This is a genomic window from Sinorhizobium sojae CCBAU 05684 (genome assembly GCF_002288525.1).
GTDB classification, from domain to species: Bacteria; Pseudomonadota; Alphaproteobacteria; order Rhizobiales; family Rhizobiaceae; genus Sinorhizobium; species Sinorhizobium sojae.
The window spans coordinates 3415001-3472671 of the sequence record NZ_CP023067.1 but is presented as its reverse complement, the minus strand read 5'-3'; the positions used below and the strand labels follow the sequence as shown (position 1 = coordinate 3472671).

Below are 57671 nucleotides of genomic sequence, written 5' to 3'. Positions count from 1 at the left end.
GCGTTGCTCCGCTCGGTTCTATCTGTATTTGTTAACCATCTATATAAGCAGCTCGTTAACCATAATTACACCAATTGCTGATCAATCTGGCCCCTGGGATTTCTAGGGGCTTGGGTAGATCATGAAACCGGTGCGCATCATTATTCTGGCGGTGGCCGTCGGCTCGGCGGCAATGGCCGGGCTGCTCGCGATGAAGCTCACCCGCGGCCGGGCACCGCAAATCGCCGCGCCCGTCATCGAACGGGAGCCGACCATTAATGTGCTCGTTGCCAGCAAGAGCCTGCCCGTGGGTGCACGGCTCGGGGGCGATTCCATCCATTGGATGGCCTGGCCGAAGGAGAGTGTAGCCGAGGGCATGATCACCGAGGAGAACCGGCCGGCGGCGGTCGACGATCTCTCCGGCGCCGTGGTGCGCCTGCCGATCTTCAATGGCGAACCGGTTCGGCCGGAAAAGATCGCCGATTCATCCAGCCGCATCATGTCGTCGCTGCTGCCCGCCGGAAAACGGGCCGTCGCGACCGAGATCACGGTCGCGACCGGGGCCGGCGGCTTCATCCTGCCGAACGACCGGGTCGACGTCATCATGGTGCGCAAGTCCGACGGCAACGGGATCTACCTGACCGAAACGGTGCTCAGCAATGTCCGGGTGCTGGCGATCGACCAGCAGGTGGAGGTGAAGGAAGACGGCTCCAAGTCCGTCCTCGGCACGACGGCGACACTCGAATTGACGCCGGAGCAATCGAAGGTGATGACCGTCGCCCAACAGATGGCCGAGCGCATCTCGCTGGCGCTACGCAGCGTCGCAGATGCCCAGGAAGCCGACACCGGCGCGGCCGACTACCTGCTCAGCGGCGACGGTCAGCCAAGCATCCAGGTCATCAAGTCGGGCTCCATCGTCAAGACCGATGGCGCCATCCAGAACCAAAGATAAGATCGAGTGGGGCGCAACGTGAAACGGGATGGAAACAAATTTCGGGCGTCTGTCGCGGCCTGCCTGTCTTTCTGCCTGGCATTTTCGGGCATAACGCTGCCGACGGCCCCGACGGCGGAAGCCGCGGCCTCCTCGGTTGTCCGGATCGCCGAAAGCGGGCCAGGAGCGAAGAAGAAGATCAATCTCGGCCTCAACAAGGCGGTGGTCGTCGATCTGCCCACGGATGCCCACGACATCCTCGTCGCGGATCCCTTGCTCGCCGACGCCATCACCCGCACGTCGCGGCGGATCTATCTCTTCGGCAAGATGGTCGGCCAGACGAATATCTTCGTCTTCGGTCCGAATGGCGAAGAGATCGTCAGCCTCGAGATTGCCGTCGAGCGCGACGTCGCCGGCCTGGAGGCGAATCTGCGGCGCTTTATTCCGGATTCCGACATCAAGGTGGAGATCGTCTCGGACAACGTGGTTCTGACCGGAACGGTGCGCACACCCCTCGACTCGAACAAGGCAGTGGACCTTGCACGCGCCTTCCTCAAAGGCGGTGAGGCGACAACGCGCAGCATCACCGTTCAGGGGAACAATGGTGACGGCGACATTTTCGCCGAAGCCCGCCAGACATCTCAGATCGTCAATCTGCTGACAATCGAGGGCGAGGACCAGGTGACCCTGAAGGTCACGGTTGCGGAAGTCAGCCGTCAGGTACTGAAGCAGCTTGGGGTCAATGGCAGCGTTTCGGATGGAGAGAGCGGGATCAGCTATCGCAATCCGGCCAATCTCGGCAATACGATCGGCTCGTTCGCCAACGCCATGATCAGGGGCTCAATCGGCGGCACCGCGATATCGACTTACATCAACGCGATGGAACAGGCCGGTGTCATGCGCACTCTTGCAGAACCCAGCCTGACGGCGATCTCGGGCCAGGAAGCGAAGTTCTACGTCGGCGGCGAATTTCGGCTCGCGGGGATACAAGAGGTCTCCGCCGACCAAAACGGGACCACGCTTGAGCGTGAGGTGAATGACGTCGAATATGGTATTCGGTTGAATTTCAAGCCGGTCGTTCTTGGTGCGGGTCGCATCAGCCTGCAGATCGAAACGGACGTGTCGGAGCCGACCTATGAAGGTTCGGTCGTAACCGGCAACAGTTCGGGAAGCAGTGGCTTTGGCATACCCGGAAACACCTTCCTCGGCATCCGCCGGCGTGAAGCCTCGACCAGCGTCGAACTGCCGTCGGGCGGATCCATCGTCATTGCCGGCCTCGTGCAGGACAATATCCGTCAGGCCCTTTCGGGCGTGCCCGGCGCCTCGAAGATTCCGATCCTTGGCACCTTGTTCCGCAGCAAGGATTTTCAACGCAACGAGACGGAACTCGTGATCATAGCCACGCCCTATCTGGTGCGGCCGGTCGCCCGCAGCGCGCTGTCGCGGCCCGACGACAATTTCAGTCCGGCCAACGATCTCGACAGCTTCTTCCTCGGCCGCGTCAACAGGATCTACGGGCGTCCGGAAGGTCAGGCACCCACGGGCCGCTACCACGGCAATGTCGGCTTCATCTACAAATAGGTCGGGACATGAAAAACAAGGACGCAGCACCGTATCGCTTTGAAAGGCCCAAGCCCATGTCCCCGACACGCACGGCCACCCGCCTAGCCGCCTTGGCGATCCTTGCCGGCCTGCTCGCAAGCTGCGGCACGAAGGACAACCAGGCGACCGGCGCCATCCCCGACGACTACCGCACCAGGCACCCGATCGTGCTCGCCGAGACGGAACGCAGCATCGACATTCCGGTCGCTTCCGGCGACCGGCGGCTAACCCAGGGCACGCGTGACGTGATCCGCGGCTTTGCCGCCGGCTATCGCAATGCATCGAGCGGCGTCATCCAGATCATGCTGCCGCGCAGCTCGGCCAACAGCCATGCCGCACAGGTTCTCCGAAAGGACATAAGAGGCATGCTGGCGGCAGCCGGCGTGCCGGCAAACCGGATGATCGAAACGGGCTACGAGGCCGCCGCCACGGGCGACGCCGCGCCCATTCGCCTGAGCTATGTCGCGATCACCGCGCAGACCGGTCCCTGCGGCGAGTGGCCGGAAGATCTGACGCTCAACACCGTTCAGAACCGTAACTATCACAATTTTGGTTGCGCCGCGCAGTCGAATCTCGCCGCTCAGATCGCCAACCCGACGGACCTCCTCGGTCCTCGAGAGATGTCTCCGATCGACGCGGCGCAACGCGGCAAGGTGATTGACACGTGGCGCGGCACAAACTCGCGCACGACCACGATCACGATCAACTAGGCGGCTATCGAGGAACCCGGATGAACGCGATTGAATACAGCATCGACAGCGGAGCCGGGGATTACGCCGACGCGGCGCGGCCCGGCGATTTCGACCAGCTTCGGCCGCTCCCCCGCATTTCGATCCACGCCTTTTGCGAGAGCGAGGCAATGCAGCGCCTCATGGAGCGCTGCGGCCAGGACCGCCGCATGGCGAAGGTCAGCCTGCGCATCACCGGCGGCAGCATCGCCGCCGCCGCGAACATGTTCGCGAGCGTCTCGACGCCGAACCTGATTATCCTGGAGACCGCAACGGAGCCAAGGTCGCTGCTTGCGGAACTGGCGCCGCTGGCGGAGGTCTGCGATCCGAGCACCAAGGTCGTCATCATCGGCCGCCACAACGATATTGCGCTCTATCGCGAACTGATCCGCAACGGCATATCCGAATATATCGTCGCGCCGGTGGCCATGGCGGATATTCTCTCCGCGGTTTCGGCGATCTTCGTCGATCCGGAGGCCGAGCCGGTCGGGCGAAGCCTCGCCTTCATCGGCGCCAAGGGCGGCTGCGGCTCGTCGGTTATCGCGCATAATTGCGCCTGGGGCATTTCCAACCTCTTTTCGACCGAAACCATCCTCGCCGATCTAGACCTGCCTTACGGCACCGCCAATATCGATTTCGACCAGGATCCGCCGCAGGGGATCGCCGAGGCGGTTTCGGCGCCGGAGCGGCTCGACGAGGTGTTTCTCGACCGCCTGCTGACCAAATGTTCCGAGCACCTCTCTATGCTCGCCGCGCCCTCCATGTTGGACCGCGCTTACGATTTCGAGTCCGGCGCCTTCCAGCCGATCCTCGAAATCCTCCAGCGCAGCGCGCCGGTCTCGGTGCTGGACGTTCCGCATGCCTGGTCGGACTGGACCCGTTCGGTGCTTGCCGGGGCCGACGAGGTGGTGATCACCGCCGTCCCGGATCTCGCCAATCTCCGGAACGCGAAAAACCTGCTCGATGCCCTGAAGAAGCTTCGGCCGAACGACAAGGCGCCGCATTTCGTCCTCAACCAGGTGGGCGTGCCCAAGCGGCCGGAGATCGCGCCGAACGAATTCTGCGAATCGCTGGAGGTGGAAGCGGCCGCCATCATCCCCTTCGACGCGGTTCTTTTCGGCAATGCCGCCAATAGCGGGCGCATGATCGCCGAAATCGACAGGAAGGCGCCCGCAGCCGAAACCTTCTCCCAGCTCGCCCACCTCCTGACCGGTCGCGCGACCATCAAGAAAGCGCGCACGGGCAGCCTTGGAAAGGTCCTGGCGAGACTCGGTCGGAAATAGGCATTTCCGCATCACTAAGGATCGATGAAGCAACCGGATTGGAATGATGTTTGGCAAACGCGGAAATGAAGGATTAGGCAAGACGGGCGCGAGCGCTGCCGTGGTTCCGCCGTCGATGCCGGCGGCGGTCATGGAGCGCCCCGCGGCTGCGCCGATTCTGAACGAGCCCGCGGCTCCCGCTGCCCGTCCCCAGCCGCCCGCTCCCGCCGCTCCGCCGGCACGCCGGCGTTCGCCGCGGGCGGAGGATTATTATTCGACGAAGTCGCAGGTCTTCTCCGCACTGATCGACACGATCGACCTGTCGCAGCTCGCCAAGCTCGATACGGAAAGCGCGCGCGAGGAAATCCGCGATATCGTCAACGACATCATCACCATCAAGAATTTCGCGATGTCGATTGCCGAACAGGAGGAACTGCTCGACGACATCTGCAACGACGTGCTCGGCTACGGTCCGCTCGAGCCGCTGCTCGCGCGCGACGACATTGCCGACATCATGGTCAACGGCGCGGGCCAGACCTTCATCGAAGTCGGCGGCAAGGTCGAGGAATCCGACGTCCGCTTTCGCGACAATGCGCAGCTCTTGTCGATCTGCCAGCGCATCGTCAGCCAGGTCGGCCGCCGCGTCGACGAGTCGAGCCCGATTTGCGACGCGCGCCTGCCGGATGGTTCGCGCGTCAACGTCATTGCGCCGCCGCTGGCGATCGACGGCACGGCACTGACGATCCGCAAGTTCAAGAAGGACAAGCTGACGCTGGAGCAGCTCGTCCGCTTCGGCTCGATCACGCCGGAGGGCTCGGTCCTCCTGCAGATCATCGGCCGCGTCCGCTGCAATATCGTCATTTCCGGCGGCACCGGCTCCGGCAAGACGACGCTGCTCAACTGTTTGACGCGCTATATCGACACCGACGAGCGGATCATCACCTGCGAGGACTCGGCCGAACTGCAGCTGCAGCAGCCGCACGTCGTCCGCCTCGAAACCCGCCCGCCGAACATCGAGGGCGAGGGCGAGATCACCATGCGTGATCTCATCAAGAACTGCCTGCGCATGCGCCCGGAACGCATCATCGTCGGCGAAGTGCGCGGACCGGAGGTCTTCGACCTGCTACAAGCGATGAACACCGGTCACGACGGCTCCATGGGAACGATCCACGCCAACACGCCGCGCGAGTGCCTGAGCCGCATGGAATCGATGATCGCCATGGGCGGCTACACGCTGCCGGCCAAGACCGTCCGCGAAATCATCGCGGGATCGGTCGATGTCATCATCCAGGCCTCGCGCCTGCGCGACGGCTCGCGCCGCATCACCCACATCACCGAGGTCACCGGTATGGAAGGCGACGTGATCGTCACCCAGGACCTCATGCGCTACGAGATCGACGGCGAAGACGCCAACGGCCGGATCATCGGCCGCCACGTCTCGACCGGTATCGGCCGCCCGAATTTCTGGGACCGCGCCCGCTACTTCAACGAGGACAAGCGGCTCGCCACCACCCTCGACGCGATGGAAAAGAATTAGTGGCAAGCGGAGCCTGCCACTAAATGAAGGAGAAGGCCAACCGATGTTCGGCATAGACAACACCGTTCTGGCAGTGGCTGTCCTCGTCGCTATCGCGGCGGCGGCGCTTGCCTATGGCGTGCTCTATTCCCGCATCGAGAGCGAGAAAAAGGCAGAAGGACGGCTGCGCCGCGTCAGCGCATCCGAAACCGACCGGGCCAAGGTCAAGGCGGCGCGCGACCGCGTCAATGAAATGTCGAAGCGGCGCAAATCCGTGCAGGATTCGCTGAAGGAGCTCGAAAAGAAGCAGCAGGAAAAATCGGCGAAGGCCGCCCCCTCGATGAAGGGACGGCTGGTGCAGGCCAATCTCACGATTTCGTTGACGCAATTCTACATATTCAGCGCGCTTTTCGGCTTCGTCACCTTCGTCTTCGTGCTCCTGGCCGGCGCTGGTCTGTGGATTGCGCTCGGCGCCGGGCTGATCGCCGCGGCTGGCCTGCCGCGCTGGGTGGTCGGCTTCCTGATCAAGCGCCGCTCGAAGAAGTTCCTCGACGAGTTCCCGAATGCGCTCGACGTCATGGTCCGCTCGATCAAGTCCGGTCTGCCGCTGAACGACGCGTTGCGGCTGATCGCCAGCGACGGGCAGGAGCCGGTGAAGACCGAATTCCGTCGTGTCGTCGAATCGCAGCAGGTGGGCCTCAACGTTCCTGAAGCCTGCGCCCGCATGATCCAGAGCGTTCCGCTGCCGGAGGTGAACTTCTTCGCCATCGTCATAGCCATTCAGGCGCAGGCCGGCGGCAATCTGTCCGAGGCGCTCGGCAACCTCTCCAAGGTGCTGCGCGAGCGCAAGAAGATGAAGGCGAAGGTCGGCGCCCTGTCGATGGAGGCCAAGGCCTCGGCCGCCATCATCGGCGCGCTGCCCTTCATCGTCTCGCTGCTCGTCTACCTGACTTCCCCCGATTACATGATGGTGCTTTTCACCGATCCGCGCGGCCACATCATCATGGGCGCCTCGGCCATATGGATGAGCATCGGCATTTTCGTGATGCGCAACATGATCAATTTCGACATCTGAAAGGCTCTGGCGGTGAACGGCTGGATAGAGACACTGACCGATCCGAACATCATCGTCGCGTTTCTCGTGTCGATGGCCGTACTCGCGACCTTCTACTCGCTCGCCGTTCCCTTCTTCGAGCGTGGGGATCTGACGAAGCGGATGAAGTCGGTCGCCACCGAGCGCGAGCAGATCCGTGCCCGCGAACGCGCCCGCCTGAATGCCGAGGTGTCGGTCGGCAGGACCAGCCTGAGATCGCAGCAAAATACCTCCGTGCGCCAGATCGTCGAGCGGCTGAACCTCAAGAAGGCGCTGGTGGATGAGAACACGGTCAACCGGTTGAAGACGGCCGGCTACCGGTCGCAAAACGCCCTCAATACATTCCTTTTCGCCCGCTTCTGCCTTCCCTTCCTGTTTCTGGTGGCCGCGGTAGTCTATATTTTCGTCCTGGGAAATTTTTCCGAAAAGCCGATGATGATGCGGCTGCTATTCGCCATCGGCTTCGGCTATCTCGGCTTCTACGCGCCGAACATCTTCATCGCCAACGCCATCTCCAAGCGGCAACATTCCATCCGCCGCGCCTGGCCGGACGCACTCGACCTCCTGCTCATCTGCGTGGAATCGGGCGTGTCCATGGAACTCGCCATGCGCCGCGTCGCCGACGAAATCGCCGCTCAGTCGCAGCCGCTCGCGGAAGAGCTGGTGCTGACGACGGCGGAGCTCTCCTTCCTGCCTGATCGCCGCGTCGCGCTGGAAAACCTGGGGATGCGCACGGGGCTCGAGGAGGTGAAATCGGTGATGCAGGCGCTGATCCAGGCCGATCGTTACGGCACGCCCATCGCCCAGGCGCTACGCGTCCTGGCGCAGGAAAGCCGCGACCAGCGCATGACCGCCGCGGAAAAAAAGGCTGCCGCCCTGCCGCCGAAGCTGACGGTGCCGATGATCCTGTTCTTCCTGCCGGTCCTCGTCGCCGTCATCCTCGGCCCCGCGGGCATACAGGTGGCGGATAAGTTCTGAGGCGACGACTTCGGAGGTGGCTGGCCGCGGAATGGTTGATCGCCATCCCAGAGCTTGCGTCTGGATCCTCGGGTCAAGCCCGAGGATGACGCCATGGAGAGGTGGTCGCGAAAGCCTGTAACCGCCTACCAGCGCCCGCTCTCCGCCGAAAGACTGACGACCGCCCTGCAGCAGACCAGGGAAGGCGGCGGCACATTCGCTGTAAAGAGACATTGCCGACGCCCCTCTTTCCGTCATCCTCGGGCTTGACCCGAGGATCCAGGCGCAAGCCTGACGACGACCAGGAGGGGACTGGGCAGTTGCGGCAACTTCCCTGACCATCAGGCGACATATCAGGCGCGCAATGGTCGTAGCACATCGAAGTGGCCCCCCGCACGGACACACAATCGTCAGTTCGTATTCCCATCGTCCGCCTTGGCGAGTTGGTTCCAGGCACCCTTCTGCGACAGCATTGAGCGCAGATAGGCGACATTCGCCTCTGCCTGTTCGGAGGTCAATTCCTGCCTGGCAATCGTTTCCGCTTCCTGGAAGCGGCCCTGAAGGCCGACGGTCAAGGCGAGGTTCTGGCGGACGCTGCTGTCGGCCGCGGGCTGGTCCGAGGCCGAGCGAAGATAGGTCTCCGCCGTCTTCAGATCCTTCGTCAGCAGGTAGGACATGCCGAGATTGGAGAGGACCGACGGCTCGTTGGGCTGAAGGTCCAGCGCCTCGCGATAGCGCAGCCGCGCCTCTGAGGAGCGGCCGAGCTGGTCGAGGATCGCGCCTTCCGCCGACTTCAATTTCCAATCGGGCCGGTCGGGCGTCTGTGCGCGCCTGACCGTCGCCAGCGCCTGTTCCAGCTGTCCTGCCGCCGCCTGCGCCTTGCCATAGGCTCCGAGGACCTCGCGGTCCGTCGGATGATTGATCGCCACCTGCTGCATAACGGCAAGCGCCTGTTCGTTGCGCCCGGTCATGCGCAGCAGATTGGCATAGTTGAGACCCGCGTCGCGATCCTTGGGATTGCGTTCGTAAGCCTCGCCGATGTTTTCCGCCGCTGCCGCAAGTTCGTTGGCGTTCATCGATGCGACCGGCTTCGAAAGCTTCGGAATGGAACCGGTCGTCAGTTCCTTCTTGCCCTGCTGTCCGGCACAGCCTGCAACTGAAAGCGCCAGGATTGCGACGGCCACCCCCAGGGTCAAGCGATGCAGATAGGGGGAGAGGATATGTGGTGTCGTCATCAGTCGGTGCCCCGGACCGCGATGTCGGATCAACCGAATCATCGTGATCGATTCCCAGTGTTTAGAGCGGCTGCGGACCAATGGCCGCTTATGCCTCGCCGCCCTCAATCGCTTCGCACCGGAACTCCAACAACGACGGCGCAACTTTCACTCCAGCAATAATCTGTTAACCCTAACAGAGCGTTAATCGCGACAATCCGTTCATTCAGTCGAGGAAGTCCATGGCCCCCTATCAATTCATCGAACGGCCGTCGCCGTTCAACACCAGCAACGGCAAGACGTTACCGATCTTTGCGGTGACGCCGGCGCATATCGAGACGGGGACCATTGACCCGGTCGCGCTCGACTGGGCGCGCAAGGCCGGGTTCAAGGCGGAGTCCGGCGCTGTGCTTCTCATTCCCTCGGCGGAGGGCCATCTTGGCGGTGCGCTGTTCGGCCTCGGCTCCAATCCCTCGGAAGCGCCGTTCCTGACGGGCAAGCTCGCCCGGGCGCTGCCGGCCGGAAAATGGCATATCGAGACGGCGCCCTTGACCGCCAACCGCCTGGCGCTCGGCTATGGCCTCGGCTCCTATCGCTTCGAGCGCTACAAGAAAGCCAAGGCGGAGGCGCCGACGCTATTGATCCCGGCCGATGCGGACGCTAGCGATATCAAACGGCAGCTCGCCGGCGTCTTCCTGGCGCGCGACCTCATCAATACGCCGACCAACGACCTCGGACCGGAGGCGCTGGAGGCCGCCTTTCGCGCGCTCGCCGGCCATTACAAGGCCGACGTCTCGGTTATATCCGGAGAAGCGCTGCTCACGCAAAATTTCCCGCTGGTGCATACGGTCGGCCGCGCCAGCGCCGAAGCGCCGCGGCTTCTGGAAATGCGCTGGGGCAAGAAGGGCCACAGGAAGGTGACGCTCGTCGGCAAGGGCGTCTGCTTCGATACCGGCGGGCTCGATATCAAGCCGGCCTCCTCGATGCTCCTCATGAAGAAGGACATGGGCGGGGCGGCGAATGTCATGGGTCTGGCGCTGATGATCATGGACGCGAAGCTGAAGGTTGATCTGCGCGTCATCATTCCCGTCGTCGAGAATTCCATCTCGTCCAATGCCTTCCGTCCGGGAGACATCTACAGGAGCCGCAAGGGCCTGACGGTGCAGATCGACAACACCGATGCCGAGGGACGGCTGATCCTGGCCGATGCGCTCGCCTATGCCGACGAGGAAACGTCCGAGCTCATCGTCGACATGGCGACGCTGACGGGTGCGGCCCGCGTCGCGCTCGGCCCCGATTTGCCACCCTTCTTCACTGATGACGAGGAGCTTGCGCAGGATCTCACCGACGCGAGCCTCACGGTCGACGACCCGATCTGGCGCATGCCGCTCCATATGGGCTACGACAAGAACATATCCGCCCGCATAGCGGATCTGACCAACGCCCCCTCGGGCGGCATGGCCGGCTCGATCACGGCGGCTCTCTTCCTCAAGCGCTTCGTCACCCATGCAAAGAGCTGGGTGCATTTCGACATTTTCGGCTGGGCCCAGGCGGAGCGTCCGCATTCGCCCGTCGGCGGAGAAGCCCAGGCAATTCGGGCGCTCTATCACCACATGCGCCGGATCGCGGGGTAGCGCATCGGCCCAAAAATCGGACCCGATTTTCGGAAAGCACGATGCGTAGAATCAAAGACCTACAGCGTCCTGGTGCGTCCTGAAGGCTCCTAAAGACGCACGCTCTGTAGGAGAGGACGCCACGCGCGGCGGCCGCTGGCGGCTACGGCCCTATTTCGTTTCGCCGCTCGAGGAAACGGGAGTGCTCGAAGACGAAGATGACGACAAGCGCCATGACGAAGGGAATGAGCAGGTAGAGCAGCCGGAAGATCGCAAGCGCGGCGAGCACATCGGCTGGGTCGACCTCGGGCAGCGCGGCGATGAAGACCAGCTCGAGCACGCCGAGGCCGCCCGGCGCATGCGAGAGCAGGGCCGCCGAGAAGGAGGCGAGGAATATTCCGAGAACGACGACATAGCCCGGATTCGCGGCCTCGGGCAGCGCGAAATAGATGATCCCCGCGGCGCCGAGAAGTTCGACCGGAGCGATGATCAATTGCCTCGCGACGATCGAAGGCCGGGGATATTGCAGCTGGAACCAGCGCGTGCGCAGCGGCCGCAATCCGATGAGGCTGCCAAGCACGTAGAGGCCGATGAGCGCAAGGATGAGGATGCCCGTGGTCAGCGACATCTCGACCGGCAGGAACTCCGCGAAACGCTCGATGATGTTGGGTCTCATCAGCAGCACGATCGCCGACAGCATCAGCGTGCCGAGTGCGAAGGTAAACGAGCAGAAGGCGACGAGCACTCCGACTTCCCCAGGCGTCAGTCCCTTCGACCGATAGGCCCGGTAGCGCACCACCGCCCCGGAAAACACCGATGCACCGAGATTATGCGACAGCGCGTAGGTCGTGAACGAGCAGACCGTAATGAACCAGAGGGAGATGCGGTGGCCGAGATGGTCGAGTGCCAGCCGGTCATAGGCGGCTAGCGCCGCATAGGCGATCAGAGTCGACCCGATCGCGAGCAGCCAGCTCCGCATGGTAATGGCCTGGAAGCTCGCGATGAACTCTTCGAGGGAGAGGCCGCGAAGTTCGTGATAGAGCGCGTTTACCGACAGGAGAATCGCCGCCAGCCCGACCACGGGCCAGAAATATTTCTGCACCCGCCTCATACCGGCGTCGGTTCATGGGCCGGTTCAAAGAAGGCAGGCGCGGCCATGGCGAGGCCGGAACCGCCATGTTCGCGCTGCACAGTGAGAGGATTGCGCCCGGAGCGCGTTTTTTCGGTCGCCCTTGCCAATAGTCCGGTACCCATTCTTGCCTGTTTTGCAAAAAGGGAAGCATCCCACAGCCGGCAGGTCAAGCAGCGATCACTCTATAGCGTGATCGCGACATAAGTTGGCCCACAGCAAGTGCGCTGCGACCGTTGTGCGTCTGATAAGACGTGCGGCGCTGTTGGACGCGCGGCTCACGCCGCCAGCGCGTCCAGGATGCGGATCCAGGAGCGGATGCCCTTGTGGAAAGATGCGAGCTCGTATTTCTCGTTCGGCGAGTGAATACGGTCGTCGGCAAGGGCGAAGCCGACGAGCAGCGATTCCATGCCGAGCATGCTCTGGAAATCGCCGACGATCGGGATCGATCCGCCCATGCCGATGACGACGGCAGGCTTCGGCCATTCCTCCGAAAGCGCGGCCTTGGCGGTATTGAGCAGCGCCGAATCGTACGGCAGGTGAATCGCCGGCGAAGCGCCGTGCGGGTGGAACTCGACCGAGCAGTCCGCCGGAATTCTGGAGCGGACATAGGCGCGGAAGCTCTCTCGGATCTTCACCGGATCCTGGTGGCCGACGAGACGAAACGAGACCTTGGCGGAGGCCTGAGCCGCAATCACCGTTTTGAAGCCATCGCCGGTATAGCCTCCGACGATTCCGTTGACCTCCGCCGTCGGCCGTGCCCAGGTCAGTTCGAGCACCGATCGGCCATTTTCGCCGGAGGGAATGGAAAGGCCGACCTCGCCGAGGAGCTTTTCCGCTGCACTCTCGAGTTCCTCCCAGGTCGCCTTGACCTCGGTGGGCGTTTCCTCGACCCCTTCGTAGAAATCGTCGAGCGTGACGCGGCCGGTCTCGTCGTGCAGCCCGGCCACGATCTCGGCCAGGATATGGATCGGGTTTGCCGCCGCGCCGCCGTAGAGGCCGGAATGCAGATCGCGATCCGCCGCCCTCACGATGATCTCCTCGCCGACAAGGCCGCGCAGGCCCGCCGAGATCGCCGGCGTTTCGCGGTCCCACATGCCCGTATCGCAGATCAGCGCGTAGTCCGCCTTGAGTTCGTCGGCATTGGCCTCGAGGAAGGGCTTGAGCGAGGGTGAGCCGGATTCCTCTTCGCCCTCGAAGAGAATGGTGATTCGGCAGGGAAGCGCCCCTCTGGTCTCCTTATAGGCGCGCAGCGCCTCGACGAAGGTCATCAACTGCCCCTTGTCGTCGGACGTGCCCCGGCCGGTAATGACCTTTCGGCCGGGCTCCACTTCCTTGAGCCCGGGCTCGAAGGGCGGCGCTTCCCAAAGCTCCAGCGGATCGACCGGCTGCACGTCGTAATGGCCGTAGAAGAGCAGATGCGGGGCGCCCGACCCCTCGCCGGGGTGGTGGCCTACCACCATCGGATGGCCGGGCGTGTCGCGCACGGACGCGTCGAAGCCGAGCGCCTGCAGCTCGCGAGCCAGCCATTCGGCCGCCTTGCTGCATTCGATGTTGTAGGCGGGATCGGTGGAGATGGACTTCATGCGGAGGAGGTCGAAGAGGCGTTCGAGGCTTTTCGGGAGGTTTGCGTCGGCGCGGTCGAGAACCGGGGTGATATCTGCCATCATGCGAATCCTTGCGTGGGTGTCGCGGCGAACCTAGCGCATCGGCCGGAAAAGCGGAACCGCCTTTTCGGCAAGTACGAAGCGCAAATTCAAGGACTTACAGCGGGCAAAGGCGGCCTCAGGAGGCGCCGTTGCCGCGCGGCGAATTGGCGAGCGCCATGCGCATATATTCGAGCATGAGCTCCTTCTCGAACCGGCGGAAGCCGGAGAGCAGCGACTGCTCCGCTGCGGCGGCCGCTTCCTTCGCGGCCGCCTCGATATCGCGGGCGCGGTCGGTTAGGAAGATCTGCTGGGAGCGCCGGTCGCTCGGGTGCTTACGGCGGACGATGAGGCCGTCGCGCTCCATGCGGGCGAGCGTGTTGGCCATGGTCGCCTGTTCCACGTCGATCCGCTCGAGCAGCTGCTTCTGCGTCAGGCCGTCCTCGGCCCATAATTCGAGCAGAATGGGAAACTGCCCCGGGGCGAAGCCAAGCTTCTGCCCTCGCTCCTGCAGCGCGCGGGAGAAGCTCTTCGCCAGCAGGCTGGCCAGATAGCTCGCAGATTCCATACGATTGAAGGCCATGCCTATGCGTACGCGCGAACGCAGGCGAAGACAAGTTACAAAGAGGCAAGCATCCGCCCCTACGCGCCCCCTTCTTTTCAGCCGCGCCAGGTCGCTATAGGTCATTGTTCCTATGCCGATCAGCGGCCGAGTGAATGCAAAACGCGCAGGCGTCGCGCAGCACCCCGAAACGAAAACCGCCACGGCGCGGAGGCGGCACCGTGGCGGCTCTGTGAAAGCGGGACAAAGGCCCGGAGAGGGGGATTAGGCCTTTGTCCACATCTGGTGCGGGCGGGGGACAGGCCAATCACCAGACGACGGCATTGCGTGCCGATGTCGATGATTTGAGGATTCAAATATGGCTTTTCAAGGATTGTCCGACTGAATCGCGCATTACAAATGCGTAACGTTTGCGTGAGAGCCGCTACGCAGATCGCCGACTGCCATGCGCCGGGAAATCGGCATTGTCGAGAGTGGCTTCCAGCAAAACCGCAATGGACCTTTCTGTCCCCCCGCGCTATCCATGCCGCATGAAAAACGGTGACCATCTCTTCCTCGTCGACGGCTCGGGCTTCATCTTCCGGGCGTTCCACGCCATCCCGCCGCTCAACCGCAAGTCGGACGGCCTGCCCGTCAATGCGGTGGCCGGCTTCTGCAACATGCTGTGGAAGCTCCTGACGGATGCGCGCGACACCTCCGTCGGCGTGACGCCGACGCATTTCGCGGTGATCTTCGACTATTCCTCGAAGACATTCCGCAACGTCCTTTACGACCAGTACAAGGCGAACCGCACCGCGCCGCCGGAAGACCTGATTCCGCAATTCGGACTGATTCGCCACGCCACCCGTGCATTCGACCTGCCCTGCATTGAAAAGGAAGGCTATGAGGCGGACGATCTGATCGCCACCTATGCGCGCCTCGCCGAGGAGGCGGGTGCCGACGTCACCATCATCTCCTCGGACAAGGACCTCATGCAACTCGTGACGCCGAAGGTGGCGATGTACGACAGCATGAAGGACAAGCAGATCACCATTGCCGATGTCATCGAGAAATGGGGCGTGCCGCCGGAGAAGATGATCGATTTACAGGCGATGACCGGCGATTCGACAGACAACGTGCCTGGCATCCCCGGCATCGGACCTAAAACGGCGGCCCAGCTGTTGGAGGAGTATGGCGATCTCGACACGCTGCTTGCCCGTGCCGGCGAGATCAAGCAGCAGAAGCGGCGCGAGTCGATTATCGCCAATGCCGATATGGCGCGGCTCTCGCGCGAGCTCGTCACCTTGAAGAAGGACACGCCGCTCGACGTCGCGCTCGACGATCTCAGGCTCGATTCGCAGGACGGTCCGAAGCTCATCGCCTTTCTCAAGGCGATGGAGTTCAACACGCTGACGCGCCGCGTCGCGGCCGCGACCGATACGGATGCGGAGGCGATCGAAGCGGCTCACGTGCCGGTCGAGTGGGGCGCTGAGGCGCATGGTCCGGATCTCGACGCCGGCGAGGCCGCCGGCCCGCCGCCGTCACCCAAATCGTCGAGTGCCGTCCCGCCGCGCGGAGACGCGGCAAAGGCGGCTGTTTCGTTTACCACCGGCAGGGGCGACGTCGATGCCACGGGAGCGACGCCGCAGGGGCTGGCGCAGGCACGCGCCGACGCCTTCGCAAAGGCACCCTTCGACCACGCCAGCTATGTGACGATCCGCGATCTCGATACCCTCGACCGCTGGATTTCCGCTGCACGCGAGGCGGGGCTTGTCGGCTTCGACACGGAAACGACTTCGCTCGATCCGATGCGGGCCGATCTCGTCGGCTTTTCGCTGGCGATCGCCAATTACGGCGACGGCCCTTCCGGTGGGAAGATCCGTGCGGCCTATGTGCCGCTCATACACAAGAGCGGCGTCGGTGATCTGCTGGGCGGCGGTCTCGTCGAAAACCAGGTGCCGGCGAATGAAGCATTGAGCCGGCTAAAGACTATCCTCGAGGACCCTTCTGTCCTCAAGGTGGCGCAGAATCTCAAATATGATTACCTCGTCATGAAGCGGTACGGCATAGCCGTCGAGAGCTTCGATGACACGATGCTGATGTCGTATGTGCTCGATGCCGGCAACGGCACGCACGGGATGGATTCGCTTTCGGAACGCTGGCTCGGCCACACGCCGATCGTCTACAAGGACATTGCCGGCAGCGGCAAGGCTGCCGTGAGCTTCGATTACATCGACATCGACAAGGCGACGGCCTATGCGGCGGAGGATGCGGACGTCACATTGAGACTTTGGCACGTGCTCAAGCCGCGGCTTGCCGCCAAGGGCCTTACGCGCGTCTATGAGCGGCTCGAAAGACCACTCGTCGCGGTTCTCGCCCGGATGGAGGAGCGCGGCATCACCGTGGACCGCCAAATCCTCTCGCGCCTTTCGGGAGAGCTGGCGCAGGGGGCGGCCGCGCTCGAGGACGAGATCTATCAGCTGGCGGGTGAAAGCTTCACCATCGGCTCACCGAAGCAGCTGGGCGACATCCTGTTCGGCAAGATGGGCCTGCCTGGCGGCTCAAAGACCAGGACGGGCCAATGGTCGACCTCCGCCCAGGTGCTCGAGGATCTGGCCGCGACCGGCCACGACCTGCCGCGCAAGATCGTTGACTGGCGGCAACTCACCAAGCTCAAATCGACCTATACGGACGCGCTTCCGGGCTTCGTGCATCCCGAAACGAAGCGGGTCCACACCTGCTATGCGCTGGCCGCGACGACGACCGGTCGTCTATCCTCCTCGGAGCCGAACCTGCAGAACATTCCGGTGAGGACTGCCGAGGGGCGCCGCATCCGCACGGCCTTCGTCGCGACACCGGGGCATAAGCTGGTCTCCGCGGACTACAGCCAGATCGAACTTCGGGTGCTTGCGCATGTGGCGAACATCCCGCAGTTGCGCCAGGCCTTCGCCGACGGGGTCGACATCCATGCGATGACCGCCTCCGAAATGTTCGGCGTTCCGGTCGAAGGCATGCCGAGCGAGATCCGCCGCCGCGCCAAGGCGATCAATTTCGGCATCATCTACGGCATTTCCGCCTTCGGCCTCGCAAACCAGCTGTCGATCGAGCGCTCGGAAGCAGGCGATTACATCAAACGATACTTCGAGCGTTTCCCCGGCATCCGCGACTATATGGAGAGCACCAAGGCCTTCGCCCGCGAGCACGGCTATGTGGAAACGATCTTCGGGCGCCGGGCCCATTATCCGGATATTCGCTCCTCCAATCCCTCGATGCGCGCCTTCAATGAGCGTGCGGCGATCAATGCCCCGATCCAGGGATCGGCCGCCGACGTCATCCGCCGGGCCATGGTCAAGATGGAGCCGGCGCTCGACGAAGCGAAGCTCTCCGCCCGCATGCTGCTTCAGGTTCACGACGAGCTGATCTTCGAAGTGGAAGAGGGCGAGATCGAGCGCACCATTCCCGTGATCGTCTCGGTGATGGAGAATGCCGCGATGCCGGCGCTCAGCATGAAGGTGCCGCTGAAGGTCGACGCGCGCGCGGCGCACAACTGGGATGAGGCGCACTAAGCAGGGCCTTCGCAACGGAAGGCCCCAGGTAAATCTGACCTCGAAGCTTCGGAACAAGGCACGGCACCTGGTGGTTACCTTGGAAGAACGCGCCGGACCGACGTTGGAGCCGCCGGAAAAAGGTTTGGGCGGGGCCCGGGCAAGATTGTCGGGAGGCGATTTCAGGCGGGCGGGATTGTCCGCACGACCGAAATTGAGTGCCGGAGACCCCGCAAATGGAGCGGAAGGTTGACGAGAATCACCCGCTACGCGACACTAGGGTGCTGATCGCGGAAGACGAGATCCTGATCGCGCTCGACCTCGAAGCGGCCTTTCGTGATGCCGGGGCCGAGGTCGTCGGCCCCTTCATGACGCTTACCGAGGCCTTGACCGCGGCCGAGAGCGAACGGGTTTCCATTGCGATCCTGGATATCCGCCTCGGCACGGCAACGACCGAAGCGGTCAGCGACCTGCTCACCAAACGCGGCATCCCCTTCCTTTTCTACAGTGGACAAAGGCTGACGCCCGAGATGCAAAGGAAGTGCGGCGACGCCGTGCTGATCGACAAACCGGCGAAGCAGGAGGACCTGGTGGGCGCGGCGGTCGGGATCCTCGCCGCGTGAGCTTTTCGGGCGTCGTACGCGGCAATCACGCGGTTTCATAACAGCGCCGCGTGTCTCTCCAGATGCGCAAAGTTCGCTGAAACTCTTTGGATCTGCGCCTCGAGCTTTCCGAAAGCCGGTTCCGTCCAGGCCGATGCGCTATGGCACTTCCTGTTCGCTGCCTTCGGTCGAGGATGGCGGCCGGGCTGCGGCGGCTTCCCGCCTGAAGCCTGAAAACAGGCGCTGAAGCGTCTCGTGCCCCTCAGCCACCAGGTCGAAGCTGCGGCCGAAGAGCAGCCAATCGGTGCACAGTCCCATCATCATCCAGTGCAGCGCGCGCACGGCGGAGGCGGGTGTCCAGCGGTCCTGCAACTGCCCTCTCTCCCAGGCCCGGGAGAAGGCGAGTTCGAGCATGGCATTGTGCCGTTCGTCGATTTCCCTTTGCTTTGCCAGCACGGCCGACATGGCATGGTCGTAGTCGCAGCGGAGCATGATAGAAAGGATGCGCTGTCGCTGCTCGTCCCTGGCGAGCGTCTCCAGCCAGTCGCCGGTCGCCCCCTCGACGATGGCCAGCGTGTCGAAGGCTTCGGTCTCGATGTCGCGCGCGATCATGTCCTCATGCGGCAGCGGCACCGCTTCGTAGAGCGCCAGGAAGAGGTCCGTCTTGTTGGCGAAGTGCCAGTAGATGGCGCCGCGCGTGACCCCCGCTTCGCTCGCCACTTCCTCGAGCGTCGTGTTGGAAACGCCCTTTTCATAGAAAATGTGCTCGGCGGCGTTCAGGATCTTCTTTCGTGTCGCCTCGGCATCGGCCTTGGTTCGGCGCATGGCAGTCTCCTTGCTACTGCAAGTCCGCCTAAACCGTGCGCGATTCAAGGTCAAATATGCAGCCAGTCATAGTGCTGCGCGTCTGACAAGACGCGCGGCACCGCAAAGCGACCCGCCGGCGAGGCGGGCCGCGATCATGCTTCATTCGGCGGGGCTTATGGTCCCGATCTCGGGCGCCTCGTCCGTGGCCTTCCTTCGCCCGAATATCTTCATGACGAACACGAAGAAGACCGGCACGAAGAAGATCGCCAGCACCGTTGCCGAAATCATACCACCCATGACGCCGGTACCGATGGCGCGCTGGCTGGCAGAGCTTGCGCCCGTCGCGATCGCCAACGGCACCACGCCGAGCGTGAAGGCGAGCGAGGTCATCAGGATGGGGCGGAAGCGCAGGTGCACCGCCTCCAGGGTGGCGTCGATCAGCGACCTGCCCTGATCCCTGAGTTCCTTTGCGAACTCGATGATCAGGATGGCGTTCTTCGCCGAGAGGCCGATGATCGCGATCAGGCCGACCTTGAAGTAGACGTCGTTCGGCATGTCGCGCATTGTTACCGCCAGCACCGCACCGATGACGCCAAGCGGCACGACCATGATCACCGAGACCGGGATCGACCAGCTCTCGTAGAGCGCCGCCAGGCACAGGAAGACGAGCAGACAGGAGAGCGCAATCAGCAGCGGCGCCTGGGAGCCCGACTGGATCTCCTGCAGCGATTGCCCGGTCCACTCATAGCCGAAGCCCGCCGGCAGCTCGCCGGCCAGCCGTTCCATTTCGGCGATGGCATCGCCGGAGGAGTAGCCGGGCGCCGCATTGCCGCTGATGCGGACGGCGGGATAGCCGTTATAGCCGACGGTCTGCGTCGGTGCCTTGATCCATTCGACCGTCGCGAAGGCGGAGAGCGGAACCATGCCGCCGTTCGAATTGCGGACATTGAGGTTCAGGAGGTCCGCCGTCTGCATGCGCTTGTTCTCGTCCGCCTGCACCGTCACGCGTTGCATGCGGCCGGCATTCGGGAAGTCGTTGACATAGGAGGAGCCGAGATTGGTCGAGATCGTCGAGTTGATGTCGGCAAAGGTCACCCCGAAGGCGTTGGCCTTCTCGCGGTCGATGGTGACGCTCACCTGCGCGGCATCGGGCATGCCCTCGAAGCGAACGCCGGTCACGATCTTGCTCTGTGCAGCAAGCCCGAGAAGCTGGTCGCGCGCTTCCGCAAGCGCCGTTTCGCCGAGGCCGGCACGATCCTGCAGGCGGAAGGAAAATCCGCCGGTGGTGCCGAGGCCCTGAATCGCGGGCGGTGACAGCGCGAAGCTGATCGCGTCCTTGATCTGACTCATCGCCATCGTTGCGCGGCCGGCGATCGCCTGGGCGGAATTGTCGGCGTCACGCTCGTTCCAGTCCTTCAGCGTCACGAAGGCAAGCCCCGCATTCTGGCCGGTGCCGAAGAAGGAGAAGCCGTTGATGGCGACGATGCGGTCGACCGCCGGCTCCTGGCCGAAGATCGTCTCCGCCTGCTCGATCACTTCCGTCGTGCGGTTGCCGGTCGCTTCCGAGGGCAATTGCATCATGACGATGACATAGCCCTGGTCCTCGTCCGGCAGGAAGGAGGAGGGCAGTTGCAGGAAGGCCCAGCCGAGGCCCGCAAGCAGGGCCAGATAGACGAGCATCAGGCGGCCGGTGCGGGTGACGAGGCCGCCGACGACGCGCGTATAGCCGCGAGAGGACCGGTCGAAGCCGCGATTGAACCAGCCGAAGAAGCCCCGTTTGGCGTGGTGATGGCCCCTCGGCACCTGCCTCAGGAAGCTTGCGCAGAGCGCCGGCGTCAATGACAGCGCGAGCAGCGCCGAGAACAGGATCGAGACCACCATGGTCAGGCTGAACTGGCGGTAGATGACGCCGACGGCACCCGGGAAAAAGGCCATCGGGATGAACACCGAGGCGAGCACCAGCGTGATGCCGATGACCGCGCCGGTGATCTGCCTCATCGCCTTGCGGGTCGCCTCTTTCGGCGTCAGCCCTTCTTCCGACATGATCCGCTCGACATTCTCGACGACGATGATGGCATCATCGACGAGGATGCCAATCGCCAGCACCATGCCGAACATCGTCAGCACGTTGATCGAGAAGCCCATCGCCAGCATCACTGCGCAGGTGCCGAGAAGGGCGATCGGCACGACCAGGGTCGGGATGATGGTGTAGCGGATATTCTGAAGGAACAGGAGCATAACCAGGAAGACGAGCGCGACGGCTTCGACGAGCGTCTCGACCACCTTCTCGATCGAAACCTTGACGAAAGGCGAGGTGTCGTAGGGAATGGAATATTCGAGACCCGCCGGAAAGAATTCGGCAAGCTCATCCATGCGCGCCTTGACCGCCGCCGAGGTCGACATCGCATTGGCGCTCGGCGAGAGCTGCACGGCGATCGCGGCGGAGGGTTTGCCGTTGAGACGGGTGGAGAAGGAATAGCTCTCGCCGCCGATCTCGATGCGGGCGACGTCGCGCAGGCGCACGGCCGAGCCGTCGGCATTCGCCCTCAGCACGATCGCGCCGAATTCCTCAGGGGTCGAAAGCTGCCCCTTGATAACCACGGGGGCGCTGATCTGCTGGGTGATCGGGTTCGGCTGGGCACCGATCGAGCCGGAGGCGATCTGGGCGTTCTGCGCCTGGATCGCGGCGGTCACATCGGCGGCGGTCAGGTTGAGCCCGAGCATTTTGTCCGGATCGAGCCAGATGCGCATCGAGCGTTCGGTCGCGAAGAGCTGGGCGCGGCCGACGCCCGGCACGCGCTGGATTTCACTGAGGACGTTGCGGCTCAGATAGTCGCCGAGACCGATCGCATCCATCGACCCGTCGGTCGAGGTGAGCGAGACGATCAGCAGGAAGCCGGAACCGGCCTCATCCACCTGCACGCCCTGCTGCCGGACCGAATCGGGCAGGCGCGGCTCGACGCGCTGCACGCGGTTCTGGATGTCGACCGAGGCCTGGCTGGGGTCGGTGCCGGGTGCAAATGTGGCGTTGATCTCGACCGAGCCCGAAGCGCTCGAGGTCGATTCAAAATACATAAGCCCTTCGATGCCGTTGAGCTCGTTCTCAATGAGCCGCGTGACACTCTGATAGGTGTCCTGCGACGAGGCACCGGGGTAGCTGGCATTGATCGATATCTGCGGCGGGGCGACGTTCGGATATTGCGACACCGGCAAGAGCGGCAGGGCGATGATGCCGGCGACCATGATGAAGATCGCCACCACCCAGGCAAAGATCGGCCTGTCTATGAAGAAGCTGGGCATTGGCGGTTCTCACTTCACTTCGGTGGCGGAGTCTTCGCCGGCGCCGGTCCAGGCAGTCTGCTCCTTGTCTGGCTTCGCGTTCGGATCCCATGCGGAGGGTTCGACCGGCGCGCCGGGCCCGACCTTCTGGAAGCCCTCGACCATAACCTTCTCACCGGCCTTGAGGCCGGAAGTCACCTGCCAGCGGCTGCCGACCGTCCGTCCCAGCGTGACGTTGCGGAACTCGACTTTTTTCTCAGGCGTCACGATATAGACCTGCGACTGCCCGGCATTGTTGCGCTGCACCGCCTGTTGCGGAACTGTGATGGCGTTCTTCTCCAACCCCTGCTCGATCTCAACGCGCACATACATGCCCGGAAGCAGGTCGCCGTCGGGATTAGGGAATTCGCCGCGCAGCGTCACCTGACCCGTCGTGGCATCGACGGCCGCCTCGGAGAAGAGCAGCCTTCCCTTGTGGGCATAGCGCGTGCCGTCGTCGAGGATCAATTGCACCTGCGCCTCATTGTCGGCGCTGATCAACTGCCCGTCCTCCAGCGCCTTGCGCAGGCGGATGAGGTCCGTCGCCGATTGCGTGAAGTCGGCATAGATCGGGTCGATCTGCTGGATTGTCGCGAGATTGTCGGAGCCGTTGGCGCTGACAAGCGCGCCCTCGGTGATCAGCGCCCGGCCGATGCGGCCGCTGATCGGCGCGGTGACATTGGCGTATTCGAGGTTGAGCTTCGCCTCCGCCAGTCCGGCCTCCGCAATGCCGACATCGGCCTCGGCCTGGGCGAGTGCGGCGACGGCATCGTCATACTGCTGGACCGCCGTCACCTGCGCCTCCTTCAGCCGCGCCTGCCGCTCGGCCGTCTGCCGGGCCTGGTCGCGCACGGCGACGGCCCGCTTCAGCGTCGCCTCGGCGCTGTCGACCCTGACCTGGAAGGGGGCCGGGTCGATCCGGTAGAGCACGTCGCCCTCCGTCACCATGGAGCCCTGCTGGAACACCCGCTCGACGAGGATGCCGGACACCCGCGGTCGCACTTCGGCAATGCGTGTCGGCGTGATGCGGCCCGGAAGCTCATTGGTGATCGGCAGGGGTTCCGCAGCCGTGGTGAAGACGGCGACCTGCGCCGGAGGAAAGGCAGGAGCTGCCGCCTGCTGTTCTTCGCTCTTCTGGCACCCGGCGAGAAAAATCATGCTTGCCAGCGAGGCGGCCAGTATCGGTCTATTGATATGCATCGCTATATCCATAGGAAAGGACCGCCTGCAGCCACTGCCTTGGCTGCGCGGTCAGAAGGGGACGAGAAGCGGGACCGGCATCCGGGAGGAAGATACCGGAAAGCTAATATACATACATCAGTGTATGTTAATTTCTACCGCAGCGCAACAGCGCTCCCCGGTCACCCGGAATGGGCGAGAAAAGCGAAGCGCCGCAAAGACTTCGCCGCTCCGGATCCGCTGCGATCACGCAGGTGTGATCGGAATCGAAGGGCAAGTTGGATGCAGACGCCAGCCGCAATTGCGCCGGCATTCTCTCGTCCCGCCTGCGCAAGGCTATCCGGCGAGAGGCGACCGCAGGCAGGATGAGAAGCATTCCGCAGGCAAGTGCGAGCAATGCTCTTGCGACCTCCGGTCATTCCATGGAAAAGAGGCGTAGATACTATCTTTCGCGGGAAGGTGAGCCATGGACGGCGTAACAGTGATCGATCATCCGCTGGTGCAGCATAAGTTGACCATCATGCGCAAGAAGGAGACGTCGACCGCTGGCTTCCGCCGGCTGCTGAAGGAAATCTCGACCCTCCTCTGCTACGAGGTCACGCGCGATCTGGAGCTGACCATCGAGCGGATCGAGACGCCGCTCACGGAAACCGACTCGCCGGTGCTCGAAGGCAAGAAGCTGGTCTTCGCCTCGATCTTGCGTGCAGGCAACGGCCTGCTCGAAGGCATGCTCGAACTCGTACCCTCCGCGCGCGTCTCGCATATCGGTGTCTATCGCGACCATGAGACGCTGCAGCCGGTCGAATATTATTTCAAGGCACCGGAAAGCCTCAACGAACGTCTCGTCATCGTCGTCGATCCGATGCTTGCGACCGGCAATTCTTCGATCGCGGCAATCGACAAGCTCAAGGAACGCGGCGCGAAAAATATCCGCTTCCTCTGCCTGCTCGCGGCACCGGAAGGGATCCGCAATTTCCAGGCGTCACATCCGGACGTGCCGATATTCACTGCGTCGATCGACAGCCACCTGAACGAAAAGGGTTACATCGTGCCCGGGCTCGGCGATGCAGGCGACCGCATGTACGGCACGAAGTAGGCTTTCCTTAACCAGACAGCAAGAACAGACGACCGCCGCCGGTTGTCCGGCGGCTCTTTTGTGCGATTGTTAAATGATCCGCTGACATGCTCGGGCGCGCCTTACGCGCGACGGAAACTGACATGATCACGCGCCTCCTCGCTTTTGCCGGTGGACTTGCCGCCCTTGCCCTGGTTGTCCCAGAGCTTGCCTCCAACTATCTCGGCCGCTCGGAAGACACTGCCGCCGCGCCTCGGACCTCCAGCCCGACGCCGGCAATGGCGAGCTACGCAGGCAGCAAGGGCGTCGTGCTCGAGGCCGATCGCTCCGGCCATTTCGTCGGCACCTTCCGCATCAACGGGCGTTCGGAAACAGGGCTGGTCGATACCGGCGCCAGCGTGATCGCCATCAACAGCTCAGCTGCCCGCCGCTTCGGCATCGCCGTGGGGAGCCTTTCGTTCAAAGGACGGGCGCAGACGGCGAACGGCGTCGTTGAAGCGGCCCGTGTCCGCCTCGACCGCGTCGAGATCGGCGGCATTTCACTAAGGGATGTCGACGCCATGGTGCTGCCGGACAAGGCGCTTTCGGGCACGCTCGTCGGCATGTCGTTCCTCAGCCGCCTCTCCTCCTACCGCGTCGAAAATGGCGCGCTGCACCTCGTCAAGTGATTCTCGACCGGACGACCTGACGCGGTTCTGGCTTCTCGTCGGAGATCGTGTACAGGCTGGCGATCCGTTCCCGCATCGCCTCGGCCTGCGTCCTGTCGGCGGCGTGCACGAGGGCAATCGGCTGGCCTTTTTCAACCTCGGTCCCGAGCGGCGCCAGCCGCGACAGACCAACCCGGCGATCGATCGGATCATCCGGGCGCGTGCGCCCGCCGCCGAGCCCGATCACGGCCATGCCGAGTTCGCGGGTCTCGCAGCGTGCCAGGTAGCCGTCACGGCCGGCCGGCACCGGCACGACAGCCGGCGCCTTCTCAAGATAGGCTTGGGATCGATCGGCGAAATCGGCCGGCCCGCCAAGGCGATGGACCATGAGGGCGAAACGCTCCATGGCGGCCCCGCTTTCCAAGGCGCGGCGCGCCATGGCTTCCGCTCCCGCCCGGTCAGGTGCGACGCCAGCGGTGTCGAGCATTTCGGCCGCAAGGGCCATGATCACCTGATCGAGCCGAGTTCCCGCCTTGTCGCCGCGAAGATAGGCAAGGCAATTCTCGATTTCGAGCGCATTGCCCGCCGCATCCGCAAGCGGCTCGTTCATGTCGGTGATCAAGGCTGAAGTCCGCACACCCGCGCCATTGGCGACGTCGACCAGGGACCGCGCCAGGACTTCGGTCTCCTCGGGATCGCTCATGAACGAGCCGTTGCCGAGCTTCACATCAAGCACGAGCGATTGCAGCCCGGCTGCGAGCTTTTTCGAGAGGATCGAGGCGGTGATCAGCGGTACCGAATCGACCGTGGCCGTCACGTCGCGGATGGCGTAGAGGCGCTTGTCGGCGGGGGCGAGATTGGCCGTCTGGCCGATGATCGCACAGCCGACCTCGTCGACGACCTTGCGAAACCGGTCGGGCGAGGGCTGGATATCGTAGCCGGGAATGGATTCGAGCTTGTCCAGGGTTCCGCCGGTGTGGCCGAGCCCGCGGCCCGAGATCATCGGCACGGCGATACCACAGGCAGCGACGATCGGTGCAAGCATCAGCGAAACATTGTCACCGACGCCGCCGGTCGAATGCTTGTCGACGACGGGTCGGCCGAGTTCGCCCCAGTCGAGCGTTTCGCCGGAATCGCGCATGGCAAGCGTCAGCGCCACGCATTCCGCGCGAGCCATGCCGGAAAACCAGACCGCCATGGCGAAGGCGGCGACCTGACCCTCGGAAATCGAGCCATCGGCAAGCCCCTCGACGAAGGAGGCTATTTCCGCCGCCTCGAGCACGCTGCCGTTTCTTTTCTTTCGGATGATTTCCTGCGGGAGCATGGCCGATGACCGCCGTTCAGCCTTCGCTCGCGATCATTTCCCTGAGGATCGCCGCCAGGCGCTCGCCGCCGAGCGGCGCCATTTCCTTCGTCTCCTCGTGGCTCAGTTCCGCCCCGGTCATGCCGGCTCCGAAATTGGTGATGACGGAGGCGGCCGCGACCCTGAGACCGAAGAAGCGGGCGAGAATGACCTCGGGCACGGTGGACATGCCGACCGCATCGGCCCCCACTATCCGCGCCATCCGGATCTCCGCCGGCGTCTCGAAGCTCGGGCCCGAGAACCACATATAGACGCCCCGCCATAGCGGGATCGAAAGTCGATCGGCCGCCTCCTCCATGCGCTCGGAAAGCGCCGCATCATAGGCATTGGTCATGCCGACGAAACGATTATCGCTTTCTACCCCGATCAGCGGGTTGGAGCCGGAAAAGGCAATATGATCGGCGATGCGCATGACCGAACCCGGAGGCATGTCCTCGCGCAGCGAGCCGGCCGAATTGGTGACGATGAGGCTTTCGACACCGATCCGCTTCAGTGTCTCGAGCGGCACGCGCATCGCGTTGGCGTCGCCCCGTTCGTAGTAGTGCACCCGGCCGGAGAGCATGACGACCGGCTCGTCCCCGAGCTTGCCGGCGACGAGTTCGCCCGCATGGCCGGAAACGCTGCTCACCGGGAAATCCGGGATGTCCCTATAGGGAATGCGGATCGGTTCCGCCACCGCCTCGACGAGCGCGCCGAGACCGGAGCCGAGCACGATTCCGTAGCGCGGCGAAAACGCGCCGAGCTTCTCCTGCAGATAGTCCGCCGCCGCCGTCATCCGAGGACCTCGGTTTCGAAGCTGTGCGGCAGCAGATCGGAGAGCGCCAGCGCCTTCTTGATGCCGGTCTCGTCGCAGAGATAGATGCGCGTGCTGGCGCCGGAAAACTCCGCCAGGCGCTGGCGGCAGCCGCCGCAGGGCGGGCAGAGCGCAAGCTTCTCGGCGACGACCGCAACCTCCATGATCTTGCGCTGGCCGGCCATCACCATATGGCTGATCGCCGTGGTCTCCGCGCACCACCCCTCCGGAAAGGAGAGATTCTCGATATTGGCACCCGTATAGATCTTGCCGTCCTCGGCGCGAATGGCCGCGCCCACGGGAAACTTGGAATAGGGCGCATGTGCCTTTGCCATGGCTTCACGCGCCGCGACGAAGAGTTCGTTCTCGGGCATGGGTCTGTCCTTCTCTTGATGCAAGTCGTTGCTCCCAAAGCCCTTTTGACTTCCAAGCGACTGCATTAGCGCTCCTTCACGTAAGGTACACCGCCGGCCTTGGGCGGTATGGCCTTGCCGATGAAGCCGGCAAGCAGCACGACGGTGAGGATATAGGGCAGGGCCTGCATCAATTGTACCGGCACCTGGCCGATCAGCGGCAAGGGTGTGCCCTGCAGCCGGATCGCCAGCGCATCGAGAAAGCCGAAGAGCAGGCAGGCGAACATGACGTTGACCGGCCGCCATTTGGCGAAGATCAGTGCCGCAAGCGCGATATAGCCCTTGCCCGCCGTCATGCCCTTCACGAAGCCGGCCGTCATAGCGAGCGACAGATAGGCGCCGGCGAAGCCGCAGAGAATTCCGCAGCAGATCACCGCGCGGTAGCGCAGCCAGATCACCGAGATGCCGGCTGTGTCGACGGCGCCGGGATTTTCGCCGACGGCCCTGAGCCTTAGGCCGAAGCGTGTGCGAAAGAGGATCCACCAGCTGATCGGCACCATGGCGAAGGCGAAATAGGTCAGCAGGAAGTGTCCGGACAGAAGATCCGCGTAAACCGGTCCGACAATCGGCACGTCGCGAATCGCGTCCGCGCCGGGGAAATTGACGATCTGGAACCGCGCGCCTTCGACCAGAGCGGGCGTCCGACCCCCTTGCCGGAACCAGGCTTCGCCGAGGATCACCGTCGCGCCGGCGACGATAAAATTGATTGCCACACCCGAGACGATCTGGTTGCCGCGCTGGGTGATCGAGGCATAGCCGTGGACGAGCGACAGCAATACGGAAACGAGGATCGCCGCGGCAAGGCCGACCCAGACCGACTGGGAAACGGCCGCGGCCGCGCCGGCCGCAAACGCGGCGCCGAGCATCTTGCCTTCGAGGCTGATGTCGAAGACGCCGGCCCGTTCGGTGAAAAGCCCGGCAAGCGCGGCAAAGACCAGCGGCACCGAAACGCGGATCGTCGATTCCAGGAGCACGACGAGGACGTGGAAGAAGTCCATGGGCTCAGGCTCCCTTGGTCTGGACGACGGCAGCCGCCCGCTGGCCGCGCGTGGCGAAGGCGCGCGTGATCGCAGGACGGAACATGTTTTCGAGTGCGCCGGCGAAGAGGATGACGAGGCCCTGGATGATGACGATCATGTCGCGCGAGATCGACGGCATCTCGAAGGCGATCTCCGCCCCGCCCTGATAGAGCACCCCGAACAGGATCGCGGCGGGGATGATGCCGCCCGGATGCGAGCGGCCCATCAGCGCCACGGCAATGCCGACGAAGCCGGCGCCCTGCACGAAGTCGAGCTGCATGCGGAACTGCTCGCCCATGATCGGGTTCAGCGCCATCATCCCGGCGAGGCCGCCCGAGATCATCATCGTGATGACGATGATGCGGCTCTCGCGAATGCCGGCGTAGCGGGCAGCCGACGGGCTATGGCCCATGGTACGCATCTCGTAACCGAGCCTGGTGCGCCAGATCAACACCCATACGGCGAAGGCGGCGGCAAGGGCCAGGAGAAAGGAGATGTTGAAGGGGGCCGTGCCGACATTCAACCCGAAGATCGAAAGCAGCCAGTCGAGCTTCGGCAATTGTCCGCCTTCCGCGAAGGTGCGCGTCTGGGGCGCCATCGATCCGAGCGGCTTCAGGACGCGCGTCAGCAGATAGACCATCAGGCTCGAGGCGATGAAGTTGAACATGATGGTGGTGATGACGATGTGGCTGCCGCGCCTGGCCTGCAGCCAACCCGGCAGGAAGGCCCAAAGCGCGCCGAAAAAGGCGGAGCCGACGATCGCAAGCGGGAAGACCACGTACCAGGGCATTACCTGGTCGAGCCACAGGCAAGCGAGCGCCACCCCGATGCCGCCTACATAGGCCTGGCCTTCGCCGCCGATATTGAAGAGCCCGGCGTGGAAGGCGACGGCGACGGCGAGCCCGGTGAAGATGAAGGTTGTCGCGTAATAGAGCGTGAAGCCGATATATTCGCCGCGGCCGAAGGCGCCGTTGATCAGATGATAGGCGGCTTCGAGCGGATTTTCGCCGACGAGCAGCACGACGAGACCGGCAACGAGGAAGGCGACGGCAAGATTGACCAGCGGGATCAGGCCGTACTCGACCCAGCCCGGGAGTCTCGCATAGGGAACGCTCATTCCGCTGCCTCCTTGCGGCCTTCAACGCCTGCCATGAGGAGGCCGAGTTCGCCTTCCGTCGCCTCGGGGGTGCGCTCGCCGACGACGCGGCCGGCAAACATCACGAGAATACGGTCGGAAAGGGAGCGAATTTCGTCGAGCTCGACGGAAACCAGAAGCACCGCCTTGCCCTGGTCGCGCATCTCGATGATCCGCTTATGAATGAATTCGATCGCCCCGACATCGACGCCGCGGGTCGGCTGCCCGATGATCAGCACATCCGGATCGCGCTCCATTTCGCGGGCAAGAACGATCTTCTGCTGATTGCCGCCGGAGAAATTAGCCGTCTTCAGCCGCGCATTCGGCGGGCGGATATCATATTTGCCGATCTTTTCCTCAGCATCCTTACGGATCGCGTCGACGTTCAGGAGAATGCCGTTCGAGTAGCGCGGATCATGGTGATAGCCGAGGATGGCGTTCTCGCTCTCCTCGAATTTCAGGACGAGACCGACGTGATGGCGGTCCTCCGGCACATGGGCAAGGCCGCGATCTCTGAGAGCGGCCGGATCGGCGTGGCCGGTGACGTCGACGGGCCTGCCGTTCAAATGCACGGTCCCGGACGTCGCCTTGCGGATGCCGGCGATCGCCTCCAGGAGTTCCGACTGCCCGTTGCCGGCCACGCCGGCAATGCCGACGATCTCGCCGGCGTGGACCTCGAAGGATACGTTGTCGACCATGGTCACGCCTCGACTGTCCTTGACCGTGAGGCCCTGGACCTTGAGCTTCACGTCACCCGGCTTGCTCTCGCCCTTCTCCACGCGGAGCAGCACCCGGCGGCCGACCATGAGCTCCGCAAGCTCCTCGACCGAGGTCTCTCCCGTCGTGCGGGTTGCGACCATTTCGCCCCGGCGCATGACCGAGACCTCGTCGGTGATCGCCATGATCTCGCGCAGCTTATGGGTGATGAGAATGATCGTCTTACCCTGCGCCTTCAATTGCCCGAGAATGCGGAAAAGATGATCGGCTTCGGCCGGCGTCAGCACGCCGGTCGGCTCGTCGAGAATTAGGATATCCGCCTTGCGATAGAGCGCCTTCAGGATCTCCACCCGCTGCTGCAGGCCGACGGGCAGGTCCTCGATCAGCGCATCGGGATTGACCTCGAGTGCATATTCCTGCTCGAGCCGCTTCAGTTCGCTGCGCGCCTTGGCGATGCCCTTGTTGAGGATCTGGTTGTCCTCGGCGCCGAGGATGACGTTTTCGAGCACCGTGAAATTGTCGACCAGCATGAAGTGCTGATGCACCATGCCGATGCCGACGGCGATCGCGGCATTCGGATCGCGAATGGCAACCGGCTTGCCGTCGACGAGGATTTCACCGGCGTCGGCCTGATAGAAGCCATAGAGGATCGACATCAGCGTGGATTTTCCCGCGCCGTTCTCGCCGATAATGCCGTGGATCGTGCCTTTTCTGACGGTAAGAGTGATGTTCCTGTTGGCGTGGACCGGACCGAAGCTCTTGTCGATCCCACGCAATTCGATGGCAATATCATCCATATTGGCCTGCGATCCCCTATTCGCCCGCTTCGGTCCCTCGTCGCTGAACCGTGCCGGCTTTTTTACCGTTTGGTATAAGTTTATCATCGATTTTGCGGCGCGAAAGCCTCGATCGCGATGTTTTTGAACCGTTTCAATTCAACGATACCCGATCGCAGCGCAACATCGCGGTCGCGGGACGGGGCGCCGGGCCGCGCCACGCCTTCCGGTCCGCGCACATATTGCGATCTCCGTATAATCTCTCCACATCCCTATACTCTCTCCACATCCCTGGGGAGAGTCCAGCGCGAATATAAAGAGGGGAGAAGGGCCATTTCCCGCGCGAAAAGCGGCTGCTTGCACCTTAATGAATCGATATGAGGATTGCAGTAACTCAAAGTGCTACAGCGACCTCTTGCGCGTCCTATAACGTGCAGCGCTTTGGGGCGGCTCAAGGGGCCGCTGGCGCCCGCAAAAGCCTCAGCGCGTTCATCGTTACCAGGACGGTGGCGCCGGTGTCGGCGAGGATCGCCGGCCAGAGACCGGTGACGCCGGCAATGGTCGTCACCAGGAAGACGGCCTTGAGGCCGAGCGCCATCGCGATGTTCTGGTAGATGTTGCGCATCGTGGCGCGCGACAGACGGACCATGGCAGCGACATCGGAAACCCGGCTGTGGAGGCTCGCGGCGTCCGCGGTCTCGAGCGCCACATCCGCGCCACCCCCCATGGCGATGCCGACATCGGCCGCCGCCAGCGCCGGGGCGTCGTTGATGCCGTCGCCGATCTTGGCGACGAGATGGCCCTCCGCCCTCAGTTCGGCGACAATGCGCTGCTTGTCCTCGGGCAGGAGTTCGGCGCGGGCCTCGATGCCGAGACGGTCGGCGATCGCGGCCGCCGCGCGCCGGTTGTCGCCGGTCAGCATCAGCACCCGCAATCCGACGCCGGCGAGCGCACTCACGCCACCTTCCGCATCGATACGCGGCTCGTCGCGCATGGCAAGCGCCCCCGCGACCCGGCCGTCGACGAGAAGCACGGAAACGGTCTTGCCCTCCTCGTTGAGCGCAGCGATCCGCACCGCCTGCTCAGCCGTCAGCGGCACTCGGCGATCGACAGCCTTCGGTGCGCCGAGAAAAAGGCTTGCGCCATTCACAAGCCCGGCGACGCCGACGCCGCCGAGAACCTTGCCCTGCGCGACGGCAGGCAAGTCCAGACCCAAGGACTCGGCGCGTTCGAGGATTGCCCGGGCTAGCGGGTGGCTCGCCCCCTGCTCCAAAGCGGCGGCGTGGCGAAGCACGTCCGCTTCCGCCATGTCGAAGCCGATCACCTCGGTCACTTTCGGCTTGCCCTCCGTCAGCGTGCCGGTCTTGTCGAAGGCGACGGCCGTGACGCGGCCGATCTTCTCGAGCACGGCGCCGCCCTTGATCAAAAGGCCCCGGCGCGCGCCCGTGGACAGACTCGCGGCGATCGCAGCCGGCGTCGAGATGACGAGCGCGCAGGGGCAGGCGATCAGCAATAGCGCGAGCGCCCGGTAAACCCAATCCTGCCAGAGGCCACCGAGGAAGATCGGCGGCAAGGTCGCGATCAGGCCCGCGACCAGAACGACCCCCGGCGTGTAATAGCGCGAGAAGCGGTCGATGAAGCGCTCCGTCGGCGCCTTGGCCTCCTGCGCCTCCTCCACGAGCCTGATGACGCGAGCGATGGTGTTGTCGGAAGAAGCGGCCGTGACGCGGATTCTCAGCGCACCTTCCCCATTGATCGTTCCGGCGAAGACCCGTTCGCCCGATCCCTTGCGGACGGGCGTGCTCTCGCCGGTGACCGGCGCTTCGTCGATGCCGCTCTCGCCGTCCAGGATCGCGCCGTCGGCGGCGATGCGGTCGCCGGGACGCACGAAGATCGTTGCCCCGACCGGCAGGCTCTCGGCAGCAACCTCCCGCCTTCCGCCTTCGACCTCCATCAGCGCCGACTGCGGCATCAGCGCCGTCAACGCCTGAATGCTCGCCCGCGCCTTGCCGGCGGCCACACCTTCCAAAAGCTCGCCGATCAGGAAGAGAAACACCACCATCGCCGCCTCCTCGACTGCCCCGAGAAACACGGCGCCAATGGCGGCGATCGACATCAACATTTCGATGGAGAACGGCGTGCCGCCAAGGGCGGCCGCAACCGCACGCCTTGCGATCGGCAGCAGACCCACCAGCATGGCAAGCGTGAATATCCACGGCTCCGTCGTAGGCAGGAGCAGCCCCGTGCCATAGGCGAGCACGAGCGCCACGCCGCAGGCGATCGTCAGTTTCCCTTTTCCCGTTCGCCACCAGCGCACGGCAGGCGTTGCCTCGCCGGCGCGAGAACGCTTCGGTGCAACGGGAACGTTTCGCCCCGGATGGGAGCATTCATGGACGTGCGAGCCGGAGCAGCAATCCTGATCGCCGCCATGAAAGCCTTGCCTCGCGCGATCGGCGAGCGGCCGAAGTTCATAACCAAGACCGCCGACCTTGTGCACGATCGCCGGCGCGACATCGTCGCGCGCCATGTGGCGAACCGTCATCGTGCCCGCCACTACCGAGACGCTGACGTCGTTAACACCCGCGACCCGCCGCACCGCGGCATCGATCTTCGCCGCGCAGGATGCGCAATCCATCCCCTCGACACGGAATCGGCTTTCGGTATCCGCCATGCCTTGCTCCTTCAGACTACCGAAGCAGGCTACGACCTCTAGCGGCTAGAGGTTCAAGCGGAATTTGCGAGCGTATTTTTTACCGGCTTTGCGGAAGAACGGAGTTCCAGCTTTTTGCTTATTGCCATCGCGCTACGCGGCCTCAGGCAACGCACCGAAGATTTTACGCATCGGTCCGAAAATCGTACCGCTTTTCGGACCGATGCGCAGTCTCAGAGAGTTTCAGCGACCTTCGAGCGTCTGAAAAGACGCGCGGCGCTGTCACGGTCGCCCGGCTGCTGATCCCGATACAAGGATCCAGCCTCCGCAGTGAAGCTCGCAGTGCCACAGGAGCGGAGATGCGCTTCGATCAGCAGTCCAGGCGAGCGGCACGCTTCAAGTTGGTAGAGGTCCGGCGGAGACAGTGATGGTCCTGTCGAATTTTGCCGGCCCGCCGTGGCGTTTGATCTCTGGAGGCTGCTCATACGTATCGCGGCTACGGCTATTCTCGAACGGGATCTTTATGCCGGTGTATGTCTCCATGCGATCGCGCATGCCGTTCACCCGTTTCTTGTACTTGTTGTACGATTTGAATCCCATATAGACACTGAGGCCTATGCCGACCGCGAGACCGACGGCGGCCAGCGCCATGCCGGCGCCCGCCATGACGGCCCCGCTCGTAGCGACCCAGGCGGCGCCATTCGAGAAAGTCGCCGTGAGATAGGGGACGGCCGCTTCAAGCACCGCACCACTCAAGCCGAGGGCGCTGCCGAGTGCACCATTCACCCCCAAGGTGACAAGAAGTGCGCCTTGGGGCTTGTCGCCCTCCTTGAACGCCTTTTTCGCGTCGATGAACGACACCGCGGAGAAGATGATGCCGGCGGCAACGCCAAGGGCTTGTCCGGCGGTCTTCAAAGCCGTCGGGTTGAACAATGTATTGTTCGGATTGGAGAAATAGCCGATCTTGCTCTGCTTCAGGAGAGCCTGGAGGGTGATCGGCCGGTTATCGGTGAAGGGAGCAAACCTACCACCCACCTTCGACATCAATTTGCCCGTGCCCTCGAGTAGGTAACCAGCCACCAGGCTGCCCATTGCAATCGTCGTCGCGATCCGCTTGCCGTCCCACTTCGACTTGTCGGTCACGAGAGTGGACGTGATCACCATCCCCATCGTGACCGCCTGCACCATGTGCGTGATCCCGGCCTTGTAGAGGTCACGGTACATGGGGCTGTTGGAGAGCTTGCCTTTCACGTCAGCCTGGTAGTCAGCCCAGGCATCTTCCATGCTCATGCCGCCCCGGATGGCGCTTGTTACCCTGTTAGTGTCGGTGAGAACCTGTCGAATAAGTGCATCCCTGGCCTCTTTCCTGTCCGGATAGAGGCCCCCGCTCTTTTCGAGAAAGTCGTCGACCATCTTCTCGATGGTTGGCAGAACTGCTTCATCGAAATTAGCGCCCTCGGGAAACGCGTTCTTGAGAATTTCCGTATTGTTGCCGGAGGCATAGTGCTCGTAGACGATTGCGCTCAGGGTGGCCGACGCTGCGCCGCCATGCTTTTCGATGAATGACGGATCGAGCGTTCCCATCAGTTCCGCGTTTTCGCGGGCATAGTCGTTGAGCGCCTCCTCGAATGACTTGCCTTCGGCCAACGCCCGGTCGATGGCTTTTCCGCCAACAATGTCGTTAAGATAGGCATTTTCCAGGCGCGTTCGCAGATCGGCATTTTCCGGCCGGGCCAGGAAAGCCCTCTTGGCATCCGTCATGACTTTGTCGAGGTAGGCAGAGGTATCGGGATCCACAAGCAGCTTCTCAATGCGCCTGTCGAGTTCCTTTCTTGCGCGCGACACGTCATCATGGTCCACATCGTCGTCGATGGAAGCCGGTCTCGTGTCGTCGGCCCAATATTCGAACTCGGCCTTCAACTTCAGCAGATCGTGAAGCAAGGCAGCCCTTTGTTCGGCCGAAAGCTTGTAAAGCGCGTAAATATTGCCGGAGCCGACGAAGCGTCTGTCGACGTCCTCGACCGCCTCTTCCAGAAACTGGAACTTCTTGTCTTCAAAGCTTGCCATGTCAGCGGCATAAGTGGTCGAGGCGGTGCCTTTGCTGCGCCACTCCGCACTCACCTTCCGGGATTCTTCGCTGACGACCGGATCGTCTGCCTTTTCCGCCTCTGGCGGCTTCGGACTCTCGAAAGCCGCTCCATCCGCGTGGTTCCCGACAAAATCCGTCAACACGTCGGATGCGGTCTTCGAGTCTGCCCACCCGAAGGCCGCGAGCATCTGCTCATCCCAGCCGAGATCCTCGGTGGCAAACATATTTCTGTCGATCTCGGCCATATGCTGGGGCGATAGCGGGCTTCGCACATCCTCCTTGGTGCCGGCACGCATATCCGCAACATAGCGCCCGGCAAGTCCGGTCGCTCCCGCGATCATGGCGGCGATTTCCGCATCGCCAAAGGTGTTCAGGCCGGTCTGCCTGACGAAATTGCCGTGAGCGTCCCGCACAACCAGAGGCTGACCGACATCCTTCGGCTGCGATTGCGCAACGAGCGCGCCGCCATGGATAAGCGCCGTGACGGCATCCTGAACTGCGGCCTTGAACTCGCCGGCACTAATATCCGACGGCACGTCGACGTCTCTCAGGAGACGGTCGAAGTGCCCCTGGATATCGCGCCCAGAGAATTCACGATTTGCCGTCTTCTCCCAGAACGAGGGAAAAATTTCCATTACCGTGGCAACGAAAGCGTCGACCGCCGCTTCGTTATCGCCATAAAGGTTCCTGGCCATCATCTCGACGGCGGGCCGGAAGAGTTCCATTCGGCCGGACAGGGCCTCCATCAGGTTCCGGTCGTAAAGCTCGCCGCCAAAGATGGTTCGGCCGAGCTGACCGTCCATGGATGGCAGCACGCGATCGTAGACGAAGGCTTGTCCGTAAATCTTCGGCGCCTCTATTTCGCTCTCCGGCACGAGATTGTTGATAGTCGTGACCGTCAGGTCGACCGAGTGCTGCAGAACGCCGACGCCGAAGGCTTGACCAAGCTGCTTGTCCCAGCCCTTGTCTTCGCCGCCAAAGAGGCTTGCGTCCATCTGCCTCCGGTCGTACCCGCGCGTTCCGGGCCGATAGGCACCGGTATTGACTTCGGAGATCCATCGTCCGGCAAGACCGGTCGCAATGCCGATCAAGGCTTCAACCTGCCTGTCGCCCATGGACTTGAATGCCGGCAACCGCACAAGCTTGCCATTCTTGTCCAATCCCATCACGGGCTGATCCAGGGTGTCCGGCCAGGTCTGCGAAGCAAGGGCAGCACCCTGGGTCAGAGCCAGCAGGGCCTCCCCGAGCGCCAACTGGTATTTGGAGGCCCTCACGCCCTCAGGGACGGAAAGACTCGCACCGATCGAGCCCAGGGAATTCGGCAGATCGTTGATCGAGAGCTTGCCTGTCGCGATCTCGTTCAGCACAACGGGCAGCTTTTCCAACAAAGCTCCGCTGAATGCCTTGGCTGCGGCGGCGTCATCCCCGAACATTCGCCTGGCAAGGATATCAATCGTCTTCTTGAAAAGGTCCGGGCGCTTCGCGATCTCGGAAAGCAACCCGTTATCATAGAGGCGAGACGAACCGAACAGAGACGATGCAAGCACCGGGGCCGGAACATCCGGCAGAACTTCCACCGGCGCCGCCGACCCGGAACTGCTCGTGCTCGCCAGGCTCACAGGCGGAAGGACCGCGTTCTTCGTGGAAATTGCACCAGGAAGGAATACGGAAGCTGACGGCTCATTGTTCGGATCGATCTTCCGCCCAGCAGTTGTATTTTTCTTATCGCTGCTCGTATTTCCAGAAGAAGCCAAAGCGATATTATTGACTGCATCAGAAACGACTAAAAATCTGTCGTTCTTTACGCTGCTAACCATGTAACAAATGCTCCACCTACACCCGATTAACCTGACGCTTACCGAAAAGGATCAGCATCTACTGTTACTGTCAAGAGATTTGCGCTCTCGAAAGTCAGCGCCGTTCAGCACATGTGCCAGCCATGACTGACGGTCAGCGACTGGCCGGTCAGGGGCGTTGGTCTCGAAGACTGCAGGAAAAGCGCCGCGGCCGCGCCGCCTTGCGCCTTCATATGCGGCACGCAGGTCTTCAAACGCGCCGTCGAGGTGGACAGCCAGCATTCTTTTCCAGTCGGCGAAGGGAAATTCCTCAATAGGATGGACGATCTGGATGCCTGCATTCGAGACGAGGATTTCCACCCCGCCGAAGCGTTCGACGGTAGCCGCAACGCCGGCATTTACGGCCTGTTCATGGGGTTACATCCATGGCAATGCCGATTGCCTCTCCCGGTCCGACATCGGTCCGTCAGCCTTCACCCGTGCGGCCTCGAGGTTGAGGTCGGCAATCACCGCTTTTGCGCCCTGTTCGACGAATCGTTTGGCGATGGCGGCGCCAATGCCGCTGGCCGAATCCATTACAATGGCTAGTTCCCGTCGAGCTTCATCTCACAGTCTCCTTCGTGTGCGCCACTTCTCGCGACAGGCTTCCCCCCGAGCGAACGGGAGAATTCGGCATCCATGGCATGGGAATCATAGGAGGCTGCGCGATGGATGAGATGGACGATGGTGACATCGTATTCGACGCCGATGGAGCGCAGCAGCGCCGCATCCTCATCATCCGGCGCAGGTCCGGTGCAAGTTTCTCCAACAGGCGGCGCGCAGCCCGCCGGAGGATCTGCCTGCGTGCGAATTCGTCGGTGTTCATGCGGGTGCGGCTGGAATAGCGGATTTCCTTGCTGCGGGCGTCAACCTCGAGCAGATCGCGCGGTATCGTGCCTCGCGCCGAGAACAGGTCGACCTGGAAGATGCAGAGGTCCGAATTGCACCCGTCAGCGGCAAGCACATAGTGCAGCGGCGTGTTGGAGACGAGGCCGCCATCCCAATAATACTCGCCCTCGATTTCGACGGGTGGGAAACCGGGCGGAAGCGCGCCGGAAGCGGCGACGTGCCGTGCCGTGAGCACCGTGTCCCGATTGTCGAAATAGGCGAAATTGCCGGTTTTCACATTGACCGCGCCGAGACTCAGGCGTACGTCGCCCCGGTTGACGCGTTCGAAGTCGACCAGCCGGTCCAAGGTCTTTATCAGCGGATCCGTGTCGTAATGACTGATCGTCAGATCCGGGTTGAGCAGGATCTGCAAGGGCGTGAAAAGCCGGGGAGAAAAGAAGCCGGGGACACCGGTGATCGAACCCGCCAGAACCGCCCAGTCCTTGAACATGCGCCTATTGAAATCATCCTCCGGGAGGAAGTCGAAATCGAGACCGGCGGAGACCGTATGCCAGAACTCCCGCAGGTTTTCGACCCTGCGGTCGTGCGGGCTTCCGGCGATGATTGCGGAGTTGATTGCCCCGATGGAGATGCCTGCCAGCCAATCGGGCTTGATGCCGTGCTTGTGAAGCGCTTCGTATGTTCCGGCCTGATAGGCGCCGAGAGCGCCGCCGCCTTGAAAAACAAGAATATTCTGTGTTGGACGCATGGTTGAAGACTCCGTCACATTTGCTTTCGCACCTGCAGCATCATCTTCAACTTGGACGCTCCGGAATTACTTTACAGTGGCCGGAGCATTACATTTCCTTCATGCTCCACGCGTCCTTCATGCTCCACGCGCATGCCGGGTTGCATTGAAGGGCAGCTGCGTTGAATGGGGAGCCAACCCCAACTTCATCGCACGCGTGACCTCCCGGGGACGTTCGGGAACGAGCTTGCGATGACGGTAGACTTCCGCGAGCAGGTCACCGAGGCGTTCGAGCCCGCGTCCGGCAATTATCGCCTGCAGCCGCAAAAATGCATCTGCAGTGGCAACTGCATCACCCATTGCCGTATGGCGCACCGCTTCCGTCAGGCTGACGCCGAGGCGCTGACAGAGTGCATCCAGCGTATGTGCATGCTGCCGTCCGAAAACGACGGCAGACAGGAGAACCGTATCGAGGATCGGATTCGTAAAGCTTATGCGGAGCTCGTTTTCCCTGCGATACAGGAACTCCATGTCGAACGGGGCATTGTGGGCGACGAGCACCGCGCCGTCGCAAAAGCGGTGAAATCGCCGAACAACCTCGGCCACGCCCGGTGCATCCTCGACCATGGCATCGGTGATTCGGTGGACCGCCGACGAGGCAGCGGGAATGCGCCGGCCGGGGTTGACCAGCGTTTCGAATGTTTCCCCTTCGACGCGCTTTCCGTTGACGATCCGGACTGCGGCGATCTGCACGATCTCATCCCCCTGCTCGGGCAAGAGACCAGTGGTCTCCGTGTCGAACACGACATATGCAAGATCGTCGAGGCGCGCCTCGGCGATCCTGTCGTAGCGTGGAAGGGACAGAAGTTCGAAATCGTATGTGACCGATCGGGATAAGCGGGCCGGAACCGGCTGCAGCTTCTTCACGTGCTGCAGCCGCATCATCAGTGATGCTCGGCCCTCCGTGAAGCTCGCGGAAAGCATCGTCGTTCGATGAGCGCGAAGAATGGCATCCGCTGTCGGCGACTGGTCATCCGCAGGCTTATGCAGCCACTGCTGCAAAAGATTGTCGGAGATAGCCGTCCCGCACCACTCCAGATTGACTATTCCTTCAGCTTGGAGCTCACGAACGGAGAAGACGAATTCTCTCACGGCGCGGTCCTGCGCTATCTGCCGGGCAAGATGTGCAAAGAGCGACACGATATCGGGCATGTTGCACCGGGCGGTAAGCAAATCGGTATCAATCTCGACCGCGATGCCGGAGGCGGACAATTCGCGCTGCACCTGATGCGCGAGTTCGCTGGCGTCCATCCATGCCATGGGCCAGCCATCGGACTGACAGTTTTCAAAACGGGACTCGAGGGCCTGCACTGCGAGGTCGAGTCCCATGATGTCGTGCGCGAGCAAAGCGCCGGTGGCGGCGCCGGACGCGACGTCAAGACGATCGGCCCTCTCTTTCAGCATTTCGATCGCCGGTCGAATCGTCGAAAAGACGTCGCTCAGCAGCACGTCGCGCCTTGCGCAGGCGGCAAGCTCTTCCGTCACGTCGCGCAAGGTCAGCACGTAGGCGCCGGCATCATGAGGGGTGCCGCCGGTCAGTCGCATACGGCCCGCGAGACGCCGCCGGCGTGAGGCGGTGCAGACAAATTCCAGGACCGCATCCGGGGTATTCATGTCCACGAGGCGCTGATATGCAGACCTGAGCGCACCGTCGCTCAGGTAGTCGAACAGGCTCCGGCCAAGACAGACCGGGGTCTCGGCCGTCGCCAGCATCTCTTGGGCAGAGGTATTGTAGAATGCGAGATGGTGACGCCCGGTGCATAGCAGAACCGCCGGCGCCACATCGGCCAGGAGTTGCTCCAGCTTCTGGTTGTCGGAGGAAAGTCTGGCCGTTTCGCGCGCCACGGTTTCGGCAAGCGCATTCCGGGTCTCGCTCAAAGCGGCCGTCGTCACCGAAGCGGCCGCGGCAAGATCACCGAGATAGCGCGCCCCGTGGCTGTCTATTCCCTGCTCGACCTGTGCATGCGCCCGCGCCCGCATGGTCGAAGCCATCGCTTCGATCGGGCGCGCGACATGACGGTCGAACAGCAGCCAGATACCGGCGACGACCATGAATATGCCGACGCTTCCCACGGCGGCGACTTGGAGGAGAACGTCGAGTATCTCGGGGCTGGACTCGCGGCGGTAGGCGCCCCATAGGCCGAGGCCGAGCGCCCCTATCGCGCCTGCGGCGATGGCGACAAAGAAAAGCAAAATCCGACTTCGCAAACCCAGTCGCATGACCATGGCATCCTCAGCTTTCGCGGCAGGCCGCCTGCAGGGCAGGATCGTCCGCTGAGACCTCTACCCATTCGGCGCCGACGATCGTCCCATCGCCTGCCACCGAAACATTCTCGCCCAGCAGATCCCCGCGACGGTTGCCGTTGCAGTCGAAGACGGCTTTGATGCGAGCTGGCGTCTTCCAACGCGCGGAAAGCAAAATGTCGGCGATGACCAGGCCCGGTTGGTTGGGATGTCGTTGTGCGTGCGCCACGTCGACAGCCGTGAAGCGATTGATGACCGGCGCGTAATAGGACCAGGGACGCCAGAAGGAGCGCTCCTCGTTCTTCCACGTCACCACGGTGCCGGGCGGCATAGCGTTGGTGGCACGCGCGAACCAACTGTATTCACTCCAGACCGCGTAGGCCAGCATACCGATGCCGGCTGCAGCCGGCACGACCCATCGCGGCAGACGCCCCCTGCTCATCCAACGGATGAGCATCATGATCCCCGCGAGCGCCACGCCGGCAACCAAGGCTGCAATGAACTCAAACAACATGCATTTTTCCTCTAGATGGGCGCCATGCCGGAGTTGGCAAGCGCCGACTGCATCGTGCGTACCACGACGAACGCATCCCGAAGATGGGATCGTTCGAACTCGCCTAGATCATAGGGAGCGAGGTGATTGGTTGGCCGCTGGCCGGCCTTGATCTGCGTCGCCTGATTGCGAAGCCTGACCTCGGCTATCAGGTCGTATGCTGCGATCAGATCGCGAGCGCCCGCGCCTGAAATCACGCCCCGCTCCTCGGCGCCCAGAAGGCGCGCACGGGTATTGACCGGTGTGAGCCGCGCCGTCAGGGCATAGACGCGGCCCAAATCCACGACCGGCACGACGCCGTTGTGCTTCATATCGATCTGGTTGCGGTGCTCGCCGCTGCGGATCGTCGCAAATCCGCGCAAGAGCCCCAGAGGCGGAGCGTGCTTGAGCGAGTTGCTCACCATATGGGCCACGAATATCGAGTTCCGACTGGCTGCCTCCAGGGTTTCAGCCTGGACGTCGCGATAGAGCGTCGCCTCGCCGGCGATCGGCCGCAGGTCGAACATCACGCTCGCAAGCATCTGAGCCATGGGCTCCGGAACATGGATCCATTGGTCGAAATATTCCCGCCAGATGCGCACCGGCTGGCACCAGCGCTGATTAGTGGCCATCATGTCGCCGGGGCAAAAGACATAACCGCATTGATCGAGGTTGTGGCTGACGAAACGGGCGAACTTTGTGAACCATGACCGGTGCGCCGACTCCTCAAAAGAGTCGTCGATGAAGATGCAATTGTCCTGATCGCTGGTCCCCGTCTGCTCCTGCCGGCCCTGGCTGCCGCAAGCCAGCCAGACATAGGGGACCGGCGGCGGACCCAGTTCCTGTTCCGCAAGGGCAATGAGCCTGCGCGTGATTGCGTCCGTCACGTCGGTGATCAGCCTCGTCACCACCTCGTGCGGCGTATTGGCGCCGACAAGCTGGAGAAGCAGTTGCGGAACATGCGCAGCATTCGCCCGCAAGTCGGCAACCTTCTCCGCCGTTGAAATGTCCCCGATGAGAAGTGCGGAAGACAATGCCTGGAAGCGCGTGACGTCCGTCTGGGTGATCATCCCGACAAGCCGCTCGCCCGCAACGATCGGCAAATGCCCGATTCTCCGCTCCAGCATGAGGTTGAGCACGTCCGAACCGAGAGCTTCCTGCTCCAGACTGACTGGGTCTTGGGTCATGACGGCAGAAACAGGGGTCGAGGCCGGGTCGAGACCTTCTGCAAGGACCCGGGCGGTCAGATCGCGTGTCGTCACGATGCCGGCCAACCGATCGTCCTCGACCACCGCAAGGCCGGAGATTTTCAACTTTCGCATCATTTCCGCCGCGATACGGACGCTGTCGGACGGTGCGCAGAAGCGAGGCGGTGAGGACATGAGATCTTTCACCTTGCGCACCGTGAAGTCCCCACGGCGGGCGGCTGCCTCGCGGCCGCGGGTAAAGAAGCGGCTGTAGACTGCATGCTCCGCCATCAGCCGCTTGAATTCGGTCGCCGGCAGCATCAGCAGAACCGTATCCTGCAACGCGGAAGCGCTGGTGACAGCGCGGCCGTCGGCCAGCAGACCACGCTCGCCCAGCGAATTGCGTGGAAAGAGTTGCGAGACAACGGTGCCGGAGGCGTCGCGCACTTCTACCGCGCCCTCCATGACGAGATACAGACCCGGAAGCGGATAGCCGCGTTTGTAGATTTCGCCGCCCGCCGGGACATGGACCCTACGGAACTTGCGAGCCACGCGCTCCAGTTCCTCCCGCGGCAGGCTGTCGTAGGGATGTGCGGTTTCCAGGAACCGTGCGATATCCGGGTTCGTGTCTTCCATTGTGCCCTCGCGCAGCCATCGTGGCGGCGGTGCCCTTGTGGAAGGAGGGAGCGGGCGGCTGGCGCCGCCCGCTCCCGCTTTTCAGCTGATGGTCAGTGGCCTGTCGCTGCACCTGCGCCGCGCGGTATGCGGACAGAGTCGACGAGGTCCTGCACGTGCCGCGGCGGAGCCTCTGTCATCGCCGACACAATGTAGGCGGCACCGAAGTTCAGCAGGGCGCCGATCGGACCGAATGCCGTCGGCGGAATACCGAACAGATAATTGGCCGGAACGTTCTCGAGCATGTTCGTACCCGGGATGAAGAACCAGCCCAGATAAGTGAACAGGTAGAGGCACGTCACGATCAGGCCGACCAGCATGCCGATCGTTGCGCCCGCCGCATTGATGCGCTTCGAGAAGATGCCCATCATCAGCGCCGGGAAGATGCTTGAGGCCGCAAGACCAAAGGCGAGAGCCACCGTCTGGGCAGCAAAGCCAGGCGGATTGAGGCCCAACAGCGTGGCCACGAGGATTGCACCTGCCATCGCGACACGAGCGGCCATAAGCTCGCCCGCTTCCGAGATATCCGGCTTCAGCCAGTCCTTGATGAGGTCGTGGCTGATGGCGGACGAGATCGCAAGCAACAGGCCTGCCGCCGTCGAAAGCGCCGCAGCCAGACCGCCGGCGGCGATGAGAGCTATGACCCAGCCCGGAAGCTGTGCGATTTCCGGATTGGCGAGAACGAGGATGTCGTTGTTGATCGTCAGTTCGTTGCCGCTCCATCCGCGCGAGGCCGCGGTCTCTGTGAAGCCGGCAGCCGTATCGTTATAGTACTGGATGCGTCCGTCGCCGTTCTTATCCTCGTACTTCAGAAGACCCGTGACCTCCCAGTTGCGCATCCAGTCGGGCCGTTCCTCGTAAAGGACGGCTTCGGCCTGCGGACCGCTGGGGAAGATCGTGTCGATGATGTTCAGTCGAGCCATGGCGCCGACAGCCGGAGCCGTAAGATAGAGCAGCGCAATGAAGACCAGCGCCCAGCCGGCGGACCAGCGCGCGTCAGCCACCTTCGGGACGGTGAAGAAGCGGATGATGACGTGCGGCAGACCCGCCGTACCGATCATCAGCGACAGGGTGAACAGCGTCATGTTAAGCGTGGAGCCCTGCGCCGTATAGGCGTTGAAGCCGAGGTCAGTGACGACCTGATCGAGCTTCTGCAGCAGCGGCAGGCCCGACTCGGTGTGGGTCGAGAACAGTCCGAGCCACGGCAGCGGGTTGCCCGTGAGCTGCATGGAAATGAAGATCGCCGGGATCGAATAGGCGATGATCAGGACTACATACTGCGCGACCTGCGTATAGGTAATGCCCTTCATGCCGCCCAGCACCGCATAGACGAACACGACGGCGGATGCGATCCACAGGCCCGTCGAGACCTCGACTTCGAGGAAGCGCGAGAAGGCGACGCCGGCGCCGGTCATCTGCCCGATAACATAGGTTACCGAGATGATGATCAGGCAGATAACCGCCACGAGGCGTGCCTTCTGGCTGTAGAAGCGGTCGCCGATGAATTGCGGAACCGTGTATTTTCCGAACTTTCGCAGATAGGGCGCAAGCAGAAGCGCGAGCAGCACGTAGCCACCGGTCCAGCCCATCAGATAGGTGGAGTTGATGTAGCCGACACCGGCAATGAGGCCCGCCATGGAGATGAAGGAGGCGGCCGACATCCAGTCGGCGGCGGTCGCCATACCGTTCATCACCGGATTGACGCCGCGATTTGCCGCATAGAATTCAGCGGTGGAGCCTGCCCGGCTCCAGATTGCGATGCCGATGTAGAGCGCGAAGGACGCCCCTACGATCAGCAGATTGAGGGTATATTGATCCATAACCGTGTTCCGCCCCTATTGCTCGTCGACGCCGAATTCGCGGTCGAGCTTGTTCATGTACGCCGCATAGAAAAAGATCAGCGCAATGAAGCAGATGATCGAGCCTTGCTGCGCAAACCAGAAGCCGAGATCGGTTCCGCCTACGGCAATGCCCGAAAGCGCCGGGCGCAACAGGATGCCGAATCCGTAGGAAACGATCGCCCAGATCGCCAGGCAAATGTAGATTATGCGAATGTTGGCTGCCCAATAGGCATTGGACGAAGGTGTGTCCGCCACGTGTGGTCCTCCCTTTCCACGATTGGCGCCCAGCGGGCGCCGTCTCCCCACCCATCCCGCCTCCGCGCAGGAGTGGACGAATGACAACAAGTAACCTTTCTGAAACCTTTGGTACATTCGTCGTTAGTCGCACATCGCATGCGGGATGCCCCGCGCCGGGCGCGTCCAAATTCATTGGCCGATGTGCCCGCCCCGCGGCGTGACCGGCGCGACAGGTCTCGTGCCGATGGCGAAGCGCTTGCCGCGCCGTGCGTCCATGGGACGCATAGAGCCGGTGCAGGTCTTTGAGACGGGGTGCTTTGGGAGAAACGGTTCGGGCGACGGGCCGGCGGATCGGCACACCGTGACGCACTGCCCGCCAGCGGAAGCCAGTCGCCTGCCCTTGAACGGCGGGCTTAGTCCCCACTCTAACCTCTACACGTTTCCCAGATCGTGTTTCGCAGCCAGCGGTGCATGGCCGAGCCATTGGTGTGGGCGGCCCACACAATCGATAGATCGAATCTGCCCGGAAACGGGCTTTCGGCGACCACCAGATGATCCGCGCTTCGCTCTCCGAGGCGACGCGGGATTGTGGCGACAAGGTCCGAGCCGGCAAGCAGCGTTGCCAGGCCTGCGGGGCTGGGCACGGCAACGGTCGGAGTCAATGTGTGGCCGGCGGCCTCCAATTCCTGTAGATAGGCGGATTTCCATCCGCCGCCATAATCGATGAGAACGTGGTTCAGGTCCAGGTAGCGCGCAATGTCGAGTTGCCCGTCGGCGAGCGGGTGCGATGGGTCCATAAGGCAGGCGTATTCTTCGACGTAGAGCCTTCGTGAATGAAATCCCGATTCCGTGCGTGCGAACGGTCCGACCAGTACATCTGCCTCGCGATTCAGAAGTCTCAGATGACCATCGCCAAGCGCATTGATCACCTTAACTGTCATATGTGGAGCCTGTCGGCGGATTGCGGCGATGATATCGGGGACCAGCAGGATGCGCTCGTAGTAATTGCAGGCGATGGTGATGTTCCGTTCCGACAGCCGGGGATCGAACACCTCGGGTTGCGCCATCTCGTCCAGCATTTCGAGCATCTGGAGCGACTTCGCCAGGATCTCTTTGCAACGTTCCGTCGCCACCTGTTGCCCGCCTTCCCGAACGAAGAGTGGATCGTGAAAACAGGCGCGCAGCTTGGCAATCGTGTAGCTGACCGCGGACTGGTTTACCTGAAGCTTTTCGGCAGCGGCGGTAAACGACTGAAGCTCATCGACAAGCCGCAGCGTATCCAGAGCGGCAAAATTGATACTGGCAGGATTGGGTTTGGCCGGCGTCATGCACGCTGCTCCATCAAATCTTTTGATGGAGCATAATAATTCCATCGCATTGATCGGCAAGCGCCTTCCCCTTACGCAGGATGACAAGGAGAATTTGGGAGGGGAAAATGGCGCTCGCACCGCTGGACCAGGATATCACACTCGATCAGCTCAGCGCGGACCCCTATCCGATCTACCGCAGGCTGCGTGCCGAAAGCCCGGTGCTGCGGGTGGCGTCGACGGGGCGCACCCTGCTGACCAAGGCGGCGTTGACGAAGCAGGTCAAGGACAACCCGGCACTGTTCAGCAGCGACGATCCCAACACGCCGATGAAACCCGCATTCCGCGCCCATACGCTGATGCGCAAGGACGGCGCTGACCACATGGCCGAACGCAAAGCGATCTCGCAGGCATTGACGCCAAAGCGGATCCGGTCCGACTGGGCCCCGCTTTATGAAACTCTGGCGCAAGACTACATTGCCCGGCTGCCGCGTGGCGAGCCGGTGGATCTGTTCAGGGAATTGTGCGGCCCGCTGGCGGCGCGGATTCTTGCGCATATCCTTGGCATTCCCGAGGCGACGGACGAACAGATGCAGCGCTGGTCGCAGCTGTTGATCGACGGCGCCGGCAATTTTGGCTGGAAGCCCGAACCCTTCGCGGCATCTGACAGCGCGAACGACGAGATGGATGCGCTCTTCGCCCGCTTGCGCGACAGACGAATAGCCGAACCGGACGGATCGGCCTATTCGGTAATGTTGAATGCCGATGATCCGATCCCGATGAGCCAGATCTATTCCAACATCAAGATCGCCATCGGCGGCGGCATTAACGAGCCGCGCGATGCGCTGGCCACGATCGTCTACGGTCTGCTCACCAATCCGGACCAGTTGGCGGAGGTGCGCGCCCAGGAAGCCTGGGACAAGGCGTTTGAAGAGGGGATCCGCTGGGTCGCTCCGATCCAGGTCAGCTCGCGTCTCGTGACCGAAGACACCATACTTGGCGGGTTTGATATCCCCAAAGGCGACACGGTGATGACGGTGCAGGCCTCAGCCAACCGTGACGAGGACCTGTTCGAGAACGGCGAAGAGTTCTTCGTCTTCCGCGACAAGAATCCGCATCAGGCGTTTGGGAATGGGCCGCATCATTGCGCGGGTGCCCATGTGGCCCGTCGGACCGTTGGAAAGATCATCCTTCCGATGCTGTTCGACAGGTTCCCAGACATGCGCCTGCCCGATCCAGACGCGGTCGTCTGGAGGGGGTTCGGCTTCCGCGGTCCGATCAATCTGCCGGTGATATTGAACTGAATTCTGCCTGCGGCGAGAAACACAAACGCGGAGGAAAGAATGATCAAGGTGACCTACGTCGCCCATGACGGGACTGAAACGACCGTCGAGGCCGAAGAAGGAACCAGCGTGATGCAGGCAGCGGTTTCGCACGATGTTGAGGGGATCGTTGGCGAATGCGGCGGATCGATGATGTGCGCGACCTGCCATTGTTATGTTGACCGGGCCTGGCAGGACCGTGCCACCCCTCGCTCGGAAGATGAGACGGATATGCTCGAAGGCGCGGCGTCGGAAGTCACCGAACGGTCCCGCTTGTCCTGCCAGATCAAGCTCGACAAATCGCTCGACGGACTTGTGGTCCACCTGCCCGAGGAACAGCTATGACACCGCAAGCTGTTGTCATTGCCGGTGCCGGGCAAGGTGGACTTCAGGCGGCAATCAGCCTGCGCCAGCACGGCTTTGCCGGATCAGTCACACTGATCGGCGCCGAACCGGGGTTGCCCTATCTGCGCCCTCCCTTGTCCAAGGCCTATCTGCTGGACGGCAACGCGGAAGCGCTGACAATTCGCCCCGAAAGCTTCTTTGCGTCCAAGAACGTGGCGCATCTGCCCGAAACCAGGGTCGAGCAGATTGATCGCGCGGCGCGGGAGGTCAGGCTGTCAGGGCCGGGCGGTGGGCGAAATCTGCCCTACGATCACCTTATCCTCGCCACGGGCACGCGCAATCTGCGCCCCCCGGTCGACGGGTTGGACTGCGCCTGCGATCTTCGCACGCTGCGCGATGCTGCCGTTCTGCGCGACCGGCTGACGAAACGGCAGCGCATCGCGGTGATCGGGGGCGGTTTCATCGGGCTGGAATTTGCCGCAGTGGCGCGCAAGCTTGGCCATGATGTCAGCGTGATCGAGGCGGCCTCCCGCCTGATGGCGCGCGCGGTATCGCCACTGATGTCAGGGCATTTCGCGGCGCTCCACCGCGACTTGGGCACGAAGCTGCATCTTGGCCAACCTGCCGTCGGCGTCGACGGGGACGGTGTGACCCTAGTGGACGGCACCAGGATCCCCGCCAGCTTTGTTCTTCTCGCCGCTGGTGTCCGCCCGAATACCGAACTGGCCGAGGATGCATGTCTGGAAACCGGAAATGGCATCACCGTAGACGCAAATTTGCGCACGTCAGATCCGGCCATCTCCGCCCTTGGAGATTGCGCCTCGTATCCCGACCCGCGCACAGGGCGCCATATCCGGCTGGAAAGCGTGCAGGCGGCGACGGATCACGCGCGGCTGATCGCAGCCCGGATCGCTAAGGGAGACATGGCGGAATATGCCGCGTTGCCCTGGTTCTGGTCGGATCAGGGCGATCAGAAATTGCAGATTGCCGGATACGCCGGTCCGGACGCGACGGAGGAGGAAGTTGCAGAAGGGATCGTCGCGCGTTTCGATACCCGAGGTCTGGTCGCGGTCGAGACGGTCAACAACGCGCGCGTCCACATGAAGGCCCGCCGTCTACTGGAAAAGGGAGGCCTGGCAGACATTGACGCGATGGTAGACGCCATCATCGCCGCATGAGCGGTGACCGGAAAATTCCGTGTCTGGCAAACATCCAGGCACTCATCTGACGAAGCTTCAAACGGGAGGAGAACCCATGAATATCAAGTCAGCTACTTTCGGGGCGGCAATCGCCCTATCTCTGGTCGCCAGCGCCGGTGCGCAAGAGCTGAAATATGCTAACTGGGCGCCGCCTTTTCATACGATCAACGAAGCACAGATTGAACCGCTGGCCAAAGCGATCAAGGACGGCACCGATGGGGCCGTCGAGCTGCGCGCCTTCCACGGTGGCGAGTTGGGTGCGGGACCGGCGGACCAGTTTGTGCGCATCGTGCAGGGCACGGCCGATATGGGCTGGGGCGTCCACGGCTATACGTCGTCTCAATTTCCTAAAAGCCTGATCCTCGAACTTCCCGGTGCACTGCCGCTCGACCAACCGGGCTATTCCGCGCTCTGGCGCGCCTTCGACGAGTTGGACGGCGAATACCCGATGACCGAGGTGATCGCTCTGTGGACCTCCGAACCAAACATCCTGATGATGCGCAACAAGGAAATCCGCAAACCCGAAGACCTCAAGGGGCTGAAGATCCGAGTGGCGGGAGCGATTTCAGCCGAGGCCATGGAGGCGCTTGGCGCGACGCCGGTGCAGATCCCGATGACGCAGGTCTACAATGGCCTTCAGACGGGCCTAATCGACGGCTTGGTCAGTGGCGCGTCCGTCCTGTCCGACTTCAAGCTCAACGAAGTAGTCGGGAGTGTGACCACCGGACCGAACCTCGGTCGCCTCACCTTCTACACAGTCATGAACAAGTCGATTTATGAGGGCCTGCCGGAAAAGGCAAAAGCCGCCGTCGACGCGATCAAGGGCGAAGAGATCTCGAAATTGACCGAGGAGGCGTGGGTCGCCACGGCGGAGGCCGCACTTGAGGCGGCGCGCGCCTCCGATAGCACGGTCGTGAATGACCTGGGCGCTGAGGACAGCAAGGCCTTCAACGATGCGCTGGCCGAAGTGACAGACGCCTATGTTGCCAACGTGGGCGGAGAAGCAACGCTGGCCGCTATGCGGGACGAATGATGCTCGCCCTCCTGGAAAAAGCGACGGAGAGGCTGATTGGCCTTTCCGCATTCTTGGGAACGCTGGGATTGCTGTTCATCGTCGCGGTGATCGTGGTGGACGTGATCGGCCGCAACTTCGGAATGCCGCTCTACGGCTCGCAGGATCTCATCATTATGACCATGGTCGTCATCGTCTTCGGCGGCATGGCGTTGTGCGACCGAATGGACGGTCATATCGTCGTTGATATCTTCCAGGAGTCCTTCCCTCCGGGAATGAACCGGGTGATCGATGTCTTTTCGGCCCTGCTGGGCGTCATCATTTTCGTTCTCATCGCCTATACCGTTTTCAAAAGCGCGCAATTGAGCCAGATGTTGAATCTCTCGACAAACCTGCTGCGTCTGCCGATTGCTTGGTTCCAGTATACCCTTTGCGCTTTGTCGCTGGTGGGTGCCCTTGCCATGCTCTTGCGAGCGGTGACGCTGCTTCTTGGCTCGGGTCAACAACACCACCCCGAGAAGGACGCCCTATGAGCCCCATCGTTGTCGGCACAGTCGGTTTCGGCCTGCTTCTGGCCATGCTGCTCATGCGTATTCCTGTGGCCTTTGCCATGTTCGCGGTGGGCTTTGGCGGGATCTGGGTTCTGAATGGCCTGCAAGCCGCAACAGGGCTGCTTTCGTCGGAAACCTTTGCTCTGGCCTCAAATTCCGAACTGATCGTGGTGCCGCTGTTTATCCTGATGGGCAACGTTGCGAGCGTCACGGGAATGAGCCGGCGCCTGTATGAGGCAGCCTATGCGACCATTGGCCAGATCCGTGGCGGGCTGGCTGCTGCGACGGTGATCGGTTGCGGCGGGTTCGCGGCGCTCTCCGGCTCCTCCGTGGCGTCGGCGCTGACCATGGGACGCACCGCCCTGTCAGAGATGGATCGGTTCAATTACAGCCCACGGCTGTCCACGGGCGTTGTCGCCGCCGGAGGCACTCTGGGCATCCTAATCCCGCCCTCCACCGGCTTCGTCATCTACGCGATCCTGACCGAACAAAGCATCGGCCGACTGTTCATGGCCGGCATTCTGCCCGGTGTGCTGCTACTGACGGCATTCCTTCTGACAGTAACGGTCCTTTGCACCCTCTACCCCGAAATGGGGCCGAAAGGCCCACCCACGAGCATGACCGAAAAGGGCCGCGCATTTCTAGGCGCAATCCCGATCCTTGTCGTGATTTTCATCACCATCGGAGGCATCTACACCGGCTATTTCTCGCCGAACGAGGCCGCGGGGATTGGCGCTGCCCTGGTTATCACGATCGGTGCCGTTGGCGGAACACTGACCTTGCGCAGCTTTTGGGAAGCGGCGCAAAGCAGCATTGTTACAACAGCTTCGGTCATACTGATCCTGATCGCCGCACATCTGATCAACCCCTTCATCGCCCTCAGCCACTTGCCCGCCGAGGTCAGCCACCTGCTGGTCTCACTTGACCTTGGCGTCTACGGAACCTTGATCCTCATCTTGTCGATATACCTGGTCCTTGGATGCTTCTTGGAAGGGTTGGCGATGCTGGTACTGACCCTGCCGATCTTTCTGCCGGTGATCTTTGACCTCGGGATCGACCCGATCTGGTTCGGCGTGCTCGTGGTGCTGACGCTTGAGATGGGGCTAATCTCGCCGCCGGTGGGGATCAACGTCTTTATCGTGAAATCGGTGGCAAGGCAGGTGCCCCTGATCGATATCTTCCGCGGCGTGATCCCTTTCTGGATTGCAATGCTCCTGACCTTGATCATCCTTGTGGCAATACCGCAGCTTTCGCTTTGGTTGCCCGGCATGATGTAATGAGAACTCATCGACCATGTCTACGAGACGATAGGGCGCAGGCTTAACTCCAAGCGGTACACTATCTTGGCCGCCGCGGGCCGCCCGCTCGTGCTGCTCCTAGCCGAAGGCCAGATGCACGATCACAAGAGTGCCACGCGCATGCTCGGCGTGCTGCCGCCCGCCACTGACCTCCTCGGCGGCAAGGGCTAGGACAGCAACTGCTTCCGGAAGGCTCTCGCCGGCCTGATGGCCAGACCCGAACAGCGTCAGGACCACGGCATAACCCCGTTCCATGCACAAAAGGGAATTTCTGGGTGAATACCTGAATACCGGGTCAGTTCTAGTGAAATCAACAGCCCTGGCCCCAGGCACAAAAAAACCCGCTCATCCTTGGGATGAACGGGTGCTGTTATCGTTGGTTGCGGGGGCAGGATTTGAACCTGCGGCCTTCAGGTTATGAGCCTGACGAGCTACCGGGCTGCTCCACCCCGCGTTATTTTTCGAGTTGTTTGTTCGCCGTTTTTGGCGTGTGTGTGAGAAGATGTTTTTTTGCCGCTGGCTTCTTCCTTCTCGGCTTGGCCTCGAAGGGGAGCGGCGTTTATCTTGCGCTTTGCAGACCTGGCAGCGACCTACTCTCCCGCGTCTTGAGACGAAGTACCATCGGCGCTGGGGCGTTTCACGGCCGTGTTCGGAATGGGAACGGGTGCAGCCACCCCGCCAGAACCACCAGGTCGGCAAAGCGCAAGCTTTGCTCCCCGGAGGGGAGCAAACTGATTTGAGAAGCTGGTGAAGCTGTTGCTTCGTTTTTTTGAACACGTCTTTGCGTCTTATCCGGATCACTCCAGCAGCCGGCAAAGCCGAGCCGCCGGACGTCCGGGGCGCCGTCCGCAGCGTAGCGATCTTTGGATCGCGACCGCGTGAGGACAGAAGATAGCATCATCAAACTTCGTTTGATGAGCATAGGCAACAAGAACGATCAAGCCGATCGAACGATTAGTACCGGTAAGCTTCATGCGTTGCCGCACTTCCACACCCGGCCTATCAACGTGGTCGTCTTCCACGGTTCTCAAGGGAATACTCGTTTTCAGGTGGGTTTCCCGCTTAGATGCCTTCAGCGGTTATCCCTTCCATATATAGCTACCCTGCTATGCCCTTGGCAGGACAACAGGTCCACCAGAGATATGTCCATCCCGGTCCTCTCGTACTAGGGACAGATCCTGTCAATATTCCTACACCCACGGCAGATAGGGACCGAACTGTCTCACGACGTTCTGAACCCAGCTCACGTACCGCTTTAATTGGCGAACAGCCAAACCCTTGGGACCTGCTCCAGCCCCAGGATGCGATGAGCCGACATCGAGGTGCCAAACAACCCCGTCGATATGGACTCTTGGGGGTCATCAGCCTGTTATCCCCGGCGTACCTTTTATCCGTTGAGCGATGGCCCTTCCACGCGGGACCACCGGATCACTATGACCGACTTTCGTCTCTGCTCGACTTGTCAGTCTCGCAGTCAGGCGGGCTTATGCCATTGCACTCGACGAGCGATTTCCGACCGCTCTGAGCCCACCATCGCGCGCCTCCGTTACTCTTTCGGAGGCGACCGCCCCAGTCAAACTACCCACCATACACTGTCCCGGATCCGGATGACGGACCGCGGTTAGACATCCATGACGATAAGGGTGGTATTTCAAGGACGGCTCCACAGGAACTGGCGTCCCTGCTTCAAAGCCTACCACCTATCCTACACATGCCGACACGAATGCCAGTGTAAAGCTATAGTAAAGGTGCACGGGGTCTTTCCGTCTGACCGCAGGAACCCCGCATCTTCACGGGGAATTCAATTTCACTGAGTCTGCGTTGGAGACAGCGGGGAAGTCGTTACGCCATTCGTGCAGGTCGGAACTTACCCGACAAGGAATTTCGCTACCTTAGGACCGTTATAGTTACGGCCGCCGTTTACTGGGGCTTCGATTCAGAGCTTGCACCCCTCCTCTTAACCTTCCAGCACCGGGCAGGCGTCAGACCCTATACGTCGTCTTGCGACTTCGCAGAGCCCTGTGTTTTTGATAAACAGTCGCTACCCCCTGGTCTGTGCCACCCCATCATGGTTGCCCATAATGGGGTCACGCTTCTTCCGAAGTTACGCGTGCAATTTGCCGAGTTCCTTCAACGCAGTTCTCTCAAGCGCCTTGGTATACTCTACCTGACCACCTGTGTCGGTTTCGGGTACGGTCTATACGGTGGAGCTATTTCCTGGGACCGCGTCCAAGCCCGGACAATCCATTAAGTCCGGACAAGTTAAGCGATCCGTCACTACCACCAGGCCCACGAATATTAACGTGGTTCCCATCGACTACGCGTGTCCGCCTCGTCTTAGGGGCCGGCTAACCCTGCTCAGATTAACTTTAAGCAGGAACCCTTGGTCTTTCGGCGAGAGGGTCTCTCACCCTCTTTATCGTTACTCATGTCAACATTCGCACTTCCGATACCTCCAGGACCCCTCACGGGTATCCCTTCACAGGCTTACGGAACGCTCCGCTACCACTTGATCTTGCGATCAAATCCTCAGCTTCGGTGCATGGCTTCAGCCCCGTTACATTTTCGGCGCAAAGACCCTTGTTTAGACCAGTGAGCTGTTACGCTTTCTTTAAATGATGGCTGCTTCTAAGCCAACATCCTGGTTGTTTTGGGATCCTCACATCCTTTCCCACTTAGCCATGACTTGGGGACCTTAGCTGGAGGTCAGGGTTGTTGCCCTCTTCACGACGGACGTTAGCACCCGCCGTGTGTCTGCCGACTAGTACTCCCCGGTATTCGGAGTTTGGTTAGGATCAGTAAGACGGTGAGTCCCCATAGCCCATCCAGTGCTCTACCCCCGGGGGTATTCGGTCGACGCTCTACCTAAATAGATTTCGCGGAGAACCAGCTATTTCCGAGTTTGATTGGCCTTTCACCCCTAGCCACAAGTCATCCCAATCTATTGCAACAGATGCGGGTTCGGTCCTCCAGTTGGTGTTACCCAACCTTCAACCTGCTCATGGCTAGATCACTCGGTTTCGGGTCTAATGCGACATACTAAGGCGCCCTATTCAGACTCGCTTTCGCTACGCCTCCACCTACCGGCTTAAGCTTGCATGTCACACTAAGTCGTTGACCCATTATACAAAAGGTACGCCGTCACCCTTGCGGGCTCCGACTGTTTGTAGGCATCCGGTTTCAGGTTCTATTTCACTCCCCTTGTCGGGGTGCTTTTCACCTTTCCCTCACGGTACTTGTTCGCTATCGGTCATGCACGAGTACTTAGGCTTGGAGAGTGGTCTCCCCATGTTCAGACAGGATTTCACGTGTCCCGCCTTACTCAAGGACAATGAGTGTTCTACGTGTACGGGGCTGTCACCCGCTACGGCCGACCTTTCCAGATCGTTCCACTTCATTCCTCATTGCCACTGGCCTGGTCCGCGTTCGCTCGCCACTACTTGCGGAGTCTCGGTTGATGTCCTTTCCTGCAGGTACTTAGATGTTTCAGTTCCCTGCGTTCGCTTCTTATCCCTATTGAATTCAGAATAAGATACCTTGTAACAATGCTTGGAAACCTAAGCCGTGCTCTCGCACGGCTTAAATTTTCCAAGCATCTAAGGTGGGTTTCCCCATTCGGAGATCCATGGATCAAAGCTCATTCGCAGCTCCCCACGGCTTATCGCAGCGTATCACGTCCTTCATCGCCTGTGCATGCCAAGGCATCCACCAAATGCCCTTTTGACACTTGATCGTTCTCATTGCCAATGCTCATCGTCTTTGCTGGATCTGGCAAACCTATCCTCCTCGCTTGCGCTCGAAGGGGTGCCAAATCTGGCCATACGGGCACCTCTCAGTGCGCCGCAACAGCCAAAATCCGGAGACCTTGCAGCCACCAGACCAGCTATGCGCGATTACCTTTTACAATCGCGCTTTCTAACAATGCCATCGACGTGTTCGACAGGTCTGCTTTATTGGAACCACGCCGAGCGGTTCACTTGCAGCCTGTCTTAAGACCAGCTTCTCGAGATGCAATCCGGTGATGCGCGGTCAGGCAACATCAATCCAGCAGACCGCCAGGGAAGCACTCCGAAGAACACTTCAACAACGATCGTGCTTATGGACAACGAAC

General features: G+C 62.1%; 42 protein-coding genes, 1 tRNA gene, 2 rRNA genes and 1 pseudogene. 18 read left to right on the top strand and 28 right to left on the bottom strand.

All coding sequences use genetic code 11. The features are described 5' to 3' along the window. Positions 1-121: 121 nt before the first annotated feature. Genes cpaB through SJ05684_RS16680 form a run of 7 tightly spaced genes read left to right on the top strand, consistent with a single transcriptional unit; the run spans position 122 to position 8089 of the window. Complete coding sequence (cpaB, locus tag SJ05684_RS16710; protein WP_034853347.1) at positions 122-931, top strand: Flp pilus assembly protein CpaB; 810 nt, start codon at positions 122-124, stop codon at positions 929-931. Positions 932-949: 18 nt separating this feature from the next. Next, positions 950-2491: a type II and III secretion system protein family protein gene (locus tag SJ05684_RS16705; RefSeq protein WP_034853462.1), complete on the top strand. Its 1542-nt coding sequence runs from the start codon at positions 950-952 to the stop codon at positions 2489-2491. A 56-nt stretch (positions 2492-2547) separates the two neighbouring features. Beyond that, on the top strand, positions 2548-3222 hold the full coding sequence (locus tag SJ05684_RS16700) for a CpaD family pilus assembly protein (RefSeq protein ID WP_034853346.1): 675 nt from the start codon (positions 2548-2550) through the stop codon (positions 3220-3222). A gap of 20 nt (positions 3223-3242) precedes the next feature. Further along, complete coding sequence (locus SJ05684_RS16695) at positions 3243-4523, top strand: CpaE/TadZ family protein (protein ID WP_034853344.1); 1281 nt, start codon at positions 3243-3245, stop codon at positions 4521-4523. Between the two features lie 46 nt (positions 4524-4569). After that, complete coding sequence (locus SJ05684_RS16690; RefSeq protein ID WP_034853460.1) at positions 4570-6039, top strand: TadA family conjugal transfer-associated ATPase; 1470 nt, start codon at positions 4570-4572, stop codon at positions 6037-6039. Between the two features lie 43 nt (positions 6040-6082). Continuing rightward, a complete protein-coding gene (locus tag SJ05684_RS16685) occupies positions 6083-7093 on the top strand; it encodes a type II secretion system F family protein (protein ID WP_034853342.1) in 1011 nt (336 codons plus the stop codon). A 12-nt stretch (positions 7094-7105) separates the two neighbouring features. Further along, positions 7106-8089, top strand: a complete 984-nt coding sequence (locus SJ05684_RS16680; RefSeq protein ID WP_034853340.1) for a type II secretion system F family protein — start codon at positions 7106-7108, stop codon at positions 8087-8089. A 389-nt stretch (positions 8090-8478) separates the two neighbouring features. On the opposite strand, the gene SJ05684_RS16675 is transcribed toward SJ05684_RS16680, so the two are convergent. After that, complete coding sequence (locus tag SJ05684_RS16675) at positions 8479-9303, bottom strand: tetratricopeptide repeat protein (RefSeq protein WP_034853338.1); 825 nt, start codon at positions 9301-9303, stop codon at positions 8479-8481. Positions 9304-9524: 221 nt separating this feature from the next. On the opposite strand from SJ05684_RS16675, the gene SJ05684_RS16670 reads away from it, so the two are divergent. Next, entirely contained in the window at positions 9525-10916 is a 1392-nt protein-coding gene (locus SJ05684_RS16670) for a leucyl aminopeptidase family protein (RefSeq protein WP_034853337.1), read from the top strand. A 142-nt stretch (positions 10917-11058) separates the two neighbouring features. On the opposite strand, the gene SJ05684_RS16665 is transcribed toward SJ05684_RS16670, so the two are convergent. The 3 genes from SJ05684_RS16665 to SJ05684_RS16655 all read right to left on the bottom strand — a co-directional run bounded on the left by SJ05684_RS16665 (position 11059) and on the right by SJ05684_RS16655 (position 14253). Next, positions 11059-12006, bottom strand: a complete 948-nt coding sequence (locus SJ05684_RS16665) for a lysylphosphatidylglycerol synthase transmembrane domain-containing protein (RefSeq protein ID WP_034853335.1) — start codon at positions 12004-12006, stop codon at positions 11059-11061. A gap of 296 nt (positions 12007-12302) precedes the next feature. Beyond that, complete coding sequence (locus SJ05684_RS16660; protein WP_034853333.1) at positions 12303-13694, bottom strand: M20/M25/M40 family metallo-hydrolase; 1392 nt, start codon at positions 13692-13694, stop codon at positions 12303-12305. Positions 13695-13809: 115 nt separating this feature from the next. Next, a complete protein-coding gene (locus SJ05684_RS16655; RefSeq protein ID WP_034853331.1) occupies positions 13810-14253 on the bottom strand; it encodes a MarR family winged helix-turn-helix transcriptional regulator in 444 nt (147 codons plus the stop codon). 509 nt (positions 14254-14762) lie between these two features. On the opposite strand from SJ05684_RS16655, the gene polA reads away from it, so the two are divergent. Continuing rightward, positions 14763-17777, top strand: a complete 3015-nt coding sequence (gene polA / locus SJ05684_RS16650) for a DNA polymerase I (RefSeq protein WP_034853458.1) — start codon at positions 14763-14765, stop codon at positions 17775-17777. Between the two features lie 215 nt (positions 17778-17992). Continuing rightward, entirely contained in the window at positions 17993-18379 is a 387-nt protein-coding gene (locus SJ05684_RS16645) for a response regulator (RefSeq protein ID WP_034853330.1), read from the top strand. Positions 18380-18517: 138 nt separating this feature from the next. Here SJ05684_RS16645 and SJ05684_RS16640 read toward each other — a convergent pair whose 3' ends face one another. From SJ05684_RS16640 to SJ05684_RS16630, 3 genes are all read right to left on the bottom strand, one after another. Further along, positions 18518-19183: a TetR family transcriptional regulator gene (locus tag SJ05684_RS16640; RefSeq protein ID WP_034853329.1), complete on the bottom strand. Its 666-nt coding sequence runs from the start codon at positions 19181-19183 to the stop codon at positions 18518-18520. 141 nt (positions 19184-19324) lie between these two features. Beyond that, complete coding sequence (locus SJ05684_RS16635; RefSeq protein ID WP_034853328.1) at positions 19325-22465, bottom strand: multidrug efflux RND transporter permease subunit; 3141 nt, start codon at positions 22463-22465, stop codon at positions 19325-19327. A 9-nt stretch (positions 22466-22474) separates the two neighbouring features. Then, entirely contained in the window at positions 22475-23683 is a 1209-nt protein-coding gene (locus SJ05684_RS16630) for an efflux RND transporter periplasmic adaptor subunit (RefSeq protein WP_244426615.1), read from the bottom strand. A 445-nt stretch (positions 23684-24128) separates the two neighbouring features. Between SJ05684_RS16630 and upp the strand changes: the two genes are divergently transcribed. Both upp and SJ05684_RS16620 read left to right on the top strand, forming a co-directional pair. Next, positions 24129-24758: a uracil phosphoribosyltransferase gene (upp, locus tag SJ05684_RS16625; RefSeq protein ID WP_034853324.1), complete on the top strand. Its 630-nt coding sequence runs from the start codon at positions 24129-24131 to the stop codon at positions 24756-24758. A gap of 122 nt (positions 24759-24880) precedes the next feature. Next, the gene (locus SJ05684_RS16620; RefSeq protein WP_034853322.1) at positions 24881-25405 is read left to right on the top strand and encodes a retropepsin-like aspartic protease family protein; all 525 of its coding nucleotides are present in this window, start codon (positions 24881-24883) and stop codon (positions 25403-25405) included. Here the strand turns inward: SJ05684_RS16620 and deoA are convergent. The 17 genes and pseudogenes from deoA to SJ05684_RS16540 form a co-directional block, all read right to left on the bottom strand. Then, positions 25398-26708, bottom strand: coding sequence for a thymidine phosphorylase (gene deoA / locus SJ05684_RS16615; protein WP_034853319.1), 1311 nt, complete (start codon positions 26706-26708; stop codon positions 25398-25400). The two genes, SJ05684_RS16620 and deoA, sit on opposite strands and share 8 nt — an antisense overlap. Positions 26709-26724: 16 nt before the next feature. Continuing rightward, positions 26725-27522, bottom strand: coding sequence for a purine-nucleoside phosphorylase (locus SJ05684_RS16610; protein ID WP_034853317.1), 798 nt, complete (start codon positions 27520-27522; stop codon positions 26725-26727). Next, positions 27519-27914 (bottom strand): cytidine deaminase, encoded by a 396-nt coding sequence (locus SJ05684_RS16605; RefSeq protein ID WP_244938008.1) that lies wholly within the window; start codon positions 27912-27914, stop codon positions 27519-27521. The genes SJ05684_RS16610 and SJ05684_RS16605 overlap by 4 nt, the downstream gene beginning before the upstream one ends. Before the next feature lie 65 nt (positions 27915-27979). Beyond that, positions 27980-28951, bottom strand: a complete 972-nt coding sequence (locus SJ05684_RS16600; RefSeq protein WP_034853305.1) for an ABC transporter permease — start codon at positions 28949-28951, stop codon at positions 27980-27982. A 4-nt stretch (positions 28952-28955) separates the two neighbouring features. Next, positions 28956-30089: an ABC transporter permease gene (locus tag SJ05684_RS16595; RefSeq protein ID WP_034853303.1), complete on the bottom strand. Its 1134-nt coding sequence runs from the start codon at positions 30087-30089 to the stop codon at positions 28956-28958. Beyond that, positions 30086-31621: an ABC transporter ATP-binding protein gene (locus SJ05684_RS16590; protein WP_034853302.1), complete on the bottom strand. Its 1536-nt coding sequence runs from the start codon at positions 31619-31621 to the stop codon at positions 30086-30088. The genes SJ05684_RS16595 and SJ05684_RS16590 overlap by 4 nt, the downstream gene beginning before the upstream one ends. A 430-nt stretch (positions 31622-32051) precedes the next feature. Further along, complete coding sequence (locus SJ05684_RS16585) at positions 32052-34271, bottom strand: heavy metal translocating P-type ATPase (protein WP_034853301.1); 2220 nt, start codon at positions 34269-34271, stop codon at positions 32052-32054. Positions 34272-34646: 375 nt separating this feature from the next. Then, positions 34647-37916 (bottom strand): hypothetical protein, encoded by a 3270-nt coding sequence (locus SJ05684_RS16580; RefSeq protein ID WP_157211967.1) that lies wholly within the window; start codon positions 37914-37916, stop codon positions 34647-34649. A gap of 291 nt (positions 37917-38207) precedes the next feature. Then, entirely contained in the window at positions 38208-38495 is a 288-nt protein-coding gene (locus SJ05684_RS30445; protein WP_244426613.1) for a hypothetical protein, read from the bottom strand. A gap of 57 nt (positions 38496-38552) precedes the next feature. Beyond that, positions 38553-38711, bottom strand: a complete 159-nt coding sequence (locus SJ05684_RS30440) for a hypothetical protein (RefSeq protein WP_244426612.1) — start codon at positions 38709-38711, stop codon at positions 38553-38555. 83 nt (positions 38712-38794) lie between these two features. Beyond that, positions 38795-39771: pseudogene (locus SJ05684_RS16570) on the bottom strand (patatin-like phospholipase family protein); the annotation flags it as partial. Between the two features lie 117 nt (positions 39772-39888). Further along, positions 39889-42030 (bottom strand): 3'-5' exonuclease, encoded by a 2142-nt coding sequence (locus SJ05684_RS16565; RefSeq protein WP_157211966.1) that lies wholly within the window; start codon positions 42028-42030, stop codon positions 39889-39891. A gap of 13 nt (positions 42031-42043) precedes the next feature. Beyond that, entirely contained in the window at positions 42044-42568 is a 525-nt protein-coding gene (locus tag SJ05684_RS16560; RefSeq protein WP_034853300.1) for a hypothetical protein, read from the bottom strand. Positions 42569-42579: 11 nt separating this feature from the next. Further along, positions 42580-44409 carry a DUF294 nucleotidyltransferase-like domain-containing protein gene (locus tag SJ05684_RS16555; RefSeq protein WP_034853299.1) on the bottom strand — a complete coding sequence of 610 codons (1830 nt, stop codon included), beginning with the start codon at positions 44407-44409 and terminating at the stop codon, positions 42580-42582. A gap of 92 nt (positions 44410-44501) precedes the next feature. After that, entirely contained in the window at positions 44502-46268 is a 1767-nt protein-coding gene (locus tag SJ05684_RS16550; RefSeq protein ID WP_034853296.1) for a sodium:solute symporter family protein, read from the bottom strand. Positions 46269-46283: 15 nt separating this feature from the next. Further along, entirely contained in the window at positions 46284-46544 is a 261-nt protein-coding gene (locus tag SJ05684_RS16545) for a DUF4212 domain-containing protein (protein ID WP_034853294.1), read from the bottom strand. A gap of 407 nt (positions 46545-46951) precedes the next feature. Next, complete coding sequence (locus tag SJ05684_RS16540; protein ID WP_202947456.1) at positions 46952-47914, bottom strand: LysR family transcriptional regulator; 963 nt, start codon at positions 47912-47914, stop codon at positions 46952-46954. Between the two features lie 47 nt (positions 47915-47961). Here SJ05684_RS16540 and SJ05684_RS16535 point away from each other — a divergent pair, with 47 nt between their 5' ends. From SJ05684_RS16535 to SJ05684_RS16510, 6 genes are all read left to right on the top strand, one after another. After that, positions 47962-49137 carry a cytochrome P450 gene (locus SJ05684_RS16535; protein ID WP_034853290.1) on the top strand — a complete coding sequence of 392 codons (1176 nt, stop codon included), beginning with the start codon at positions 47962-47964 and terminating at the stop codon, positions 49135-49137. A 39-nt stretch (positions 49138-49176) separates the two neighbouring features. Then, positions 49177-49500 (top strand): 2Fe-2S iron-sulfur cluster-binding protein, encoded by a 324-nt coding sequence (locus SJ05684_RS16530; RefSeq protein ID WP_034853288.1) that lies wholly within the window; start codon positions 49177-49179, stop codon positions 49498-49500. Then, entirely contained in the window at positions 49497-50678 is a 1182-nt protein-coding gene (locus tag SJ05684_RS16525; RefSeq protein WP_034853287.1) for an NAD(P)/FAD-dependent oxidoreductase, read from the top strand. Before SJ05684_RS16530 ends, SJ05684_RS16525 begins: the two co-directional genes overlap by 4 nt. Before the next feature lie 76 nt (positions 50679-50754). Beyond that, the gene (locus SJ05684_RS16520; protein WP_034853285.1) at positions 50755-51732 is read left to right on the top strand and encodes a TRAP transporter substrate-binding protein; all 978 of its coding nucleotides are present in this window, start codon (positions 50755-50757) and stop codon (positions 51730-51732) included. Beyond that, a complete protein-coding gene (locus tag SJ05684_RS16515) occupies positions 51729-52244 on the top strand; it encodes a TRAP transporter small permease (RefSeq protein WP_083846094.1) in 516 nt (171 codons plus the stop codon). The genes SJ05684_RS16520 and SJ05684_RS16515 overlap by 4 nt, the downstream gene beginning before the upstream one ends. Further along, entirely contained in the window at positions 52241-53539 is a 1299-nt protein-coding gene (locus tag SJ05684_RS16510) for a TRAP transporter large permease (protein WP_034853284.1), read from the top strand. The genes SJ05684_RS16515 and SJ05684_RS16510 overlap by 4 nt, the downstream gene beginning before the upstream one ends. 99 nt (positions 53540-53638) lie before the next feature. Here the strand turns inward: SJ05684_RS16510 and SJ05684_RS29705 are convergent, their stop codons facing one another. The 4 genes from SJ05684_RS29705 to SJ05684_RS16495 all read right to left on the bottom strand — a co-directional run bounded on the left by SJ05684_RS29705 (position 53639) and on the right by SJ05684_RS16495 (position 57293). Then, on the bottom strand, positions 53639-53815 hold the full coding sequence (locus SJ05684_RS29705) for a hypothetical protein (protein ID WP_157211965.1): 177 nt from the start codon (positions 53813-53815) through the stop codon (positions 53639-53641). Positions 53816-53937: 122 nt separating this feature from the next. After that, positions 53938-54014, bottom strand: a tRNA-Met gene (locus tag SJ05684_RS16505). Positions 54015-54137: 123 nt separating this feature from the next. Then, positions 54138-54252, bottom strand: a 5S ribosomal RNA gene (gene rrf, locus SJ05684_RS16500). 241 nt (positions 54253-54493) lie between these two features. After that, positions 54494-57293 (bottom strand): 23S ribosomal RNA (locus tag SJ05684_RS16495). Positions 57294-57671 lie beyond the last annotated feature (378 nt).

Coding starts and splice junctions, on each gene's coding strand:
- cpaB (WP_034853347.1), top strand. CDS start 122: ATGAAACCGGTGCGCATCATTATTCTGGCGGTGGCCGTCGGCTCGGCG.
- SJ05684_RS16700 (WP_034853346.1), top strand. CDS start 2,548: ATGTCCCCGACACGCACGGCCACCCGCCTAGCCGCCTTGGCGATCCTT.
- SJ05684_RS16695 (WP_034853344.1), top strand. CDS start 3,243: ATGAACGCGATTGAATACAGCATCGACAGCGGAGCCGGGGATTACGCC.
- SJ05684_RS16690 (WP_034853460.1), top strand. CDS start 4,570: ATGTTTGGCAAACGCGGAAATGAAGGATTAGGCAAGACGGGCGCGAGC.
- SJ05684_RS16685 (WP_034853342.1), top strand. CDS start 6,083: ATGTTCGGCATAGACAACACCGTTCTGGCAGTGGCTGTCCTCGTCGCT.
- SJ05684_RS16675 (WP_034853338.1), bottom strand. CDS start 9,303: ATGACGACACCACATATCCTCTCCCCCTATCTGCATCGCTTGACCCTG.
- SJ05684_RS16670 (WP_034853337.1), top strand. CDS start 9,525: ATGGCCCCCTATCAATTCATCGAACGGCCGTCGCCGTTCAACACCAGC.
- SJ05684_RS16665 (WP_034853335.1), bottom strand. CDS start 12,006: ATGAGGCGGGTGCAGAAATATTTCTGGCCCGTGGTCGGGCTGGCGGCG.
- SJ05684_RS16660 (WP_034853333.1), bottom strand. CDS start 13,694: ATGATGGCAGATATCACCCCGGTTCTCGACCGCGCCGACGCAAACCTC.
- SJ05684_RS16655 (WP_034853331.1), bottom strand. CDS start 14,253: ATGGCCTTCAATCGTATGGAATCTGCGAGCTATCTGGCCAGCCTGCTG.
- polA (WP_034853458.1), top strand. CDS start 14,763: ATGAAAAACGGTGACCATCTCTTCCTCGTCGACGGCTCGGGCTTCATC.
- SJ05684_RS16645 (WP_034853330.1), top strand. CDS start 17,993: ATGGAGCGGAAGGTTGACGAGAATCACCCGCTACGCGACACTAGGGTG.
- SJ05684_RS16640 (WP_034853329.1), bottom strand. CDS start 19,183: ATGCGCCGAACCAAGGCCGATGCCGAGGCGACACGAAAGAAGATCCTG.
- SJ05684_RS16635 (WP_034853328.1), bottom strand. CDS start 22,465: ATGCCCAGCTTCTTCATAGACAGGCCGATCTTTGCCTGGGTGGTGGCG.
- SJ05684_RS16630 (WP_244426615.1), bottom strand. CDS start 23,683: ATGCATATCAATAGACCGATACTGGCCGCCTCGCTGGCAAGCATGATT.
- upp (WP_034853324.1), top strand. CDS start 24,129: ATGGACGGCGTAACAGTGATCGATCATCCGCTGGTGCAGCATAAGTTG.
- SJ05684_RS16620 (WP_034853322.1), top strand. CDS start 24,881: ATGATCACGCGCCTCCTCGCTTTTGCCGGTGGACTTGCCGCCCTTGCC.
- deoA (WP_034853319.1), bottom strand. CDS start 26,708: ATGCTCCCGCAGGAAATCATCCGAAAGAAAAGAAACGGCAGCGTGCTC.
- SJ05684_RS16610 (WP_034853317.1), bottom strand. CDS start 27,522: ATGACGGCGGCGGCGGACTATCTGCAGGAGAAGCTCGGCGCGTTTTCG.
- SJ05684_RS16605 (WP_244938008.1), bottom strand. CDS start 27,914: ATGCCCGAGAACGAACTCTTCGTCGCGGCGCGTGAAGCCATGGCAAAG.
- SJ05684_RS16600 (WP_034853305.1), bottom strand. CDS start 28,951: ATGGACTTCTTCCACGTCCTCGTCGTGCTCCTGGAATCGACGATCCGC.
- SJ05684_RS16595 (WP_034853303.1), bottom strand. CDS start 30,089: ATGAGCGTTCCCTATGCGAGACTCCCGGGCTGGGTCGAGTACGGCCTG.
- SJ05684_RS16590 (WP_034853302.1), bottom strand. CDS start 31,621: ATGGATGATATTGCCATCGAATTGCGTGGGATCGACAAGAGCTTCGGT.
- SJ05684_RS16585 (WP_034853301.1), bottom strand. CDS start 34,271: ATGGCGGATACCGAAAGCCGATTCCGTGTCGAGGGGATGGATTGCGCA.
- SJ05684_RS30440 (WP_244426612.1), bottom strand. CDS start 38,711: ATGGATTCGGCCAGCGGCATTGGCGCCGCCATCGCCAAACGATTCGTC.
- SJ05684_RS16565 (WP_157211966.1), bottom strand. CDS start 42,030: ATGCGACTGGGTTTGCGAAGTCGGATTTTGCTTTTCTTTGTCGCCATC.
- SJ05684_RS16560 (WP_034853300.1), bottom strand. CDS start 42,568: ATGTTGTTTGAGTTCATTGCAGCCTTGGTTGCCGGCGTGGCGCTCGCG.
- SJ05684_RS16555 (WP_034853299.1), bottom strand. CDS start 44,409: ATGGAAGACACGAACCCGGATATCGCACGGTTCCTGGAAACCGCACAT.
- SJ05684_RS16550 (WP_034853296.1), bottom strand. CDS start 46,268: ATGGATCAATATACCCTCAATCTGCTGATCGTAGGGGCGTCCTTCGCG.
- SJ05684_RS16535 (WP_034853290.1), top strand. CDS start 47,962: ATGGCGCTCGCACCGCTGGACCAGGATATCACACTCGATCAGCTCAGC.
- SJ05684_RS16530 (WP_034853288.1), top strand. CDS start 49,177: ATGATCAAGGTGACCTACGTCGCCCATGACGGGACTGAAACGACCGTC.
- SJ05684_RS16525 (WP_034853287.1), top strand. CDS start 49,497: ATGACACCGCAAGCTGTTGTCATTGCCGGTGCCGGGCAAGGTGGACTT.
- SJ05684_RS16520 (WP_034853285.1), top strand. CDS start 50,755: ATGAATATCAAGTCAGCTACTTTCGGGGCGGCAATCGCCCTATCTCTG.
- SJ05684_RS16515 (WP_083846094.1), top strand. CDS start 51,729: ATGATGCTCGCCCTCCTGGAAAAAGCGACGGAGAGGCTGATTGGCCTT.
- SJ05684_RS16510 (WP_034853284.1), top strand. CDS start 52,241: ATGAGCCCCATCGTTGTCGGCACAGTCGGTTTCGGCCTGCTTCTGGCC.
- SJ05684_RS29705 (WP_157211965.1), bottom strand. CDS start 53,815: ATGGAACGGGGTTATGCCGTGGTCCTGACGCTGTTCGGGTCTGGCCAT.